This window comes from Streptomyces racemochromogenes (assembly GCF_044129415.1).
Taxonomy (GTDB): Bacteria; Actinomycetota; Actinomycetes; order Streptomycetales; family Streptomycetaceae; genus Streptomyces; species Streptomyces racemochromogenes_A.
On record NZ_JBBDHD010000039.1, the window covers coordinates 1 to 57,671 of the forward strand.

At 75.0% G+C, this 57,671-nt stretch carries 25 protein-coding genes and 2 pseudogenes (1 of these 27 running past the window's edge); 6 read left to right on the plus strand and 21 right to left on the minus strand.

The genetic code is table 11. The features are described 5' to 3' along the window. Window positions 1-95: 95 nt before the first annotated feature. From WDV06_RS17320 to WDV06_RS17345, 7 genes and pseudogenes are all read right to left on the minus strand, one after another. A pseudogene (locus tag WDV06_RS17320) lies at window positions 96-3,104 on the minus strand (type I polyketide synthase); the annotation flags it as partial. Window positions 3,105-3,219: 115 nt separating this feature from the next. After that, entirely contained in the window at window positions 3,220-9,891 is a 6,672-nt protein-coding gene (locus WDV06_RS37345; protein WP_463668218.1) for a type I polyketide synthase, read from the minus strand. 9 nt (window positions 9,892-9,900) lie between these two features. Continuing rightward, window positions 9,901-15,534 (minus strand): annotated as a pseudogene (locus WDV06_RS37350) (type I polyketide synthase); the annotation flags it as partial. A gap of 61 nt (window positions 15,535-15,595) precedes the next feature. Further along, a complete protein-coding gene (locus WDV06_RS17330; protein ID WP_395510653.1) occupies window positions 15,596-18,682 on the minus strand; it encodes a type I polyketide synthase in 3,087 nt (1,028 codons plus the stop codon). A gap of 64 nt (window positions 18,683-18,746) precedes the next feature. Continuing rightward, window positions 18,747-19,484 carry a thioesterase II family protein gene (locus WDV06_RS17335; protein ID WP_395510654.1) on the minus strand — a complete coding sequence of 246 codons (738 nt, stop codon included), beginning with the start codon at window positions 19,482-19,484 and terminating at the stop codon, window positions 18,747-18,749. After that, on the minus strand, window positions 19,481-20,731 hold the full coding sequence (locus tag WDV06_RS17340; protein WP_395510655.1) for a cytochrome P450: 1,251 nt from the start codon (window positions 20,729-20,731) through the stop codon (window positions 19,481-19,483). The genes WDV06_RS17335 and WDV06_RS17340 overlap by 4 nt, the downstream gene beginning before the upstream one ends. Beyond that, window positions 20,728-20,961, minus strand: a complete 234-nt coding sequence (locus WDV06_RS17345; RefSeq protein ID WP_395510656.1) for a phosphopantetheine-binding protein — start codon at window positions 20,959-20,961, stop codon at window positions 20,728-20,730. The genes WDV06_RS17340 and WDV06_RS17345 overlap by 4 nt, the downstream gene beginning before the upstream one ends. A 329-nt stretch (window positions 20,962-21,290) precedes the next feature. Between WDV06_RS17345 and WDV06_RS17350 the strand changes: the two genes are divergently transcribed. After that, entirely contained in the window at window positions 21,291-22,805 is a 1,515-nt protein-coding gene (locus WDV06_RS17350; RefSeq protein WP_395510657.1) for an FAD-dependent monooxygenase, read from the plus strand. A 100-nt stretch (window positions 22,806-22,905) separates the two neighbouring features. Here the strand turns inward: WDV06_RS17350 and WDV06_RS17355 are convergent, their stop codons facing one another. The 11 genes from WDV06_RS17355 to WDV06_RS17405 all read right to left on the minus strand — a co-directional run bounded on the left by WDV06_RS17355 (window position 22,906) and on the right by WDV06_RS17405 (window position 50,061). Next, entirely contained in the window at window positions 22,906-23,667 is a 762-nt protein-coding gene (locus WDV06_RS17355) for an ABC transporter permease (protein ID WP_395510658.1), read from the minus strand. After that, entirely contained in the window at window positions 23,664-24,620 is a 957-nt protein-coding gene (locus WDV06_RS17360) for an ATP-binding cassette domain-containing protein (protein WP_395510659.1), read from the minus strand. The genes WDV06_RS17355 and WDV06_RS17360 overlap by 4 nt, the downstream gene beginning before the upstream one ends. A gap of 65 nt (window positions 24,621-24,685) precedes the next feature. Next, window positions 24,686-25,390, minus strand: a complete 705-nt coding sequence (locus WDV06_RS17365; RefSeq protein ID WP_395510660.1) for a thioesterase II family protein — start codon at window positions 25,388-25,390, stop codon at window positions 24,686-24,688. 34 nt (window positions 25,391-25,424) lie between these two features. Further along, window positions 25,425-29,234 (minus strand): non-ribosomal peptide synthetase, encoded by a 3,810-nt coding sequence (locus WDV06_RS17370; RefSeq protein ID WP_395510661.1) that lies wholly within the window; start codon window positions 29,232-29,234, stop codon window positions 25,425-25,427. Between the two features lie 11 nt (window positions 29,235-29,245). After that, complete coding sequence (locus WDV06_RS17375) at window positions 29,246-38,041, minus strand: non-ribosomal peptide synthetase (protein WP_395510662.1); 8,796 nt, start codon at window positions 38,039-38,041, stop codon at window positions 29,246-29,248. Then, on the minus strand, window positions 38,038-45,840 hold the full coding sequence (locus WDV06_RS17380) for an amino acid adenylation domain-containing protein (protein WP_395510663.1): 7,803 nt from the start codon (window positions 45,838-45,840) through the stop codon (window positions 38,038-38,040). The genes WDV06_RS17375 and WDV06_RS17380 overlap by 4 nt, the downstream gene beginning before the upstream one ends. 44 nt (window positions 45,841-45,884) lie before the next feature. Further along, complete coding sequence (locus WDV06_RS17385; RefSeq protein WP_395510664.1) at window positions 45,885-47,093, minus strand: NAD(P)/FAD-dependent oxidoreductase; 1,209 nt, start codon at window positions 47,091-47,093, stop codon at window positions 45,885-45,887. Next, window positions 47,090-47,308: a phosphopantetheine-binding protein gene (locus tag WDV06_RS17390; protein ID WP_395510665.1), complete on the minus strand. Its 219-nt coding sequence runs from the start codon at window positions 47,306-47,308 to the stop codon at window positions 47,090-47,092. Before WDV06_RS17390 ends, WDV06_RS17385 begins: the two co-directional genes overlap by 4 nt. Then, window positions 47,308-48,873 (minus strand): amino acid adenylation domain-containing protein, encoded by a 1,566-nt coding sequence (locus WDV06_RS17395; RefSeq protein ID WP_395510666.1) that lies wholly within the window; start codon window positions 48,871-48,873, stop codon window positions 47,308-47,310. The genes WDV06_RS17390 and WDV06_RS17395 overlap by 1 nt, the downstream gene beginning before the upstream one ends. A gap of 90 nt (window positions 48,874-48,963) precedes the next feature. Beyond that, complete coding sequence (locus tag WDV06_RS17400; protein ID WP_395510667.1) at window positions 48,964-49,695, minus strand: LmbU family transcriptional regulator; 732 nt, start codon at window positions 49,693-49,695, stop codon at window positions 48,964-48,966. A gap of 150 nt (window positions 49,696-49,845) precedes the next feature. Further along, window positions 49,846-50,061, minus strand: a complete 216-nt coding sequence (locus WDV06_RS17405) for an MbtH family protein (protein WP_351882380.1) — start codon at window positions 50,059-50,061, stop codon at window positions 49,846-49,848. A gap of 425 nt (window positions 50,062-50,486) precedes the next feature. Between WDV06_RS17405 and WDV06_RS17410 the strand changes: the two genes are divergently transcribed. Next, window positions 50,487-51,212, plus strand: a complete 726-nt coding sequence (locus WDV06_RS17410; RefSeq protein ID WP_395510668.1) for a thioesterase II family protein — start codon at window positions 50,487-50,489, stop codon at window positions 51,210-51,212. Window positions 51,213-51,249: 37 nt separating this feature from the next. After that, entirely contained in the window at window positions 51,250-52,242 is a 993-nt protein-coding gene (locus WDV06_RS17415; protein WP_395510669.1) for an AfsR/SARP family transcriptional regulator, read from the plus strand. Here the strand turns inward: WDV06_RS17415 and WDV06_RS17420 are convergent. Next, window positions 52,211-53,377, minus strand: coding sequence for a serine hydrolase domain-containing protein (locus tag WDV06_RS17420; protein ID WP_395510670.1), 1,167 nt, complete (start codon window positions 53,375-53,377; stop codon window positions 52,211-52,213). The two genes, WDV06_RS17415 and WDV06_RS17420, sit on opposite strands and share 32 nt — an antisense overlap. 265 nt (window positions 53,378-53,642) lie before the next feature. On the opposite strand from WDV06_RS17420, the gene WDV06_RS17425 reads away from it, so the two are divergent. Continuing rightward, window positions 53,643-54,341, plus strand: coding sequence for an LmbU family transcriptional regulator (locus WDV06_RS17425; RefSeq protein ID WP_395510671.1), 699 nt, complete (start codon window positions 53,643-53,645; stop codon window positions 54,339-54,341). Between the two features lie 33 nt (window positions 54,342-54,374). Here WDV06_RS17425 and WDV06_RS17430 read toward each other — a convergent pair whose 3' ends face one another. Beyond that, the gene (locus tag WDV06_RS17430; protein ID WP_395510672.1) at window positions 54,375-55,019 is read right to left on the minus strand and encodes an FMN-binding negative transcriptional regulator; all 645 of its coding nucleotides are present in this window, start codon (window positions 55,017-55,019) and stop codon (window positions 54,375-54,377) included. Window positions 55,020-55,237: 218 nt separating this feature from the next. On the opposite strand from WDV06_RS17430, the gene WDV06_RS17435 reads away from it, so the two are divergent. After that, window positions 55,238-56,587 (plus strand): lysine N(6)-hydroxylase/L-ornithine N(5)-oxygenase family protein, encoded by a 1,350-nt coding sequence (locus tag WDV06_RS17435; protein WP_395510673.1) that lies wholly within the window; start codon window positions 55,238-55,240, stop codon window positions 56,585-56,587. A 45-nt stretch (window positions 56,588-56,632) separates the two neighbouring features. On the opposite strand, the gene WDV06_RS17440 is transcribed toward WDV06_RS17435, so the two are convergent. Beyond that, window positions 56,633-57,442: an endonuclease/exonuclease/phosphatase family protein gene (locus tag WDV06_RS17440; RefSeq protein ID WP_395510674.1), complete on the minus strand. Its 810-nt coding sequence runs from the start codon at window positions 57,440-57,442 to the stop codon at window positions 56,633-56,635. Between the two features lie 219 nt (window positions 57,443-57,661). On the opposite strand from WDV06_RS17440, the gene WDV06_RS17445 reads away from it, so the two are divergent. Next, window positions 57,662-57,671, plus strand: the beginning of a protein-coding gene (locus tag WDV06_RS17445; RefSeq protein WP_395510675.1) for a serine/threonine-protein kinase. It continues 1,850 nt past the right edge of the window; 10 of the gene's 1,860 nt are visible here — the first part of the coding sequence; it begins with the start codon at window positions 57,662-57,664; the stop codon falls past the right edge of the window.

Below are 57,671 nucleotides of genomic sequence, written 5' to 3' on the forward strand. Positions count from 1 at the left end.
CCCCCCCCCCCCCCCCCCCCCCCCCCCCCCCCCCCCCCCCCCCCCCCCCCCCCCCCCCCCCCCCCCCCCCCCGGGGGCCGCCGGGCGCCAGGGGGTCAGCGGGCGCCGGCCGCGGCCAGCAGGTCCGTGATGTGTCCGGCGATCCGTCGCGGCGAGGGCTGGCGCAGGACCAGGTTGGCGCGGAGTTCGAGCCCGGTCGAGGCGGTCAGGCGCTTGCTGAGCTCCGCCGAGAGCAGGGAGTCGAACCCGATCTCCTTGAACTCCTGGTCGGGGGAGATCGTGGCGCCGGAGGCGTGTCCGAGCACGAGGGCCACCTTCTCCAGGACGTGGGCGAGGACGAGTTCGCGCGCCTCCTGCCCGGAGAGCGCGGCGAGCCGGTCCGGCAGGGGGACGGTGCGGTCCTCGTCGGCGGGGCCTTCCGGAGCGGGGACCTCCGCCTCCACCGCCGTACGCGAGGGGGCCAGCCAGTACCGCTGCCGCTGGAACGCGTACGTGGGCAGGTCGGTGCGGGGGCGCTCGCCGAAGAGCGCGCTCCAGTCCACGGCGCCGCCGTGGGCGTGGAGGCGGGCCAGCGAGCCGAGCACGGACTCGACCTCGTCGCGGTCGCGCCGGGACGAGGACAGCACCAGGGCGTCGTCCAGGTCCTCGGTGATCTCCTGGACCGGGAGGGTCAGCACGGGGTGCGGGCTCATCTCGATGAACACCCGGAACCCGTCGTCGGCCAACCGCCGGACGGAGGATTCGAAAAGGACCTTTTCGCGCAGGTTGTCGTACCAGTACTCGGCGTTCAGCCGGGTGGTGTCGATGACCTCGCCGTACAGGGTGGAGCAGAAGGGGACCTGCGACGGCCCCGGCCGCACTCCGGCCAGGGGGCCGGTCACGCGGTCGCGGACCCGGGCCACCTGGTGGGAGTGGGAGGCGTAGTCGACGGATATCCGCCGGGCCTGGACGCCGTCGGCGCGCATCTTCTCGACGAACTCGTCGAGCGCGTCCGGTTCCCCGGACACCACGACCGCGCCGGGTCCGTTGACGACGGCGACGTCCAGCCGGCCGCTCCACGGGGCGAGCCGCGCGGCCACGACGTCGGCGGACTCCGCGACCGAGGCCATCCCGCCGTGGCCGATCAGGTCCACCAGGGCCTTGCTGCGCAGGGCCACGATCCTGGCCGCGTCCCGCAGGGACAGCGCGCCGGCGACGCAGGCCGCGGCGATCTCGCCCTGGCTGTGGCCCACCACCGCGGCCGGCTCCACGCCCCAGGAACGCCACAGGCCGGCCAGGGAGACCATCATCGCGAACAGCGCGGGCTGGACCACGTCCACCCGGTCCAGGGACGGCGCCGCCGGCGCACCGTGCACCACGTCGAGCAGCGACCAGTCGACCCATTCGGACAGGGCGGCCGCGCAGGCGTCGAGGTGCCGGGCGAAGACGGGGAAGGTCGCGTACAGCTGCCGGCCCATCCCGGCCCACTGCGAGCCCTGGCCGGGGAAGACGAAGGCGACTCCCCCGGGCTTCGCGGCCACCGCGCGCACCACCGCGGGGGATTCGGCGCCCCGGCCGAGCGCGGCGAGGCCGTCCAGCAGCGCCTCGCGGCCGCGCCCCAGCACGACCGCGCGGTGCTCGAACCGCGAGCGGGCCGACACCAGCGAGGCGCCGACGCCGACGAGGTCGGCGTGCGGTGCGCCGGCGAGGAAGGCGGCCAGCCTGGCCGCCTGTCCTTCGAGGGCGGCCGCGCTCCTGCCCGACAGCACCCACGGCACCAGCCCGCCGGCGACGTCCGGGCCGGGGCCGGGGTCCGCCGCCGGCTCCTGGGGCGGGGCCTCCTCCAGGATGACGTGGGCGTTGGTGCCGCTGACGCCGAACGAGGAGACCCCGGCCCGGCGCGGGCCGTCCGGCCGGGTCCACTCCCGCCCCTCCACCAGCAGTTCGATCCCGCCGGAGGACCAGTCGACGTGCCGTGAGGGCGCGTCGACGTGGAGGGTGCGGGGCAGGTGGGCGTGGCGCATCGCCATCACCGCCTTGATGACCCCGGCGACGCCGGCGGCGGCCTGGGCGTGCCCCATGTTCGACTTCAGGGAGCCCAGCCACAGCGGCCGGCCGCCGGCCCGGTCCTTGCCGTAGGTGGCGAGCAGGGCGCCGGCCTCGATGGGGTCGCCCAGCACGGTTCCGGTGCCGTGGGCCTCGACCAGGTCCACCTCGGCGGCGGTGACCCCGGCGTTGGCCAGGGCCCGCCGGATCACCTTCTCCTGGGCGCGGCCGTTGGGGGCGGTCAGGCCGTTGCTGGCGCCGTCCTGGTTGACGGCGGAGCCGCGGACGAGGGCGAGCACCGGGTGGCCGTGGCGGCGGGCGTCGGAGAGCCGCTCCAGGAGCAGGACGCCGACGCCCTCGGCCCAGCCGGTGCCGTCCGCGCCGTCCGCGAAGGCCTTGCAGCGGCCGTCGGGCGAGAGCGCGCCCTGCCGGGCGAACTCCACGAACGCCGCGGGCGAGGACATCACCAGCGCCCCGCCCGCGAGCGCCATCGAGCACTCCCCCGCGCGCAGCGACTGCACCGCCATGTGCAGGGCCACCAGGGAGGACGAGCAGGCCGTGTCCAGGGACACCGCCGGGCCGGTCAGGCCCAGCTCGTACGCGACCCGGCCGGAGGCGACGCTCAGCGAGCTGCCGTACAGAAGGTAGCCCTCCAGCTCACTCTGCCCGGCCTCCAGGAAGCGCCACCCGTACTCCGTCGAGCTCACCCCGGTGAAGACCCCGACCTCGGTGCCGCGGACGTCGGCGGGGACGATGCCGGCCCGCTCGAAGGCCTCCCACGAGGTCTCCAGCAGCAGCCGCTGCTGCGGATCGGTGGCGAGGGCCTCGCGGGGGCTGATGCCGAAGAACTCGGCGTCGAAGCCGGCCGGGTCGGCCAGGAAGCCGCCCTGGCGGACGTGGGCGCTGCCGGGGGCGTCGGGGTCCGGGTCGTACACGTCCCGCCAGCCGCGGTCCTCGGGGAAGGCGTCGACGACGTCACGGCCCTCGCGGACCACCTCCCACAGGTCCTCGGGCGAGGACACGCCTCCCGGGTAGCGGCAGGCCATGGCCACGACGGCGATCGGCTCGCCACGGCCGGCCCTGAGGGCCTCGTTCTCCTGGCGGAGGCGGTCGCGTTCCTCCAGGAGCGTGCGGAGCGCCCGCTGGACCCGGTCCGCGCCCTCCGCCGTCTGATCCGCGGAGTTGGTCATGTCACTACCTCTTCTCATCCAGGGCCAGGTCGAGCAGGGCGTCCAGGTCCATGCCCGCCAGTCCGTCCGCGCCGGCGGCCTCGTCCGCCGGCTGCGCGGCGCCGTCCCCGGGCGTCCGCGCGGGCGCCTTCGCGCACGCCAGGACGGCCTCCAGGACGCCGGCCCGGCGCAGGGCGTCGATCGAGACGGTCCGCAGCGCTTCCCTGATCTCCGCGTCCCGGGCGGGGTCCGCCTCCGGGGCGGGGTCGTGCGCCCCGGAGGCGGGACGGAGCAGGCCGAGGAGGTGCAGGCCCAGCTCGCGGGGTGTCGGGTAGTTGAAGACGAGGGTGGACGGCAGGCGCAGTCCGGTCGCGGCGGCCAGGCGGTTGCACAGCTCGACGGCGGTCAGCGAGTCGAACCCGAGCTGGGTGAACGGCTGGTCGGCGTCGACGGCCGTGCCCGCCGGGTGGCCGAGGACGACGGCGGCCTGGTCGCGGACCCAGTCCACGGCGGCGGCCTCCGCCTCCGCCTCCGGCAGGGTCCCCAGCCGGGCGACGGGGCCGGCGGCCCCGGCCGTGGCCGCACGTGCCCGGCGGGGGCGGGCGCCCTCGGCGAGGCCGCGCAGGAGCGGCGCCGGCGCCCCGCCGCCCCGCAGGGCCGCGAGGTCCACCCGGGCCGGGACGAGGACCGCCCGGTCGCTCGCGCACGCCGCGTCGAACAGGGCCAGGGCCTCGGGGGTCGGCATGGGGGCGATGCCCATCCTCCGGAGCCGGGAGAGGTCGGCCCGGCCCAGGTCCTCGGTCATCCCGCTGCTCTGTTCCCACCAGCCCCAGCACAGCGAGGTGCCGGGCAGCCCGGACGTGCGGCGGCGGGCCGCCAGACCGTCGAGGAAGCCGTTGGCCGCCGCGTAGTTCGCCTGTCCGGCGGTGCCGAGCGTGCCGGCGAGGGCGGAGAAGAGGAGGAACGCCGACAGGGTGTGCCCGCGGGTCAGCTCGTCCAGGTGGACCGCCCCGGCCACCTTGGCGCGCAGGACGTCGTGCAGGCCCTCCGGGGTCAGCGACTCGACGGTGCCGTCCGCCAGTACGCCGGCCGCGTGGACGACGGCCGTCAGCGGCCGGCCGGCGGGCAGGTCCGCGAGCAGCCCGGCCACGGCGGCCCGGTCGGCGATGTCGCAGGCCACGACCCGGACGGCGGCGCCGGCCGCCTCCAGCTCCGCGACCAGCGCGGGCACCCCGTCGGCGGCCGGGCCCCGACGGCTCGCCAGGACCAGGCTGCGCACGCCGCGTTCGGCGACCAGGTGCCGGGCCACCAGCGAGCCGACGCCGCCGGTTCCGCCGGTGATCAGGACGGTGCCGCCGCCGAAGTCCTCGCCCAGGTCGAGGACCAGCTTGCCGGTGTGGCGGCCCTGGCTCATCTCGCGGAACGCGGTGCGCGCGTCGCGGACGTGGCGCACGGACACCGGCCCCGGCCGCAGGCGGCCGTCGGCGAACAGCTGCATGACCTCCCGGAACATCACCTGGAGGGCGTCGGGTCCGGCCGAGCCGTAGAGGTCGAAGGCCCGGTAGTCGACGCCGGGGTGGTCGGCGGCCACCTGGCGGCCGTCGCGGATGTCGGTCTTGCCCATCTCGATGAAGTGGCCGCCGCCGGGGAGCAGTTCCAGGGAGGCGTCGACGAAGGCGTGCGCGAGGGAGTTGAGGACCACGTCCACGCCGCGGCCGCCCGTGGAGTCGAGGAACTTCCGGACGAAGTCCAGGTCGCGGGAGGACGCCAGGTGGGCGTCGTCCAGGCCTTGGGCGCGCAGGGCGGGCCACTTGGCGGGGGCGGCGGTCGCGTACACCTCGGCGCCGGCGTACCGGGCGAGCTGGACGGCGGCCGTGCCGACGCCGCCGGCGGCGGCGTGGATGAGGATGCGCTGCCCCCTCTCCAGGCGCATCACGTGGAAGAGGGCGTAGTAGGCGGTGAGGAAGGTGCTGGGGACGGACGCCGCCTCGGCATGGCTCCAGCCGTCGGGGACGTGGGTCAGCAGGCGGTGGTCGGCCACGGCCACCGGGGCGAAGGCGCCGGGGAAGATGCCGGTGACCCGGTCGCCGGGCCGGAAGGCGGTCACGTCGTCCGCCGTCTCCAGGACGACGCCGGAGCCCTCGCTGCCGAGTCCGGCGTCGAAGTCCGTCCGGTCGATGAGCCCCAGGGCGATCGTGACGTCGCGGAAGTTGAGGCCCGCGGCCCGGACGGCGATACGGACCTGTCCGCTCTCCAGGGGCGCCTCCACCTCGGGGCAGGGCACCCACGTGAGGTTCTCCAGGGTGCCCCGCCGCGGGATGCCCAGGCGGTACGCGCCCCGTGCGGGCGGTTCGAGCCGCAGGTCGGCGGCCGGGGCCGGGGCCAGACGGGGGACGAGGTACGCGCCGTCGCGCAGGGCCAGCTGGTCCTCGTCGAGCCGCAGGGCGCCCGGGAGCGCCGCGCGGGAGCTCTCCTCGTCGTCGACGTCGACGAGCCGGAACCGGCCGGGGTGCTCGGTCTGGGCGGAGCGGACCAGACCCCATACGGAGGCCCCGGGGAGGCTGTCGACGCCCTCGGCCGCGCCGGTGGCCTGGGCCCGGCGGGTGAGCACCACCAGGGTGGATCCGGCGAGACGTTCGTCGGCGAGGAACCGCTGCACCAGGTCGAGGACGCGCTCGGCCGTCCCGCCGACGGCGGGGACGGGGCCCGGCTCCCCGGCGGGGACGAGGCCGTCCACGGGGAGCACGAGGTGGCGGGGGGCGTCCTCGCCGGAGGGGACCTCGGCGAGGGAGGTGTAGAGGGTGGCGTCGCCGCCGCCCGCCCCGGCGAGCCGGGCGGCCGGGCCGTCCCCGGCGCCGAGCACGCCCCACGGCGCGGGGGCGCCGTCCCCGGGCTCCGGCGGGGCGGCGACCCAGTCGAGGGCGTACAGGGGTTGCCCGCCGCCCGCGCCCGCCGGGCGCACCTGGTCGGCGGTGGCGGGGCGGAAGGTCAGCGCGTCGACGCGGGCGACCGCGCGGCCGCGTTCGTCGGCGACGTCCAGGGCGACGACGCCCTCGCCCGAGGGGGTGAGCCGGACGCGGACGGTCGGGCCGCACGTCCCGGTGAGGGTCGCGCCGGACCAGGAGAAGGGCATCCAGCCCTGTTCGTCGGTGACGGTGAGGACGCCGCCGACGACCACGGCGTGGAGGACGGTGTCGGTGAGCGCCGGGTGCAGGGCGAACCCGTCGCCGGCCGCCGCCCGGGCGTCCTCCGGGAGGGTGGCGAGGGCGAAGAGCTCCTCGCCGCGCCGCCAGACCTCGCGCAGGCCGCGGAAGGCCGGGCCGTAGTCGAAGCCGCGGTCGGCGAGGGACTCGTAGAGGCCGTCGAAGGGGAGCCGTTCGGCGCCGGCCGGGGGCCAGGCGAACAACGGCCCGCCGGCCGGGGCCGGGGCCTCGGCGCCGGCGGGGGCCGGGGCGAGGGTCGGGGCAGCGCCCTCGGCGCCGGCCGGGGCTGGGGTCAGGGCCGGGGCCTCGGCGCCGGCCGGGGGCGGGGTCAGGGTGCCGTGGGCGTGGCGGGTCCAGGCGCCGGTGTGCGCGCCGTCCCCGGCGGGGCGCGCGTACACGTCCAGGGAGCGGCGTCCGTCCTCGTCCGGCGCGCCGGCCACGACCCGGACCTGGACGCCGCCCTCGTCGGGCAGGACCAGGGGGACCTCCAGGGAGAGTTCCGTGACCGCCGGGCAGCCGAGGCGCTCGCCCGCCGACAGCGCCAGGTCGAGGTAGGCGGTGGCGGGGACGACGGCCGAGCCGAACACGGCGTGGTCGGCGAGCCAGCCGTGGGTGCGCAGGGACCACAGGCCGGTGAAGACGGTCTCGTCGGTGCCGGGGTGGTCCAGCGAGGCCCCGAGCAGCGGGTGGTGTGGGGAGGACAGGCCGGCGGAGGCCACGTCGGCGGTGGCCGTGCCGGCGAGGAAGTCCAGCCAGTGGCGCCGGCGCTGGAAGGCGTACGTGGGGAGGTCCACGGGCGGCTGCGTGCCGGTCAGGGCGGCCCAGTCCACGGAGGCGCCGCGGACGTGCAGTCCGGCGAGGGCCGCGGCCAGGCCCTCGGCCGTGCCCCGGTCGCGGCGCGAGGAGGCGATGACGTGGGCGTCGGCGCCCTCGGCGGCGAAGGAGTCCTTGGCGAGGCCGGCGAGGGTCGAGCCGGGTCCGACCTCGACGAAGACGCCGGCTCCGGCGGCGCGGGCCTGGTCGACGGCCTCGTGGAAGCGCACGGGTGCGCGGACGTGGTCCACCCAGTGCGCGGCGGAGGTCAGTTCCCGGAGCGTGGCCTCCCGGCCCAGGAGGGTGGAGACGACCGGGATCCGCGGCCCGTCGCCCGCGGTGAGGGCGGGGAGGGCCGCCGCGAACTCCTCCAGGACCGGGTCCATGAGCGGGGAGTGGAAGGCGTGGTCGAACGGGAGGAGCTTGGCCGAGCGGCCGTCGGCGACGAGCCGGTCGCGCAGGTCGTGGACCTCCTCGCGCAGGCCGGAGACCACCACCGAGTCGGGGCCGTTGACGGCGGCGACGCCGGTGCGGGCGTAGGGGGCGAGCAGGGCGCGGACCTCGGCCTCGGAGGCGCGGACGGCCAGCATGGCGCCGCGTTCGGTGACGGCCTGCATGGTGCGGCCGCGGGCGGCCACGATCCGGGTGGCGGTGTCCAGGTCGAGGGCCCCGGCCACATGGGCGGCGGCGATCTCGCCGACGGAGTGTCCGATGAGGCGGTCCGGGCGCGGGCCGAACCGGGTCAGGGTCCGGTAGAGGGCGACCTGGAGGGCGAACAGCGCGGGCTGCATGACGTCCGTGCGGTCGGCGCCCTCGGGCTCGTCGGCCAGGAGGAGGGGCTTGAGGGGGAACGGGAGGTGCACGTCGAAGCGGGCGCAGACCTCGTCGAGGGCCTCGGCGAAGACGGGGAAGGCGGCGCACAGGTCGCGGGCCACGCCGGTCCACCGGGCGCCCTGGCCGGGGAACATGAAGACGGTGCCGCCGCCCCCTTCGGTGGCCGCGCCGGTCACCACGGCGGGGTTCTCGGTGCCCGCGGCGAGGGAGGCGAGGGCGTCCAGCAGGCCCTCGCGGTCACGGCCCAGGACGACCGCGCGGTGTTCGAAGGCCGACCGGCGGGAGACCAGGGAGGCGGCGACGGCGGCGGGGCCGGCCCCCGGGTCGTCGGCGGCGAAGGCGCGCAGCCGCTCGGCCTGGGCGCGCAGGGCCTGCTCCGAGCGGGCCGACAGCACCCACGGCAGCAGGCCGACGGCGCCGGCCGGGACCCGTTCGGCGGGCTCGGGGGCGTCCTCCTCGGGGGCCTGTTCCAGGATGAGGTGGGCGTTGGTGCCGCTGGCGCCGAAGCCGGAGACGCCGGCCCGGCGGGGGCGTCCCGGCGCCGTGGTCCACTCGCGGGCCTCGGTGAGGAGTTCGACGGCGCCGGCGGACCAGTCCACGTGGGTGGAGGGGCGGTCGACGTGCAGGGTGGCGGGCATGACGCCGTGCCGCATCGCCATGATCGTCTTGATGATGCCGCCGACGCCCGCCGCGGCCTGGGTGTGGCCGATGTTCGACTTCAGCGAGCCCAGCCACAGGGGGTTGCCCGGCTCCCGGTCCTGCCCGTAGGTGGCGAGGAGGGCCTGAGCCTCGATGGGGTCGCCGAGGGTGGTGCCGGTGCCGTGGGCCTCCACCACGTCGACCTCGTCCGCCCGGACGCGGGCGTTGGCCAGGGCGGCGCGGATCACCCGCTGCTGGGCGGGACCGCTGGGGGCGGTCAGGCCGTTGGAGGCGCCGTCCTGGTTGACGGCGGAGCCGCGGATGACGGCCCAGATCCGGCGGCCGGCCCGGCGTGCGTCGGAGAGCCGTTCGAGGACGAGCATGCCGACGCCCTCGGCGAAGCCGGTGCCGTCGGCGGCGTCGGCGAAGGCCTTGCACCGGCCGTCGGGCGACAGGCCGCGCTGGCGCGCGAACTCGCGGAACACCTGCGGGGTCGCCATGACGGTGACCCCGCCGGCCAGCGCGAGGGAGCACTCTCCCTGCCTCAGGGACTGCACGGCCTGGTGCACGGTCACCAGCGAGGAGGAGCAGGCGGTGTCGGTGGAGACGGCCGGGCCCTCCAGGCCCAGGGTGTACGCCACCCGGCCCGAGGCCACGCTCAGCAGGGAGCCGGTCTGCGCGTAGCCCGCGATGACCTCGGGGGTGTGGTGGTGGTTGCCGTAGCCGAAGTACGCGATGCCGGCGAAGACGCCGGTGTCGCTGCCGCGCAGGGTGTGCGGGTCGATGCCGGCCCGTTCCAGGGACTCCCACGAGGTCTCCAGGAGCAGCCGCTGCTGCGGGTCGGCGGCCAGCGCCTCGCGGGGGTTGATCTCGAAGAACTCGGCGTCGAAGTCGCCGGCGCCGTCCAGGAACCCGCCCGAGCGGGTGTAGCAGGTGCCGGGGTGGTCCGGGTCGGGGTCGTAGAGGCCCTCCAGGTCCCAGTGGCGGTCCTGCGGGAAGTCCGAGACCACGTCGGCGCCGGCCCTGACGAGGTCCCACAGCTCCTCCGGGGAGCCGACGCCGCCCGGGTAGCGGCAGGCGACGCCCACGACCGCGATGGGCTCGGCGGCGGCGTCCGTCAGCTCCTGGAGGCGTTTGCGCGTCTCGATCAGCTCGATCGACGTCCGCCGGAGGTAGTCGAGGACCTCGGCGCCGTTGTCGTTCGTCATCGCTCTCCCCTAGCCGAGCTCTTGGTCCAGCAGCGCGAGGAGTTCTCCCGCTGAGGCCGACGTGATCTGGTTGACGAGGGCGGCCGGTGCTCCGGCGCCCGCCATCGAGCGGACTCGGCCCTGGAGGTCGCCGAGCAGCGTGGAAATGGTGGTGCGGTCCTCTTCCGCGAGCCGGAGGAAGGCGTCCTCCAGCCGGGAGCCCAGCCGTTCGATCTCCTGGGCGAGGGCGTGGGCCGGGGACGGCGGGGCCGCGGATTCGAAGGCGAGGCCCGCGAGCAGGAACTGCGCGAGGGCGGCCGGGTTCGGGTGGTCGAAGACGAGCGTGGCGGACAGCTTCAGACCGGTCACCGCCGACAGCTTGTTGCGCAGTTCCAGGGCGGTGAGCGAGTCGAGTCCCAGTTGCTTGAACGCCGCGTGCGGGCCGATCCGGGCGGTGTCGCGGTGGCCGAGGACGAGCGCGGTCTGCGTCCGGACCGCGTCGAGGAGCGCCGCCCGCGCCTCCTCGGGGGGCAGGGACGCGAGCCGCTGCGCCAGGGCCGGTTCGGTGTGGCCGCCGTCCGCCGGTCCCTCGGCCGGGCCCTGGGGGGCGCCGCCCAGCGCGGCCAGCAGCGGGGAGACGGCGCCGGGGGCGGCGGGGTCCAGCCGGGCCGGGACCAGGACGGGCTCCTCCCGGGAGAGGGCCAGGTCGAAGAGGGCGAGCCCGTCCGAGGAGGCCAGCGGCAGGACGCCCTGCCGGCGCAGGCGTACGACGTCGCCGTCGGCGAGGCCGGCGACCATCTCGCTGCGCTCGGCCCAGAAGCCCCAGCACAGGGAGGTGGCGGGCAGTCCGCCGGCCCGGCGGGCCTCGGCCAGGCCGTTGAGGAACCCGTTGGCCGCGGCGTAGTTGGCCTGTCCGGCGGTGCCGAGGACGCTCGCGACCGAGGAGAACAGCACGAACGCGGAGAGGTCCAGGTGCCGGGTCAGCTCGTGCAGGTGCCAGGCGCCGCGGACCTTGGGCGCGAGGACCTCGGTCACGCGGTCCTCGGTCAGCGTCTCGACGACGCCGTCGGCCAGCACGCCCGCGCAGTGGACCACCGCGCTCAGCGGGTGCGCGGACGGTACGGCGGCGAGGAGCGCGGCGACGGAGTCGCGGTCGGCGACGTCGCAGGCGACGACGTCCACGTGCGCTCCGGCCCCGGTGAGCTCCTCGCGCAGCGCGGCCGCCGCCGGGGCCTCGGGGCCCCGCCTGCCGGCCAGCAGCAGCCGGCGCACGCCGTGCCGCTCCACCAGGTGGCGGGCGAGCCGCGCGCCCAGGCCGCCGGTGCCTCCCGTGATCAGGACGGTGCCGGAGCCGAGGGCCGGTACGCCGTCCGGGGCGCCCTCGGCGCGGGCCAGGGCCGGGGTGGTCGCCCCTCCGGCCCGGAGCCGGATCTGGGGCGCGCCGGAGGCGGCCGCCGCCGGGAGGGCGGCGAGGGAGGCGGGCGCGGCGTCGGTGTCGACGAGCGTGAAGCGGCCCGGGTTCTCGGTCTGCGCGCTGCGGACGAAGCCCCAGACGGCGGCCGCGGCCGGGTCGGTGGGCGCCGCCGGGTCGTCGCGGACCGCGTCGCGGGTCACGAAGGCCAGGCGGGAGCCGGCGAAGCGGTCGTCGGCCAGCCACTCCCGGGTGCGGCGCAGGACGGAGTGCAGGGCCCGCTCGACGCGGGCGGGGGTGTCGGCGGGGTCGGTGTCGCCGTCCGCGAGGCCGGCGGGGGCGAGGACGACGGGTGGCACCGGCCCGTCCGAGGCGGCGAGTTCGCCCAGGTCGGCGAAGACGCGGGCCTCCTCGTCCGGGGCTGCGGGGACCGCGTCGGGGGTGGCCAGGACCGCGTACGCGGCGGGGGCCGGGGCGGCGGGAAGAGGGCGGGGGGTCCAGTCCACGCGGAAGAGGGAGTCGTGGGCGGCGAAGCCCAGTGCGGTCAGTTCCCCGACATCGGCGGGGTGCAGGGTCAGTGCCTCGATGCCGCCGAGGGGGGTGCCGGCCCCGTCGGCGAGGGACAGGGACAGGGTGTTCTCCCCGGCGGGCGCGAGGCGGACGCGCAGGACGCCGGGGCCGGCCGGCTCGGCCCGCAGGCCGGTGGCGCGCCGGGGCAGCCAGCCCTCGGGCCGGGAGGCGTCGGTGATGCCGCCGAGCCCGGCGGGCAGGAGCGCGGCGTGGAGCAGGGCCGGGTGCAGGCGGTAGCGGCCGGCCGCGCCGTCGGCGGCGGGCAGCTCCACCTCCGCGAGGAGGGTGTCGCCGTCGCGCCACACCGCGCGCAGGCCGCGGAAGAGGGGCCCGTGGCGCAGGCCCAGGGCGGACAGGCGGGCGTACTCGTCCTCGAACGGGACGGGGGCCGCGCCGGCGGGGGGCCAGGCGCCGCGGAGGTCGTCGGGACGGCCGGGCGCGGGTCCGGATCCGACGGCGCCGACGGCGTTGCGGGTCCAGCCCTCTTCGCCCTCGCCCCGGGAGTGGACGCCGATGGTCCCCTCACCGTCGACGAGCACGCGGATCTCGCGCTCGCCCGTGCGGGGCAGCACCAGCGGTGCCTCCAGGGTGAGTTCGGCGACGGCGTCGCCGCCCGCCCGGTGGGCGGCCCAGAGGGCCAGTTCCAGCAGGACGGGGGCCGGTACCAGGACGGCGCCGTGGACCGTGTGGCCGGCGAGCCAGGGGTGGCGTTCGAGGGAGAGCCGGCCGCCGCCCGCGACGCCGCCGGTGGCATCCCGGCCCGCGGGCAGGTCGAGGACCGCGTCGAGCAGCGGGTGGTCGGAGGTGGTCGCGCCGGCGCCCTCGGCGGGGGTGTCCAGCCAGTAGCGCCGGCGCTGGAAGGCGTAGGTGGGCAGTTCGGTGAACGGGCCCACCGGGTCCGGGAAGGCGCTCTGCCAGGTGACCGGGGCGCCCGCCACGAAGGCCTCGGCCGCCGAGTGGTGGAAGCGGGCGAGGCCGCCCTCGCCGCGGCGCAGGGTGCCCACGGCGAGGGCGTCGGCGCCCGCGTCGTCGAGGGTCTGTTCCACACCGACCGTCAGGACCGGGTGGGCGGAGACCTCGACGAAGAAGCGGAAGCCCTCCGCGGCGAGGGCCCGGGTCGTCTCCTCGAAGCGGACGGTCCGGCGCAGGTTGGTGTACCAGTAGTCGGCGTCCAGGCCGGTGGTGTCCATGCGGCCGGCGGTGACGGTGGAGAAGAAGGGGACCTGGGCGGGGCGCGGCCGCAGCCCGGCGAGCAGGCGGCCGAGTTCCCCGCGGATCGCCTCCACGTGCGCGGAGTGGGAGGCGTAGTCCACCGGGACGCGGCGGGCGCGGATCCCCTCGGCCTCGCAGGCGGCCAGGAGGGCGTCCAGTGCGGCGACGTGGCCCGAGACCACCGCGGAGGAGGGGCCGTTGACGGCCGCGACGGACAGGCCGTCGGTCAGCCGTGCGCGCAGGGCCTCGACGGGGAGCTCGACGGACACCATCCCGCCGAGCCCGGACAGGGCCAGGATCGCCTTGGACCGCAGCGCCACCACCTTGGCGGCGTCCTCGACGGAGAGGGCGCCCGCGACGCAGGCGGCGGCGATCTCGCCCTGCGAGTGGCCCACCACGGCCCCGGGCCGCAGCCCGTACGCGCGCCACACCTCGGCGAGGGAGACCATGACGGCCCACAGCACGGGCTGGACGACGTCCACCCGCTCCAGGGCCGCGGCGTCGTCGAGCACCTCGTGGAGGGACCAGTCGACGTGGGGGGCCAGCGCGTCGGCGCACTCCCGCATCCGGCGTGCGAACACCGGGGAGGAGTCCCACAGTTCACGGCCCATCCCGGCCCACTGCGATCCCTGGCCCGGGAAGACGAACACCGTCCCGCCGGCGGGCCCGGCGGTGCCGGACACCACGCCCGCGCCGGCGCTCCCGTCGGCGCTCCCTTCGCCGGCGGCGGCCGTCAGGGCGGCGAGCAGGTCGTCGCGGCCGGCGCCGAGGACCACCAGGCGGTGGTCGAACAGCGAGCGCGTGGCGACCAGCGCGTGCCCGACGCCGTCGAGCGGCAGGCCGGGGTGGGCGGCCACCTGGTCCCGCAGCCGCAGGGCCTGGTCCCGCAGGGCCTCCGGCGACCGGGCGGACAGCACCCAGGGCGCCGGGGAGGGGGCGGCGCCCTCCTCCGGCGCGGGCCGCTCTCCGGGCGCGGGCCGCTGCTGCGGCGCGGCGTCCACCCGGGGCGCGGCGTCCACCCGGGGTGCCAGGCCCTCCCGGGGCGTGGCGTCCGCCTCGGGTGCGGCGTCCGCCTCGGGTGCGGGGGGTTCCTGTGGTGCCTGTTCGAGGATCAGGTGCGCGTTGGTGCCGCTGATGCCGAAGGCGGACACGCCGGCCCGCCGCGGGCGCCCGGGCGCGCCGGTCCACTCCCTGGCCTCGGTCAGCAGTTCCACCGCGCCGGCCGACCAGTCCACGTGCGTCGACGGGCGGTCCACGTGCAGGGTCCTGGGGAGCACCCCGTGCCGCATCGCCATGATCATCTTGATCATCCCGCCGACGCCCGCGGCGGCCTGGGTGTGGCCGATGTTCGACTTCAGCGAGCCCAGCCACAGTGGGCTCCCCGGCTCGCGGCCCTGCCCGTACGCGGCCAGCAGCGCCTCCGCCTCCATGGGGTCGCCCAGCGTGGTGCCGGTGCCGTGCGCCTCGACCGCGTCCACGTCGGCGGCCGACAGTCCGGCGTCGGCCAGGGCCGCCCGGATGACCCGTTCCTGCGCCAGCGGGTTCGGCGCGGTCAGCCCGTTGGAGGCACCGTCCTGGTTGACCGCCGAGCCGCGGATCACCGCCAGGACGCGGCGCCCGGCCCGCAACGCGTCGGAGAGGCGTTCCAGGACGAGCACGCCCGCGCCCTCGGAGAAGCCGGTGCCGTCCGCCGCGTCGGCGAAGGCCTTGCACCGCCCGTCGGCGGACAGGCCGCGCTGGCGCCCGAGTTCCACGAGCACGCCCGGGGTGGGCATGGCCGAGACCCCGCCGGCCAGCGCCAGCGAGCACTCCCCCGACCGCAGGGACCGCACGGCCTGGTGGACGGCGACGAGGGAGGAGGAGCAGGCGGTGTCGGTCGACACCGCGGGCCCCTCCAGGCCCAGGACGTACGCCACGCGCCCCGAGGCCACGCTGGTGTAGGTGCCGGGGAGCGCGTAGCCCTCGACTTCGCCGGCCGCCGCCCCGCCCATCCGCGGGCCGTAGTCGACGGCGTAGATCCCGGTGAACACGCCGGTGGCCGAACCCCGCAGGCCGGCCGGGTCGATGCCGGCGCGTTCCAGCGCCTCCCAGGAGGTCTCCAGCATCAGCCGCTGCTGCGGGTCCATGGCGAGGGCCTCGCGCGGGCTGATGCCGAAGAACGGCGCGTCGAACTCCGCGAGATCGGGCAGGAACCCGCCGGCGCGCGCGTACGTCGTGCCCGGCGCCCCGGGCTCCTGCGCGTACAGGGCCTCGAAGTCCCAGCCGCGGTCCCGCGGGAGGGGGCCCATCGCGTCCACGCCGTCGGAGACGACCTGCCACAGCCCTTCGGGGGAGGTCACCCCGCCCGGGAAGCGGCACCCCGCGCCCACGATCGCGATGGGCTCGCGCGCGGACTCCTCCAGCTCGCGCACCCGCTCGCGCAGCTCCCGCGCGTCGCCCACGGCGCGTCGCAGGTAGGAGCGGAGCTTGTCGACGTCCTCCACCAGGGCCTCCCCCAAACCGTTGCTCACTCGTACGGGTGCGGTTGCGCGGTTACACGTATCCGCGGTCGATCAGCTCGTACAGGTCGTCCAGATCGCCGTCACCGGGAGGTTCCGGGACGGTCTCCTCCGGTGGCGCGGGCTCCTCGGGAGCCTCGGGCGCGAGGAGGGAGAAGAGGTGGCGGGCGAGCGCCCGGGGAGTGGGGTGGGTGAAGGCGACGGTGGCCGGGAGCCGTACCCCGGCCGCGGCCGCGAGCCGGTTGCGCAGCCCCACCGCCAGCGCGGAGTCGAACCCCAGGTCCTTGAAGGTCTCCGTCGCCCGTGCCGCGAGGGCGGCGCCCGTCAGCCCGGCGGTGCCCGTGGCGGCGCCCAGCAGGGCCGCCGTCTCGCCGCACACGAGGGCGAGGACGGCACTCTCGGAGCCCAGGTCCACCGCGGGTGCGCCGTCCCCGCCGGGGCCGTGCGCGTCGGCGGCGGACGGCTCCGGGGCGGCCGTCAGCCAGTACGGCCGGCGCCGGAAGGGGTAGGTCGGCAGGGCGGTCCGGCGGGGCCGGTCCGCGGCGAACGCCTCCTCCCAGCGGGCCGGTACGCCGCGTACGTGCAGCTCGGCCAGGGACGCCAGGACCGCGCCCGTGCTCCCGTCGTGCTTGTTCAGGGTGCCCACCACCACCGGCGAGGCCCCCAGGGCCTCGGCCGTCTCCTCGATCGCCACGTGGAGGACCGGGTGGGGGCTGACCTCGACGAAGGTGCCGTAGCCCTGCTCGACGAGGCGCCTGGTGGCGGCTTCGAAGCGGACCGTCCGCCGCAGGTTGCGGAACCAGTAGCCGGTGCCCAGTTCGGCCGGGTCGACCGGGCCGCCGGTCACCGTCGAGAAAACGGCCGCAGTCGCGGGCCGGGTGGTGACCGGACCTACTCCGTCCGTCAGTTCGGCCTCGAACCGGTCCAGCAGCGGCGAGTGGCCGGGGACGGTGGACCTGATCAGCCGGGCCCGGACGCCCTCGGCCTCGCAGGCCGCGACCAGTTCCCGCACCGCCCCGGTCTCCCCCGACACGGTGGTGGAGTTGGGGCCGTTGACGGCGGCGATGCCGACGCGCTCGCCCCACCGCCCCAGCAGCTCCCGTACCCGGCGTTCGGGCAGCAGGATCCCGGCCATCGCGCCCTGCCCGGCGACGGTGGCCAGCAGCCGGGAGCGCAGGGCGACGATCCTGGCCGCGTCCCGGAGGCCGAGGACGCCGGCGACGTGGGCCGCGGCGATCTCGCCCTGGGAGTGGCCGACGACCGCGTCGGGGGTGACGCCCAGCGAGCGCCACACCTGGGCCAGGGAGACGAGCATCGCGAACAGGGCCGGCTGGACGACCTCGATCCGGTCGAGGGACGCGGCCTGCTCCGCCCCGGTGAGCACGTCCACCAGTGACCAGTCCACGTGCGGGGCCACTGCCTGCGCGCACGCGTCGACCGAGCGGGCGAAGACCTCCGACTCCTCGTACAGCCGCCGGCCCATGGCCGGCCACTGCGAGCCCTGGCCGGGGAAGACGAAGACGACGGGGCCCGCCGGGCCCGCGGCCTTCCCGCGGACCACCCGGGCGTCGTCAGCGCCCTCGGCGAGCCGGGCGAGGGCGTCCAGGGCCTCGTCGCGGCCGGCGCCGAGCACCACCGCCCGGTGGTCGAACCGCGTGCGCGTCACGGCCAGCGAGTGGCCCACGTCGGACACGGACAGCGCCGGGTCGGCGGCCACCAGGTCCCGCAGCCGCGCCGCCTGTTCCCGCAGGGCGGGCTCCGAGCGTGCGGAGAGCACCCACGGCAGTACGCGCGGGGTCCGGTCCGCGCCGGCCGGACGGGGCTCCGCGGGCGTCCGGGGGGCCTGTTCCAGGACCACGTGGGCGTGGGTGCCGCCCATGCCGAACGCCGACACGCCCGCGCGGCGCGGCCGGCCGGGGGCGTCCGGCCAGGGGCGGGCGGCCCGCAGCACCTCGAAGTGCTCGTGGAAGTCCTCGATGGCGGGGTTCGGGGAGCGGAAGTTCAGGCTCGGCACCAGGTGGGCGCGGTCCAGGCAGAGCGCCGCCTTCACGAGGCCGACGATGCCGGCGGCCGGCTCCAGGTGTCCGACGTTGGTCTTCACCGAGCCGATCACCAGGGGGCGTTCGCGGCCGGTCGCGCGGAACACCTCGCGCAGGCCCGCCGCCTCGGCCGGGTCGCCCATGCGGGTGCCGGTGCCGTGGGCCTCGACGTAGTCGACGCTGTCGAAGTCGACGTCCGCGCGGGCGAGGGCGGCCCGTACGGCGGCGGCCTGCCCGGCGGGGCTGGGGTCGGGCATCCGGGTGGAGGACCCGCCGCTGCCGACGGCCCAGCCGCGCACCACGGCGTAGACGTGGTCGCCGTCGGCGAGGGCGAGGTCGAGCCGCTTGAGGAGGACAAAGGCCCCGCCCTCTCCTCGGGCGAAGCCGTTGGCCCGCTCGTCGAAGGTGAAGCAGCGGCCGTCGGGCGACAGGGCGCCCAGGTTCGCCAGGCCCGCTCCCGCCGCCGGGTCGGCGATCAGGTGGACGCCGCCCGCCAGGGCCGTGTCGACGGCCCCGGCGCGGATGCGGTCGCAGGCCAGCGCCAGGGCGACCAGGGAGGAGGACTGGCCGGAGTCGGCGCAGAAGCTCATGCCGCGGACGTCGAACAGGGCGGAGATCCGGTTGGCGATCATCGCCCCGTTGGAGCCGAGCGCGGCGTAGTGGTCGTCCCGGTCGGTTCCGGAGAGCCTGCGCAGCAGGTCGTACCCGGACGGCGCGGTGCCGACGACCACGTCGACCTCGCGGCCGGCGAGCGCGTCCGCCGGGACGCCGGCGTCCTCGACGGCCTCCCAGGCGAGCTCCAGCCCCAGCCGCTGCACCGGGTCCATGGCGGCGGCCTCTTCGGGTCCGGTTCCGAAGAACCCGGCGTCGAAACCGTCGATGGAGTCGAGGAAGGAACCCCGGTCCAGGACGGCCGCGTCGGGGTGGGACCCGTGGTCCGGGCCGGCGGCCCGGGACGCGGGGAACGTGCCGACGGTCGAGCCCCCGTCGAGCAGGAGGCGCCAGAACGCGCTCGGGCTGTTCACGCCGGGGAACCGGCACGACATCCCGATGACGGCGATGTCGGCGGCTGCGCCACTCATAGACGTTCCTTCCGGTTCTCTCGGCATCTCGCTCGGACGGACGGACGGGCAGGCGGTCGGACGGTCAGCGCCAGGAGGTCAGCGCGCCCAGCAGTTCCCCGGGTGCGTCCATGAAGGCGTAGTGGCCGCCGTCGACCACCCGGAACTCCACCCGGTCCGCGTACCGGCGCCACCCTTCGAGGTCCTCGGCGCTCACGTCGGTGTCGTCGCGCCAGTGCAGGACGACCAGGGGGCAGTCCACCCGGTCCGGTTCCGACCGCCGGTAGGCGCCCGCGGCGGCGTGGTCGCGCAGCAGCACGGACATCCCGAGGTCGATCATGTCCGGCCGGGGCTCGATCCCGCGGCCGCGGACGAACGCCTCCAGCTCGGCGCGCAGTTCCGGCTCGGTGAGGGTGAGCATCCGGTCGCGCGCCGCGTCGTGCGGGGCGGGCTGGCCGGACACGTAGAGGCAGCGCGGTCCGGGCAGGCCGCGCGCGGCGAGCCGGAGCACGGTCTCGTACGCGGGGATGGCGCCCGCGCAGTGCGCGAAGAGCGCGTACGGCCGGTCGAGCAGCGGAGCCAGGGCCTCGGCGAGGTTGTCGGCCAGGTCCTCGTAGGTGCCGTAGTGCGGGTGCGCCAGCCGGTTCTCGCGGCCGGGGAACTGCACCGGGCAGACCTCCACGCCGTCGATGGCGGCCGGCCAGGCGCTGAAGGCGGAGGCGCCGGATCCCGAGAAGGGGAGGCAGAAGAGCCGGGCGGCGGGGGCGGCGGACGGCGGCCGCACGAACCACGGCGAGGTGGCGGTGGTGGTGCCGGTGGTCATGGGGTCCGCCGTTTCTCTCCGACGAGGGGCAGGTGGGTCATGCCGGCGATGAAGTACGAGCGCAGGTGCTCCGGTTCTCCGGCGGGTTCGAGGGACTCGAAGCGGGCGAGCAGCTCCTCGAAGAAGACGCGCAGGGTCATCCGGGCGAGGGGCGCGCCGATGCAGAAGTGCGGGCCGAACCCGAAGGCGCCGTGGCGCTTGGCCCCGGCCCGGGTGATGTCGAAGGCGTGCGGGTCGGGGAAGACGGAGGCGTCCCGGTTGCCCGAGCCGATCCACGCCACGACGGCGCCGCCGGCCGGGACGGTGCCCCCGGCGATGTCGGCGTCGTCCACCGCGTACCGCATGAAGTTGCAGGCGGCCGAGGTCCAGCGCAGGCCCTCCTCGACGAGGTTGGGCACCAGTGTCGGGTCGGCCGCCGCCTTGCGGTACTGCTCGGGGCGTTCCATGAGCGCCAGGACGGTGCCGGAGACGGTGTGCGGGGTGGTGACGTTGGCGCCCAGCAGGATGCTGTAGCCGTCGAGGGCGATCTCCTCGTCGGACAGCGGGGCGCCGCCGGGGCGGACGCTCGTGAGGTGGTGCAGGAGGCTCTCGTCCTCGGCGCCGGAGGCCCGGTGGGCCGTGGCCCAGTCCCGGACGTAGGTGAGCAGCTCGTGGTGGGAGATGGCCAGGGTCGCGGCCTCGCTGCCCAGGCGGAAGTGCGGGTCCGAGGGGGCGGTCACCATGGCGGTGAGCCGGACGAGCTCCTCCCAGTCCTTCTCCGGGATGCCGAGCAGCGGGCCGGTGACCAGCGCGGGCAGCAGCAGGGCCTGCTCGGCCAGGTCGAAGACGGCGCCGTCGAGGGCGGGTTCGAGGAAGCGGACGACGGTGGCGCGGATCCGGTCCTCCCAGACCTGGACGGCGCGCGCGGTGAGCCTGGAGCCGAGCGGGCGGCGGACCTCGGTGTGCCGCGGCGGGTCGGTGGAGGTCATCAGCACCCCGGCGGCGGGGTCGTCCGTACCGAGGTGGGTGGGGACGGTGCCGCGCTCGGAGGTGAACGCGCGGTGGTCGGACAGGACCCGGCGGACGTCCTCGTAGCGGGTCACCGACCAGAACTCCCGGCCGTCCGGCAGCACCTGGTGGTGCAGGGGGGCCCGCTCCCGCATGGCGTCCCAGACCGGGTGGGGGTCGCCGGTGGCGTAGAGGTCCAGGTCGAACAGGTCGACGCCGGCGAGGTCGACGTCGCGCGCGGGGCCCGGCGTCAGCCTCACGCGCCGGTCCTGCCCTGCTCGATGAGTGCGGCGACCCGGGCCGGGGTCTGCGCCAGGTAGAAGTCGCGTACGGACAGCCGGACGCCGTACTCCTCCGACACCCGCTCGATGATCTTGATGCCGCTCAGCGAGTTGCCGCCGATCGTGAAGAAGTCGTCCTCCACGCCGACCTCGCGGCCGCCCAGGTGCTCGCCCCAGAGCGCCGCGATTTCCCGTTCCAACGATCCCATGCGCGTATGTCCTTCCTCCGCCGGCCGGGGTCGCCCCGGCCGTGCCGTCCCGCCGGCGGGACACCTTCCTCGGGCGGCGGGACCGAGTCTCGCGTGGACGCCCGCCGCTGCGCACCGCTCCTGCGGGTGGCCGGGCACCTGCGGCCGGTGGGGTTGAGAGTGTGCCGCCGGGCCTGCTCCGCGCCGGCCGTCCCGCCGGCGGGACAGCGGAAGTCCGGCCGCGGCGTGCCCGGGCCGGCGCCGGCGTTCCTTGACCGGCCGATTCGCGTTCAGTGAACGTGAAGGCGGTTCAACGACGTTAGAGGCACAGTCGAACGAGGGGGAACGACGTGGGGCATACGGGTACGGACGCGGACGTGGTCGTCGCGGGAGCCGGGCCGACGGGTCTGATGCTCGCCTGCGAGCTGCGGCTGGCCGGCGCCGACGTGGTGGTGGTCGAGCGGCTCGCGCGGCGGACGGGCGAGTCCCGGGCCGGCGGGATCCACTCGCGCACCCTGGAGGTGCTGGACCAGCGCGGCATCCTGGACCGCTTCCTGGCGGAGGGGCAGCCGCAGCCGGTGGGTCATTTCTCCGGCCTCTACCTGGACTTCGACGAGTCCGAGTCCAGGCATCCCTACCCGCTGATGATCCTCCAGTCGGCCGTCGAGCGGCTGCTGGAGGAGTGGGCGGGCGAGCTGGGCGTACGGGTGCGCCGGTCGGCGGCGGTGAGCGCGGTCCGCCAGGACGGGGACGGGGTGACGGTCGGGCTGGACACGGCGGAGGGGGCCGCGGAGCTGCGCGCCCGCTACCTCGTGGGCTGCGACGGGGGGCGCAGCACGGTGCGCAGGCTGGCGGGCATCGGCTTCCCCGGGACCGACGCGACGATGACGGCGCTGATCGGTGACGTCGAACTGCCGGACCTGCCGGAGGACTACGTGTGGGTGCGGCGCACCCCGGGCGGGGACTACTCGGCGATCGCCTTCGAGCCGGGCTGGTTCCGGGTGATCACCTCCGAGTACGACCGGGTGGCCGACCGCGACGAGCCCGCCACGTTCGAGCAGCTGCGGGAGTCCCTGGTCCGGGTGGCGGGCACCGATTTCGGCATGCGCGCCCCGCGGTGGGTGTCCCGGTTCAACGACGCCGCGCGCCAGGCCGAGCAGTACCGGAAGGGGCGGGTGCTGCTGGCGGGCGACGCCGCGCACATCCATTTCCCGGCCGGCGGGCAGGGTCTGAACATGGGGGTGCAGGACGCGGTCAACCTCGGCTGGAAGCTGGCCGCGGTGGTCCGGGGCCGGGCGCCGGAGGCGCTGCTGGACAGCTACCACGCCGAGCGGCACCCCGTCGGGGAGCGCGTGCTGCACAACACCCGGGCGCAGGCGGCCCTGGCCCGCCCCGGCGCGGCGACGGACGCGCTGCGCGAGGTGTTCGGCTCGCTGATGGTGTTCGACGACGTCAACCGGGTCCTGCGGCACATGCTGACGGCGCTGGACGTGCGCTATCCGGTGGCCGGCGACCACCCGATGGAGGGCCGGCGGGTCTTCGACGCCGACCTCAAGACGGACGAGGGCGTCATCGGCGTCTACCGGTTGCTGCACGCCGCCCGGCCCGTCCTGCTGGACCTGGGCGGCGGTGCGGAGGCGGCTTCCGTCGCCGCGGGCTGGGCCGACCGCGTCGACCTCGTCTCGGCGCGCGCCGAGGACGAGCTGTGGCCCGTTCCGCCGGTCGGCGAGGTGCCCGCTCCGGCGGCGCTGCTCATCCGGCCCGACGGGCACGTGGCCTGGGCGGCGGCCGCCGGCGGTGAGCCGGACACCGCCGCGCTCCGGGCGGCCCTGACGACCTGGTGCGGTCCGGCCGCGGCGCGGTGAGGCGGTGCCCCGGCCGGTGCGGGGCACCGCGTACGGCGGCCGCCGGGACCCGGTCGGGGTCCCGGCGGCCGCCGTCGTCGTGGCCGTGCTCAGGCCGGGTTCACGCCCGCTTCTTGAACGTGGAGACCGCCCACACGTAGCCGAGGAGGGCGAGGCCGAGGCACCAGGCGACGGCCGCGAGCGCGTCGCCGCCCGAGGGGTGGCCCGTCAGCAGTCCGCGCAGGGTCTCGATGATCGGGGTGAAGGGCTGGTATTCGGCGAACTGCCGGATGCCCGTGCCCATGGTCTCCGCGGGGACGAACGCGGTGCTCAGGAAGGGCAGCATGATCAGCGGGACGGTGGCCAGGCCGGCCGACTCCACGGTCTTGGCGGCCAGGCCCGTGGCGACGGTGAGCCAGCCGGCCGCGAAGCTCAGCAGCACGATGACGCCGACGACGCCGAGCCAGTCGAGGGCGGTGGCGGCCGGGTCGAAGCCCATGGCGAAGGCCACACCGACGATGGCCGCGCAGGCCACCAGGCAGCGCACCGTGGTGATGACGACGTGTCCGGTCAGCATGGCCCCGCGGGAGACGTCCATGACCTTGAAGCGGTTGATGATGCCCTTGGTCATGTCGTCGTTCACGGCCGTGGCGGTGGCGCCCAGTCCGTAGCTGATGGCCATCACGAGGAGGCCGGGCGTGGCGTAGTCGACGTAGTCCTCGCCGACGCTGAAGGCGCCGCCGAACACCCCGACGAACATGAGCATGATGATGATGGGGAACAGGACCGCGTTGAAGACCGTGACGGGGTTGCGCACGGTGTGCTTCAGGTTGCGGCGCAGCATGATCGCCGAGTCGGCCAACGGCGTCGAGACCGTGCTCACTGTGCGATCGCCTCCTTGCTGGTGTTCTGGGCGCCCGCCGACTGGTCGGTGAGGGCGAGGAAGACGTCGTCGAGGTCCGGGCGCTGCACCGAGAACTCCTGCGCGTCGAGCCCGTGGGCGTCGAGCCGGTCCAGCAGGGTCCGTACGGAGCGCGTCTCGCCGTCGCCGGGGACGCGCAGCGTCAGCTCCTCCTCGTCCCGGGTGGCCTCGGTCAGGACCCGGGCCGCGGCGTCGAGTTCGACGAGGTCGGCGAAGCGGAACCGGACGTGGGTGCCGGGGATCTGGCGCTTGAGCTCCTCGGGGGTGCCCTGGGCGACCAGCCGGCCCTGGTTGAGGACCGCGATCCGGTCGGCGAGCTGGTCGGCCTCCTCCAGGTACTGGGTGGTGAGGAAGATGGTGGTGCCCTCGGACACCAGCTCGCGGACGATCCCCCACATGGTGCGGCGGCTGCGCGGGTCGAGGCCCGTCGTCGGCTCGTCGAGGAAGATCACCTGCGGGTTGCCGACCAGGGTCATCGCCAGGTCCAGTTTCCGGCGCATGCCGCCGGAGTAGGCCGAGGCCTGCTTGTCGGCGGACTCCACCAGGTCGAACCGCTCCAGCAGTCCGGTGACCAGCCGGCCGCCGTCGCGCACGCGCTTCAGGTCCGCCATCAGCTGGAGGTTCTCCCGGCCCGACAGCAGTTCGTCGACCGCGGCGAACTGGCCGGTGACGCCGATGGATCCGCGCACCTGCTTCGTCTCGGTCGCCACGTCGTGCCCGGCGACCCGCACCGTGCCGGCGTCGGCCTTCATCAACGTCGTCAGGACGTTGACCGTCGTCGTCTTGCCCGCCCCGTTCGGGCCGAGCAGGGAGAAGACCGATCCCGCGGCGACGTCGAAGTCGATGCCGTCGAGCACGACCTTGTCACCGTATGCCTTGCGCAGCCCTGAAACTGCGATCGCTGAACTTCTCATGCCTCCACTTTCCCCTCCGGTCCTGTCATCCACCTGTCACGCCGCTGACACCGCGCTGGAGTACGTCACCCCTGTTCAGAGGCTTGTGCCGCGATCACGTCGAGGACTTCGCGGCCGGCGTCGACCAGGTACATGTGGTCGCCGGGGAACTCCTCGTACGTGAAGCCGGCCGTGGTCGCCGCCTGCCACTGGCGGGCCTCCGGCGCGGTCACCAGACCGTCGGCCGCGCCGCGCAGCGAGCAGATCGGCACCGCCAGCGGTACGTCGGTGCTCGGTACGTAGTTCTCGTGCATCTCGCAGTCGGCCTGGAGGGCCGGGAGGATCAGCTCGCGCATCTCCGGGTGGTCCAGGGCCTCGTGCCGGAACCCGGCGAACTCCTCGACCCGGGCGAGGAACTCCTCGTCCGGCAGGCCGGCCGCGCGCCGCTCGCGCTGGGTCCACGGGCCGGGTGAGCCGCTGACGACCAGCCGTTCGACGTGGACGCCGCGCGCCCCCAGCAGGTGGGCCAGTTCGTAGGCGAGCACCGCACCCAGGCTGTGGCCGAACAGCACGGTCCGGGCCCCTTCGCCGAGGTCCCGCACGACGTCGTCGACCACTCCCTTGGCCGCCTCGTACACGTCGCGGTACGGCTCCTCCATGATCCGCCGCTCCCGGCCCGGCAGCTCGACCGAGGTCACCCGCCAGCGGCCGGCGGCCGGCTCCCGCCAGGGGTGGAAGAAGGAGGGACCCGCCCCGGCGAACGGCACGCACAGCAGCGTGGTTTCCGTCATTGCGACCAACTCCGATCAGGTGTGCGACGGTGCGTCATGCGAGGTCCGCCAGCTTGCGGTTGAGGACGTCGAAGACCTCGGACACGGGCCCGGGCAGGTTCATCTCGTGGTGGGTGGCGGCCACGTCGTGCTCCTCGATGGCGCCGAGGACGTAGGGGCGCCAGAGGTGGGCGTACCGCTCGTCCTTGAGCGTGGCGTGGAAGAAGACCACGTCGCCCCGGTAGACGGGGGATCGCCAGTCCATCATCAGGTTCGTGTTGTTGGCCAGGACCTTCGCCATGTTGTCGAGGAAGTCCTGCTGGTTGCCGGTGCCGATGTACTGGCCGAAGAAGTCCTCCAGCTCGTCGCGGTAGTCCTCCACCGTCTTGTCGCGGTGGATGTCCGACCAGCCCTCGCCGCCCGGCTGGGAGTCCAGGATCGCGGTGAGGGCGATCTCGTGGCCGCGCCGGTCCAGTCCGGCCGCGACGGCCTGGACGAGGGTGCCGCCGTAGGACCAGCCGACGAGGTTGAAGGGCCCCTCGGGCTGGACGGCCAGCATCTCCTCGATGAAGTGGTCGACCATCTCGTCCACGGATTCCACCAGCGGGGCCCGGCCGTCGGCGCCGCGCGACTGGAGGGCGTACGCCTGCCGGCCCTGGACGTGCGTCACGAAGCTGAAGTAGGCCCAGCCCAGGCCGCCTCCGCCGTGGAAGAACCACAGGGGCTTCTTCCCGGTGCCCGGGTCGCCGTTCAGGGGCAGGACGACGCCGAACGGGTCGGCGACCTCGTCGGGGACGGCGCCGGCGAGCAGCAGGGCGGCGAGCTGGGCCACCGTCGGGAACTTGATGATCGTCCTGAGCGGCAGCTCGACGTCGAAGTCCTTGCGGATGCGGACGCTGAGCCGGGTGGCGAGCAGGGAGTGGCCGCCGAGGGCGAAGAAGTCGTCGTCGACGCCGACGTGGTCCCGGTCGAGCAGCTCGCGGAAGACGGCGGCCAGCTTCTCCTCGTGGGAGTTGCGCGGCGCCCCGCCGGTCGCGGCGGGCGCGTGCCCGTCGGGCAGGGCCTGCCGGTCGAGCTTGCCGTTGGCGGTCAGCGGGATCTCGGTGAGGGGGACCAGCACGGCGGGCACCATGTAGTCCGGGAGGCGTCCGCGCAGGTACGCGGTCAGTTCGGGAAGCAGTTCGCCCGCCCCGGCGGCGTCCGCCGCGGGCACGACGTAGCCGGCGATGCTCCGGTCGCCCTGCCGGTTCTCGCGGACCACGACCGCGGCCCGCGCGACGGCGGGATGGCCGGCCAGTACGTGCTCGATCTCGCCCAGCTCGATGCGGAAGCCGCGGACCTTGACCTGGTGGTCGGTGCGGGCGAGGTACTCCAGCCGGCCCGCCTTGTCCCACCGCACGAGGTCGCCGGTGCGGTACATGCGGGCTCCGGCGGGGCCGAACGGGCAGGGCAGGAAGCGTTCGGCGGTCAGTTCCGGACGGTCCTGGTAGCCGCGCGCGAGCCCGTCTCCGGCGATGTACAGCTCGCCCTGCACCCCGCGTGGGACGGGGCGCAGCCGGGCGTCGAGCACGTACACCTGCGTGTTGCCGACCGGCGTGCCGATGGCCACGCCGGCGCCCGCCTTGAGGGGGGCGGTGGTGGACCAGGTGGTGGTCTCGGACGGGCCGTACCAGTTGCCGGCCTCGACGGCCTGCTCGGCGAGCGTCTCGGCGAGGCGGACGGGGACGGCCTCCGCGCCGGTGATGATCCGCAGGCCCCGGGCGGCGTCCGGCTCGTGCGCGAGCAGCATCTGCCAGAAGCCGGGTGTGGCCTGGACGACGGTGACGGCGTGGCGGCGCAGCAGGGCCGTCATGGCCGGCGGGTCGGTGACGGTCTCCTTCGTCGCCAGGACCATGGTGGCGCCGCAGACGAACGGGAGGTACAGCTCGGTGTTGGCCATGTCGAAGGACACGGTGGTGCTGAACAGCATCCGGTCGGCCGGGGTCAGCGGGAAGCGGCGGCGGGTGGCGGCCAGGAAGTTGGCCAGCGCCCCGCGCGGGACCGTCACGCCCTTGGGGGTGCCGGTGGAGCCCGAGGTGTAGATGACGTACTGGGCGTTGTCCGGGCGGACGTCGACGGCGGGCGGCGTGTCGGGGTGGCCGGCGAAGTCCGCGGCGGCCAGGGTCCCGGCGTCCAGGACGAGCGCCGGCCGGGCCTGTTCCAGGACGAAGTCGGTGCGGGAGCGCGGGTGGTCGGGGTCGATCGGCACGTAGGCGGCGCCGGCCTTGATGACGGCGAGCAGGGCCACCGGCAGGTCCGCCGTCCGGGGCAGGCACACGGCGACCAGGGACTCGGGGCGCACGCCGCGGTCGACGAGCCAGTGCGCGAGGCGGTTCGAGCGGGCCTCCAGCTCGCGGTAGGTGAGGGTCTCCTCGTCGGCGATGACGGCGGGGTGGTCCGGGGCGGCCTCGGCATGGCGGCGCAGCTCCTCGGCCAGTCCGCCTTCGAGGGTGGGTTCGGCGGTGTCGTTGACCTCGGTGAGCAGCAGCTCCCGCTCGCCCTCGACGAGGACGTCGACGTCGGCGACGCGGGTGTGCGGGTCGGCGGCGAGCTGCTCCAGGACGCGGGCGTAGCGGGCGGCCATGTCCTCGACGGTGTCGCGGTCGAAGAGGTGGGTGGCGTAGGAGATGTCCCCGCGCAGCGCGCCCGTCTCGTCGGTGGTCATGCTGAAGAACACGTCCACCTGGGTGGTCGCGAGGAGGACCTGGCGGTATTCCACGTCGAGCCCGTCGAGCTCCAGGGACCACTTCTCGGTGTTCTGCCAGCCGCACATCACCTGGAAGAACGGCCGGTAGGCGGCGGAGCGGTCGGGGTTGAGCTGTTCGACCAGCACCTCGAAGGGCACGTCCTGGTGCTCGTAGGCGGTCAGCGCCTTGTCGCGGACCTGGGCGAGCAGGTCGGCGAAGGTCGGGTCGCCGGAGAGGTCCATGCGGATGACCAGGTTGTTGACGAAGCAGCCGATCAGGTCGTTCAGGGCCTCGTCGGTGCGGCCGGCGATGGGGGTGCCGACGGGGATGTCCTCGCCGCCGCCGAGCTTGCCGAGCAGGACGCCGAGCGCGGCCTGCATGACCATCGACATGGTCAGCCCGCGCCCGTCGGCGAGCTTCTGCAGGCCGGCCATGACCTCGGCGGCCACGGGGATGGGGACGGCGTCGCCGTCCGTGCCGCCCTCCACGGTGCGCGGGCGGTCCAGGGGCAGGTCGAGCGGCTGCGGCACCCCCTCCAGTTCGCGGCGCCAGTACGCGATCTGCCGCGCGCCGAGGCTGTCCGGGTCCGCCAGGTCGCCGAGGACCTCGCGCTGCCACATCGTGAAGTCCTTGTACTGGACGGGCAGCGGCTCCCAGCCGGGCGCGCGGCCGGCCCGGCGCGCGTTGTAGGCGGTGGCCAGGTCCCGGGCCAGGGGGGCGCCGGAGCTGCCGTCGGAGGCGATGTGGTGGACGACCAGGACCAGGACGTGCTCCTCGGGGCCGGAGCGCAGCAGGCGGGCCCGCAGGGGGATCTCGGTCTCCAGGTCGAACCAGTGCGCGACGGTCTCGTCGACGGCGGCGGACACCTCGTCGGGCGTCACCTCGGCCACCGGGAGCCGTACCTGCTCCAGGGCCCGCTCCATCGGGAGGATCACCTGGAACGGCTCTCCGTCCTCGTCCGTCCGGTAGACGGTGCGCAGGATCTCGTGCCGGTCGACGAGGTCGCCGAGCGCCGCGAGGAGGGCGGCGTGGTCCAGTCGCCCGGTCAGCCGGAACGCCGAGGAGATGTTCCAGGTCTCCGCACCCTCCAGCTGGTGCAGGAACCATGTGCGACGTTGCACGAAGGACAGCGGGATCATTGCTTCACTCCTCATACGAACATCTGGCGCAGACTGGGGCGGCGCGGAACGGCCGATTCCTCCAGCCACGGGGCGAGCGCGGCCACGGTCGGCAGGTCGAAGATCTTGCGGATGGGTATCTCCAGCCCCATCTCGGCGCGGGCGCGGCTGATCAGCCGGGTGGCGAGCAGGGAGTGCCCGCCGAGCTCGAAGAAGCCGTCGTCGATGCCGACCCGCTCCAGCCCGAGCACCTCGGCGAACAGCGCGGCCAGGGCCTCCTCGCGGGCGCTGCGGGGCGCACGGTAGGGGGCGGCGCCGGTGAGCTCCGGCTCGGGCAGCGCGGCCCGGTCGAGCTTGCCGTTGGGCATCAGCGGCAGCCGGTCCAGGAGGACGAAGGCCGAGGGCACCATGAACTCGGGCAGCCGCTCGGCGGTGAACCGGCGCAGCTCCTCGGCGTCCACGGCGGCCCCCGCGTCCGCGCCGTCCGCCGGCACCGCGTAGGCGACGAGCCGGCTGCCGGAACCGGGCGCCGCCTGCCGGGCGGTGACGGCCGCCTGGGCGACGCCGGGGTGCGCGGTGAGCGCGGCCTCGACCTCGCCGGGTTCGATGCGGAAGCCGCGCACCTTGACCTGCGCGTCGCCGCGGCCGGCGTACTCCAGCTGCCCGTCGGCGTTCCAGCGGGCCAGGTCGCCGGTGCGGTACATGCGCGAGCCGGCCGGGCCGAACGGGTCGGCCACGAAGCGGTCGGCCGTCAGGGGGGCGCGGCCCTGGTAGCCGCGGCCCACGTTCCCTCCGACGTACAGCTCGCCGACGGCGCCCTGGGGCAGCGGTGCCAGGTCGGGGCCGAGGACGTAGGCCCGCATGTTGCCGAGCGGGGTGCCGACGGGCGCGCTGCCGGGCCGGCCCGCGCCGCCCTCGGGGACGGTGTGGGCGGTGGCGTAGAAGGACTCGCTCTGCCCGTAGGCGTTGACGACCCGGACGCCGGGGAAGGCCTCCCGCACCCGGTCGACGAGCGAGGAGGGCAGGGCCTCGCCGGCGAAGACGAGCGTCTCCACCCCGGTGCGGCCGGCGAGGGCGTCGACGAGTTCGGCGAAGGCGGAGGGGACGGTGGAGACGACGGCGCCGTTCCAGCCCTCCGCGCGCTCGCCCAGGACCAGGACGTCCCGGACCAGTTCGACGACCCCGCCGGAGGCCAGGGTGGTGAAGAGCTCGAACACCGAGACGTCGAAGTTGACGGAGGTGCCCGCGAGGAGCCGCTTGCCGGGTGCCATCCCCACGCGGGGGGCGAGCTCCAGCACCCCGTTGACGATGTTCGCGTGGCTGATGGCGACGCCCTTGGGCCGGCCCGAGGAGCCGGAGGTGTACATCACGTACGCCAGCTGGTCCGCGTGGACCGCCGGGAGGGGTGCGGCGTCCGGGGAGGGGCCGCGGGCGTCGAGGGCGTCGAGGGTGTCGAGGAGGAGGTCGGGGGCGTCGTGCTCCGGCAGGACGGGGAGCGTCGCGGCGTCGGTGAGCACCAGGCGGGGGCGGGCCTCGGCGAAGATGGCCGCCAGGCGCCGGCTGGGGTAGCGGGGGTCGACCGGCAGGTACGCGCCGCCCGCCTTGAGGACGGCGAGCAGGGCGACGACCAGGTCCGCCGTGCGCGGCAGGGCGAGGGCCACGAGGGACTCCCGTCCCACGCCGCGCCGGGCCAGTTCGCGCGCCAGGCCCTCGGCCCGGGCGTCCAGCTCGGCGTACGTGAGGGACGCGTCGGGCGCGACCAGGGCCACCGCGTCGGGGGTCCGGGCGGCCTGGGCGGCGACGAGCCCGCCGACGGTGGTGTCCGGGGTGGGCACGGCGGTGGCGTTGAAGGCGGTGAGCAGCCGGTCGCGTTCGGCCGGGTCCAGGACGTCGAGCCGGGCGACCTCCAGCTCCGGGGTGGCCGCCAGCTGCCGCAGGACGCGTACGAGGCGGTCTGCGATGACCTCCACCGCGTCCCGGCCGAAGACGCCCGGCGCGTACTGGAAGACGAGCTGGAGGTGCGGGTCGGCCGCCGCCATCAGGGCGAGCGGGTAGTTGGTGGCCGTGGCGGGGCGCAGGCCCGTGAAGGCGATCCCGCCGGCGGCGGCGCCGGCGGCGGCCAGGCCCTCCCGGTCCACGGGGTAGGACTCGAAGACGAACAGGGTGTCGAAGAGGGACTGCCGGCCGACGGCCCGCTGGATCTCGGTGAGGCCGCGGTGGTGGTGCTCCAGCAGGCGGGCCTGCCGGTCCTGGAGCCGGGTGAGGACCTCGGCGAGGGTGTCGCCGGGCGCGTACGCGACGCGTACGGGGAGGGTGTTGATGAACATCCCGACCATGGCGTCGACGTCCGCCACGGCGGGCGGGCGTCCGGAGACGGTGGCGCCGAACACCACGTCGCGGCGGCCGGTGAGCCGGCCGAGCAGCAGCGCCCAGGCACCCTGGACCAGGGTGTTGAGGGTGACGCCCAGTTCGGCGGCGCGGGACGCCAGGGCGCGCGCCTCGCCGGCCGGGAGGTCCACGTCGAGCTGGGCGACGCCCTCGTCGCCGATGCCCTGGGAGCCGGGGGCGAGCAGGGTGGGCTCCTCGGCCCCGTCGAGTTCGGCCGTCCACGCGCGGGCGGACTCCTCCTCGTCCTGCAGGGCGCGCCAGGCCAGGAAGTCGCCGAAGCCGGGGGCCCCGGGCAGGGCGGCCGGGTCGCCGCGGGAGCCGTAGAGCAGCAGCAGGTCCCGCATGAGCAGGGGGGTGGACCAGCCGTCGAACAGGACGTGGTGGGAGGTCATCACGAGTTCGGCGCGGCCGGGTTCCGGCGTGACGAGGGAGAGCCTGAAGAGCGGGGGCGCGTCCACGTCGAAGTGGGCGGCGCGGTCCTCGGCGAGGAAGCCCTCGAACGCGGCGGTCCGCGCGTCCTCGGCGACCGCGGCCAGGTCGAGGTGCCGCCAGGGCAGGGTCACCCCTTCGGCCGGTACGACCTGGACGACGTCGCCGTCGGCCCGGTCGGCGTACGCGGCGCGCAGCACGGGGTGGCGGTCCAGCAGGGCCTGGCCGGCGCGGCGCATGCGCTCCGGGTCGACGTCGCCGGAGAGGTGGAAGACGAGCTGGTTGTGGTACGGGTCGAACGAGGTTCCGGCGAGCTGCGTGTGGAAGAGCATCCCGGCCTGGGTCGGGGTCGCCGGCCAGATCTCGGCCAGCCTGCCGTAGCGGGCCTCCCAGGTGTCGATCTCCTGCTGGGTCACCTTCACGAGCGGTGCGTCGGACGGGGTCATCCCGCCGGCGCCGGGGGTGTCGGCGTGCGCGGCCAGGGCGGTCAGCGCCCCGACCCACAGTCCGGCCAGCCCGGTCGCCTCCTCGCGGGAGAGCACCTGGGGGGAGAAGGCGAAGGAGGCGGTGAGTTCCTCGCCCCCGGGGCCGGGGACGGCCACCGCGTCGATCTCCAGGACGGACGACGGGTCCGGGGCGGTGGCGGGGTGCGGGTGCGCGGGGTCGGGTGCCCAGCCCAGGCCGCGGAGGTCCTCGGGCAGCTGCTCGGCGGCGGAGGGCCGGCCGCGGTAGGTGAACCCGATGCGCGGTGCGGCGGCGCCGTCGTGTCCGGCCGCGGCCCGCACCTGCTCCTTGACGGCCTTCAGGGCCCGGCCGGCGGCCGGTCCGCCGGCGAGCGCGTCGGCGAGGTCGACGCCGGCCAGGTCCAGCCGGGCGGGGACGTCCGGGGTGAACCATCCGACGGTGCGGGACAGGTCGGCGCCGGGCACCCGCTGCCCGTCCCGGTCCCGCCCCTCCAGGCGGACCGTCGCCGGGGTCCCCGGCAGGCCGCCGCTCTCCCCGTGGCGGGCCAGTGCCAGTGCGAGCGCGGTGACCAGGCCGTCCTCGGCGCCGGCGCGGAACAGCGCGGGCAGCCGGTCCAGCAGGGCCGCCGTGACCCGCGCCGGGACCCGGACCCGGACCGTGTCAGCGGTGGGGGCGGGGCCGCGCCCCGGATCCGGCTGCGGCGCCCCGAGCGGGTGCTCCTCCTCGTAGGGGGCCGGCTGCGGGCGGGCGGGCGCGGCGTCGGCCAGGGCGTGGGCCCACCGGCGGTACGAGGTGCCCGTCCGGGGCAGCTCCGGGGTGCGGCCCCCGCGCGCCTGCTGCCCGGCGCGGACCAGGTCGGCGAGCAGGACCGGCCACGACGCCCGGTCCACGACGAGGCGGTGCGCGACGATCAGCAGCCGGTCGGCGCCCGTGTCGGGGGTGAGCCGGACGAACTGGGCCATGACGCCCGCGTCCGGGTCCAGACGGCCCGCCGCGGCGTCGAGCTCGGCCTGGACGTCGTCGCCGCGGACCTCCCTCAGCAGGGCGTCGGCGTCGACGCCGCCGGGCGGCTCGACGAGCAGGGCAGGCCCGTCCCGGTCGAGCCGGGCGCGCAGTACGTCGTGCCGGTCCAGCAGGGCCCGTACCGCCGCGGCCAGTTCCGCGCGGCCGACCCCCTCGGGCAGGGTCAGCACCCGGGCGGTGCACAGCCGGCCGAGGGCGTCGCCGTGCGCGAGGAGGCGTGCGGCCGCCGGGGGCAGTGGGGCCCGGCCGACGGCGCCGCCGGGCAGTTCGGGCAGGGCGGGGGTCTCCTCGTCCCGCTCGTCGACCAGTTCCGCGAGCCGGGCGGCCGTGCGGTGTTCGAAGATCTCCCGCACGGTGATCGTCATGCCGCGGGCCTTGGCGCGGGCGACGACCCGGATGGAGCGGATGCTGTCCCCGCCGAGGGCGAAGTAGTCGTCGTCGACGCCGACCCGTTCCAGGCCCAGCACGTCGGCGAAGAGGGCGCAGAGGGCCTCCTCGCGCGGGTTGCGCGGCGCCCGGCCGGTCGAGACCCGGGCGTAGTCCGGTACCGGGAGGGCCCGCCGGTCGAGCTTGCCGTTCGGGGTCAGCGGGATCCGCGAGAGCGGCACGAGCGCGGTGGGCACCATGTAGTCCGGGAGGCGTCCGCGCAGGTACTCGGGGAGCCGGGCCAGCAGCGGGCCGACCGCCTTGGCGAGGGCGGGGTCGTTCGTCCGGATCCGCCCGCCGCCGGGGGCGGCGGTGAAGGCGCCGGTGACGATCCGCGCCCCGGGCTGCGGGGCGGCCAGCAGGAGCAGGTCGAAGCGGTGCGGGTCCTCCCCGGACCAGGTGACGACCGCGTCCCGGCCGTGGGCGCGGGCCGCGCGGCGCAGTGCCTCCGGGTCGGCGGGGGCGGCGGCCGGGGCGGGCGCGGGGTCGAGGACGCCCGCCGTGACGGCGGCGGCGGACTCCTCGGCCAGCCGGGCGTTGGGGATCCCCGTCACCCGCAGGGGGCCCGTCCGGTCCACCCGCAGGGCCAGTTCGGCGAGGTCGGACTCCCGGCCCTGCCAGGGCACGGCCGGTACGCCGGCCAGGTCGAGGGCGTCGGCCGGCTCCTTGTGCAGGACGACCTCGTAGCGGTGCCGGGTCAGCTCGTTGTGCGCGTCCGCCGCCTTCAGCCGGATGTCGACGGCGACGGGGCGGCCCCGCGCCCATTCCGTGAACCACTCGGGGGCGACGACCAGTTCCCGTTCGGCGAGCAGGGCCTTCTCCACCAGGCTGCGCAGTTCTCCGGGCGCCGCGTACGGGTGGGCGGCGCGCTGCGTCGCGGTGAGCAGCGTCCGCAGGGTCGCGGCGTTGCGGACGTCGCCGACGATCACCCGGCCGCCGGGCGCGAGCAGGTCCATGACCCGGGCCAGCACCCGGTCGAGGTAGCCGGCGCCGGGGAAGTACTGCACCACCGAGTTGAGGACGACGGTGTCGAACGCGCCGCGGGGCAGCCCGGAGACGTCGTCCGCGGCCTGGGCGCTCAGCCGGACCCGATCGCCGTGGCCGGCCTGTTCGGCCTGCCGGCGGACGCGGTCGACGACGGTGGCGGAGATGTCGGTGCCCCAGTACTCCTCGACCTCGCCGACGATCTTCGCCAGGAGCAGGCCGGAGCCGACGCCGATCTCCAGCACCCGGCGGGGCGCGTACCGCAGCACCTGCGCCACGGCGGCGTCCTGCCACTCCCGCATCTGCTCGCGCGGGATGGGGTCGCCGTCGTAGGAGGAAGTCCACAGGTCGAAGTCCTCGCCGAGCGCCTCGTCGCCGGAGCCGGCGTACGTCTCGTCGTAGACCTGGCGCCATTCGTCGACCTGGTCGTCGGCGTCGGCGGCCGCGGCGTCCGGGTCGGGGACCACGTAGCCCACGAGCCGCTTGTCGTCCTCGCGGTCCTCGCGCACCACGACCACGGCCTGGGCCACGCCGGGGTGGGCGGCCAGGGCCTTCTCGATCTCGCCCAGTTCGATGCGGAAGCCGCGCACCTTCACCTGGAAGTCGGTGCGCCCGAGGTATTCCAGGCGGCCGTCGGCGGACCAGCGCACCAGGTCGCCGGTGCGGTACATGCGGGCGCCGGCGGGGCCGAACGGGCAGGCCGTGAAGCGCTCGGAGGTCAGGTCCGGGCGGCCCTGGTAGCCGCGCGCCAGACCGTCTCCGGCAATGTACAGCTCGCCCTGGACCCCGCGCGGGACGGGGTTCAGCCGGGCGTCCAGGACGTACACCCGCGTGTTTCCGATCGGGGTGCCGATCGACACGCCGGTCCCGGCCGCGACGGGCGCCAGGGTGGACCAGATGGTGGTCTCGGTGGGGCCGTACACGTTGAACACCTCGGCGGCGCCGTCGGCGAGGGTCCCGGCCAGCCTGGCGGGGAGGGCCTCGCCGCCGGTGAGGACCCGCAGGCCCCGGGCGGCGTCCGGCTCGTACTGGAGCAGCACCTGCCAGAACGCCGGGGTCGCCTGGACCACGGTGACCCGGTGGCGGCGCAGCACGGCCGCGACCTGTGACGGGTCGGAGAGGGTGTCCTTGCCGGCGAGGACCACGGCCGCGCCGTGGACCAGCGGGAGGTACAGCTCCAGGGCCGCGATGTCGAAGGAGACCGTGGTCACGGCGAGCCACCGGTCGGCGGGGGACAGCGGGACCGTCCGGCCCAGGGTGGCGAGGAAGTTGTCCAGGGCTCCGCGCGGGACGGCGACGCCCTTGGGGTTGCCGGTGGAGCCCGAGGTGTAGATGACGTACGCGGTGTGGTCCGGGCGGACCCGCGGGACGGGCGCCGGGCCGGGCCGGACGGCGCCGTCCCGGGCGGCGGCCATGGTCTCGGCGTCGAGGACGAGCGCCGGGCGGGAGTCGGCGAGGATGTACTCGATGCGCGCCTGCGGGTGGTCCGGGTCGACGGGGACGTAGGCCGCGCCCGTCCTGAGGACCGCGAGCAGGGCGACGACGAGGTCCGCCGAGCGGGGCAGGCGGACGGCGACCAGGGATTCGGGGCCCACCCCGCGGCCGGTGAGCCAGTGCGCCAGCCGGCCGGCCCGCGCTTCGAGCTCGGCGTAGGTCAGCGTCTCGTCCTCGGCGAGGACGGCGGGGGCGTCGGGTGACGTGCGGGCGTGGCGGGCGACGGCCTCCACCAGACCGGGTTCCAGGGTGGGTCCGGCCGTGTCGTTGGCCGTGTCGAGCAACCACCGGCGCTCGTCCGCGTCGAGGACGTCGAGGTCGGCGACGCGCAGGGCGGGGTCGGCCACCGCCTGCTCCAGGATGCGGACGAACCGGTCGACGACGGCGACGGCCGTGGAGTGGTCGAACAGTTCGGCCGCGTACTCCAGGCGGCCGTGCGCGCGCCCGGAGGCGTCCGGGACGATGTTGAAGAACAGGTCGAACTTGGCGGTGTCGGTGCCCAGGGCGACGGGGGTGACCCGCAGTCCGGGCATCCGGATCTCCGGCCAGACGAACTGCCACGCCAGCATCACCTGGAACAGCGGCTGGTAGGAGGTGGAGCGGTCCAGGCCGATCAGTTCCACGAGCCGCTCGAAGGGGACGTCCTGGTGGTCGTACGCGGCGAGGGCCTTGTCCCGGGCCTGGTCCAGCAGGTCGCCGAAGGAAGGGTTGCCCGACAGGTCGGCGCGCAGGACCCAGGTGTTGACGAAGAACCCGATGAGTTCGGACAGCGCTTCCTCGGTGCGGCCCTCGATGGGGCTGCCGATGGTGACGTCCTCGCCGCCGCCCAGCTTGTGCAGCAGGACGGCCAGCGCGGCCTGGGCGGCCATCGGGGCGGTGGCGCCGTGTTCGGCGGCCAGCTTCGAGAGCCGGCCGACCAGTCCGGGTTCCAGCTCGAAGGAGACGTGGCCGCCGCGGTGGCTCGCCACGGCCGGGCGGGGCCGGTCCAGCGGCAGGTTCACCGGCTGCGGCACGTCGGCCAGTTCGCGGCGCCAGTAGTCCAGCTGGCCCGCCGCGATGCTCTCGGGGTCCTCCTCGTCGCCCAGCAGCTGCTGCTGCCAGAGCGTGTAGTCCTTGTACTGGACGGGGAGCGGCTCCCAGTCCGGCCCGCTGCCGGCGTGGCGGGCGGCGTAGGCCTGCGTCAGGTCGCGCAGGAACGGGCCCATCGAGGCGCCGTCGGCCGCGATGTGGTGGAAGACGAACGCCAGGACGTGCTCCTGCGGTGCGATCCGCAGGACGGTGGCCCGCAGGGGCACTTCGGTGTCCAGGTCGAAGGGCTCGGCCACGGCCGCGCGCAGGGCGGCGTCCACCGCGTCGGCGGACACGTCGGCCACCCGCAGCCCCGGGTCGGCCTCCTGCGGCGAGAGGATCAGCTGCTCCGGCGTTCCGTCGGCGTCCTCGGTGATCAGGGTGCGCAGGCTCTCGTGCCGGGTGACGACGTCGCGCACCGCCGCGGCCAGGGCGTCCGTGTCCAGGGGCCCGTCGAGGCGCAGCACGAACGGGATGTTGTAGGTCGCGGACGGGCCCTCCAGGCGGTGGAGGAACCACATCCGGCGTTGCGCGAAGGACAGCGGGATCATCGGGCCTGCTCCGATACGGTCGTCTGCCCCAGTCGGGGGCGCAGCTGGGGGCGGTTCGACGTCGACCCGGCCAGTTCCGCGATCCGCTCCGCCAGCCGGGCGACGGTCGGGTTGCGGAACACGGTCGTGACCTTCACGTCGACGTCGAGGGCGTTGCGGACGCGTCCGGTGAGCCGGGTGGCCAGCAGCGAGTGCCCGCCGTGGTCGAAGAAGTCGACGTCGATGCCGATCTCCTCCACGCCCAGCAGTTCGGCGAACAGCCGGCAGAGGACTTCCTCGGTGGGGTTGCGCGGGCCCCGTCCGGCCCCGGTCCGGGCGGGCAGGTCGGGTGCGGGCAGCGCCTTGCGGTCGAGCTTGCCGCTGGGGGTGGAGGGGAGCGCGGCGAGCGGGACGACCGCCGAGGGCACCATGTACTCCGGCAGGTGCTCGCGGGCCAGGTCCGTCAGGGCCGCCGGGTCCAGCCCCTGCGGGGTCCGGCCGGCCGCCGGGACGGCGTAGACGACCAGGCGCTGGTCGCCGGGCCGGTCCTCCCGGACCAGGGCCACGGCGGTCTCGACGTCCGGGTGCGCGGCGATCGCCTGCTCGATCTCGCCGAGCTCGATGCGGAAGCCGCGGAGCTTGACCTGGAAGTCGGAGCGGCCGATGTACTCGACCTGCCCGTCGGCGTTCCAGCGGACGACGTCGCCGGTGCGGTACATCCGGCCGCCGGGCTCGCCGAACGGGCAGGCGACGAAGCGCTCCGAGGTGAGGCCGGTCTGGCCGAGGTAGCCGCGGGCGAGTCCGGTGCCGGCCAGGTACAGCTCCCCGGGGACGCCGGGGGCGACCGGGCGCAGCGCGGCGTCGAGCACGTACACCCGGGTGTTCCACACCGGTGCGCCGATCGGGACCCGCTGCGCGCCGGGTACGTGGCGGTGGGCCGTGACCTCGACGGAGGCCTCGGTGGGTCCGTAGAGGTTGTACACGCCGAGTCCGGGCAGGAGGGCGGCGACCTTGTTGGCCAGGGCGGGCGGGAAGGCCTCGCCGGCGACCTCGATCCAGCGCAGGCTGTCGCAGTCCGCGGCGGCGGGTTCGGCCGCGAAGGCCTCCAGCAGGGAGGGGACGAAGTCCGCGCCGGTCACCCGCTCGCGCCGGATCAGGTCGGCGAGGTAGGCGGGGTCGCGGCGGCCGTCCGGGCGGGCGATGACCACGGCGGCGCCGGTCTGGAGCGGTGCGAAGATCTCGGGGACCGAGACGTCGAAGCTCGCCGTCGTGCTGAGCAGGACCCGGTCCTCGGGGGTGACGTCGAAGTGGGACAGGCCCCACCTGAGCCGGTTCATGATCGCCCGGTGGGCCACCTGGACCCCCTTGGGGCGGCCGGTGGAGCCGGAGGTGAAGATGACGTACGCGGCGTGGTCCGGGGAGAGGACGCGTACGGGGTCCGTGTCCGGGTAGCCGGAGACGTCCGGGAGGTCGGCGTCGAGGACGAGCAGCGGCTTCGCGCCGTCCAGGACGAGCCGTACCCGGTCCTCGGGCAGTTCGGTGTCGACGGGGACGTAGGCGGCCCCGGACTTCACGACGGCGTGGATCGCCACCATCAGGTCCACGGAGCGGGGGACCTTGACGGCGACCAGCCGCTCGGGGCCCGCGCCCTGCTCCACCAGCCAGTGCGCCAGCCGGTTGGCGCGGCGGTTGAACGCGTCGTAGGTGAGGGTCTCGTGCTCGCCGATCAGCGCGACGCGGTCGGGGGTGCGCCGGACCTGCGCCTCGAACGCGCCGGGCAGGGTGTCCTCGGCCACGGGGTGCGCGGTGTCGTTGACCTGTTCGACCAGCCGGTGGCGTTCGTCCGCCGAGAGCACGTCCACGGCGCCGACGGGGGTGGCGGGGTCTTCGAGGACCTGTTCCAGCACCCGGACGAGCCGGGCGGCGACGGCCTCGGCCGCGGCGCGGTCGAAGAGGGTGGTCTGGTAGTCGAGGGACAGCCGCAGGTAGGGGTCGGAGGAGTTGAGGGTGAGCGGGTAGTGCGAGCCGGCGAAGGGGCGGATGGCGTCGATGGTGAAGCCCGCCGACTCGTTGGCCTCGACTATGCCCTCGCGGTCGATCGGGTAGTTCTCGAAGACGACGATGGTGTCGAACAGGGAGGGCAGTCCGACGCCGCGCTGGATGTCGGCCAGGCCGTAGTAGTGGTGGTCGAGGAGGGAGACCTGCCGGTCCTGGAGGTCGGTGACGACCTCGCGCACGGTGTCGCCCGGCCGGCAGCGGACGCGGGTGGGCAGGGTGTTGATGAACAGGCCGACCATCTCGTCGGAGCCGGCGAGGTCCGCGGGGCGGCCGTTGACGGCGGCGCCGAAGACCACGTCCTGCTGCCCGGTCAGCTTCGACAGGACGACCGCCCAGGCGCCCTGGAGGAGGGTGTTGAGCGTGACGCCGAGTTCGGCGGCGCGGCGGGCGAGTTCGCGGCCCTGGTCGATGGAGAACGGGACCTCGACGCGGCCGAGGGCCGTGGCCTCCCCTTCGGCGGTGCGGTCCGAGGCGACGAGGGTCGGCTGTTCGAAGCCGTCGAGCTCCTGCCTCCACCGGGTGGCGGAGGCCTCCCGGTCCTGGCGGGAGAGCCAGGCCAGGTAGTCGCCGTAGCCGCGGACGGGGGCGAGCTCTGCGTCGCCGGCGTACAGCCGGACCAGGTCCTTGATGACCAGCGGTGAGGACCAGCCGTCGAAGAGGGTGTGGTGGGCGGTGACGATGAGCTTGGCCCGCTCGGGTCCGCAGGTGAGCAGGGCCAGGCGGATGAGCGGCGGCCGGGTGGGGTCGAGCTGGTCGGCCCGGTCCTCGGCGAGGGCCCGGTCGAGCGCCGCGTCCTGCTCGGCCTCGCCGCGGCCGGTCAGGTCGAGGTGCCGCCAGGGTACGGCGACGTGCTCGGCCACGACCTGGACCGGGTCGCCGCCGGCGGCGGCGAGGAACGCGGAGCGCAGGTTCGGGTACCGGTCGAGGAGCGCCTGCCCGGCCGCCCGCATGCGGTCCGGGTCGACGGGTCCGGACAGGTGGAGCACGAACTGCATGTGGTAGACGTCGAAGGTGCCGTCGGCGAGCGCCGCCTGGAACTGGATGCCGGACTGGCCGGGGGCCTGCGGCCACACCTCGGCGAGGCGGCCGTAGCGCTCCTCCCACTGCTCGATCTCCTGCTGCGTCACGGCGACGAGCGGGGCGTCGGAGGGGGTGAGCCCGCCGGCCTGGGGGCGGGCGGCGTACGCGGCCATGCCGTGCAGCACCTCGACCCACAGGTCGGCCAGTTCGCGGGCGCGGGCGCGGGAGAGCACGCCGGTGGGGAACATGAAGACGGTCTGGAGGCGGGGGCCGTCGCCGGTGTCGGTGACGACCGAGTTGACCTCCAGCGCGGACAGCGCGGGCAGGTCCGGGTCGGGCAGCGGGATCAGCTCGGAGGACCAGTCGGACGGGGCCCAGCCCTGGCCGCGCAGGTGCTCGGGCACGTCCGAACCGGAGATCCGGCCCAGGTAGTTGAAGCCGATCTGCGGGGCGGCGTACTCCTCCAGGCGGTCCGCGGTCTCCTCGTTGAGCCAGCGCAGCAGGCCGTAGCCGAGGCCCTTGCCGGGGACGGCCCGCAGCTGTTCCTTGACGAGTTTGACGGCCCGGCCGGCCGCGGGGCCGCCGGCCAGGACGCCGGCCGGGTCCACGCCCCCGACGTCGACCCGGGCCGGGTACATGCTGGTGAACCAGCCGACGGTGCGGGAGAGGTCGGCGCCGGGGACGGCGTCCTCCTCGCGGCCGTGGCCCTCCAGCCGGACCAGGGTCGAACGGTCGTCCCCGCGCCAGCGGTTCACCGCGAGGGCGAGGGCGGCGAGCAGCACGTCGGTGCCGGTGGCCCTGAACGCGGCGGGGAGCCGGGTCAGCACGGCCTCGGTGACCTCGGCGGGCAGCCGCACCCGTACGGTGTCGAGGGTGGCCATCGTGTCGACGGCCGGGTCGAAGGCCCGCTCCCCCAGCGGGAGGTTGGCCGACTCCAGCACGTCGCGCCAGTGGTCCAGCTCCTCCTCCCGCTCCGGGGAGATCGCCTCGGACGCCAGGGCCGCCGCCCAGCCGCGGGCGGAGGTGGCGACGGCGGGCAGCTCGGGGGTCCGCCCGGAGCGGACCTCCTGCCAGGCCTCGGCGAGGTCGGAGACGAGGATGCGCCAGGAGACCCCGTCCACGACGAGGTGGTGCAGGACCATGAGGAGCCGGCCTTCGCCGGAGTCCGCGGCGAACCAGACGAAGTCGGCCATGGTGCCGGCGGCGGGGTCGAGGCGGCCGGCCGCGCGGTCCAGTTCCGCCTTCGCCGCGTCGAGCGCCGCGGGGTCGTCCCAGCCGCCGGGCACGGGTACGCGGCGGATGAGGTCCGCGGCCCGTACGGTGCCCTGCGGGCCCACGACGAGGGAGGGCCCGTCCGCGCCGTGCACCAGCCGGGAGCGCAGGAGGTCGTGGCGGTCGAGGACGGCGTCGAGGACGGCGGCCAGCCCGGCCCCGTCGATGCCCTGGGGCAGGTCCAGCACGAGGGACATGGCGAAACGGTTCATCCCGCCGCCGTGCTCGAACACGTGCCGGGCGACCGGCTGGAGCGGCAGCGGACCGATGCCGCCGCCCTCCGGCTCGGCGAGGACGGGCACCGGGTCGCGGCGGTCGGCGGCCGCCTCGGCCAGCCGGGCCGCCGTACGGCACTCGAAGATCTCCCGGGTGGTGAGGTCCAGGCCCCTGGCGCGGGCCCGGGCCACGACCTGGATGGAGCGCAGGCTGTCGCCGCCGACGGCGAAGAAGTCGTCGTCGACGCCGACCCGGTCGACGCCGAGCACGTCCGCGTACGCGGCGGTGATGATCTTCTCGGCCTCGGTGCGCGGCTCCCGGTAGGCCCCGCCCAGGTACTCCGGTTCGGGCAGCGCCGAGCGGTCCAGCTTGCCGGTCGGGCCGAGCGGCAGCCGACCGACGGCCACGAAGGCCGAGGGCACCATGTAGTCGGGCAGCCGGGCGGAGACGAACGCGCGCAGTTCGGCGGCCGAGGCGCCGGCCTGGACGTCCACGTCGCCGATGCCGCCGGCCCCGTCGTCGCCGACGGCCCCCTCGCCGGTGTGCACCACGTACGCGACGAGCCGCTTGCCGCCCGCGGGGGCCTCGCGGCCGATGACCACGGCCTCGGCGATGCCGGGGTGGGCGGTGAGCGCCGCCTCGACCTCGGCGGTCTCGATGCGGAAGCCGCGCACCTTGACCTGGCCGTCGCCGCGGCCGACGCACTCCAGCCGGCCCTGCGGGTTCCAGCGGGCCAGGTCGCCCGTGCGGTACATCCGCTCGCCCGGGGGGCCGAAGGGGTTGGCCACGAAGCGCTCGGCGGTCAGGCCCGGGCGGTCGTGGTAGCCGCGCCCCAGGCAGGTGCCGACCACGTACAGCTCCCCGATGACGCCCTGCGGGACGGGGGTGAGGCCCGGGCCGAGCACGTAGGCCCGCATGTTGCCGAGCGGGGTGCCGATGGGCGCGACCTCCCCCCGGTCCCACTCCTCGGAGGCGGCGAGGGCGAAGGCGGTGGCGTAGAAGCTCTCGCTCTGCCCGTAGGAGTTCACGATCCGTGCGCCGGGCAGGGCCTCGCGGACCTGGCGGACGAGCCGGGCGGGGAGCACGTCGCCCGCGAAGACGACCGCGCGGACGCCGGGCGCCTTGTCCAGGTGGCCGGCCAGTTCCCCGAGCACCGAGGGGACGCCGCTGAGGACGTGGCCGTCCCAGGCGTCCCGCTCGGCGAGCGCCAGCGCGTTCTCCACGAGTTCGGCGGTACCGCCGGTGGAGAGGGTGGTCAGCAGCTCGAAGACGGAGACGTCGAAGTTGACGGAGGTGCCGCACAGCATCTTCCAGCCGGGCGGTACGTCGAGGACGCGCACGAGTTCCCGTACGCCGTTGACCACGCCGCGGTGGGTGATGGCCGCGCCCTTGGGCTTGCCGGTGGAGCCGGAGGTGTACATGACGTACGCCAGGTTGTCCGGAGCCAGCGGCGCGGTCCGGCCGGCGTCGTCCGGGGCCCCCTCGGGGGTGTCCCAGGCGGCGCGCCCGTCGAGGCGGACGACGGGGACGTCGTGCTCCGGCAGGTCGCGGGCGGTCGCGGTGTCCGTGAGCACCAGGCGCGGGCGGGCCTCGGACAGCACGGTCCGGGCCCGGCCGGCGAGGTACTGCGGGTCCAGCGGCACGTAGCCGGCGCCGGACTTGAGGATGCCGAGCAGGCCGACGACGAGGTCCTCGGTGCGCGGCAGGGCCAGCGCGACCAGGTCCTCGGGCCCGGCCCCGTGCCGGATGAGCTCCCAGGCGACGGCGTTGGCCCGCTCGTCGAGCTCGCGGTAGGTCAGCGTGCGGCCGTCGTGGACCAGGGCCGGGGCGTCCGGCGTCCTGGCGGCCTGCGCCTCGAACAGCTGCGGGACGGTCAGCGGGGGCAGCTCGGCGGCGGTGTCGTTGTACCGGTCGAGCAGCAGCTTGCGTTCGGCGTCGCCGAGCACGTCGACGGCGCCCACGGTGCGGTCCGAGTCGGAGGTGAGGGCGCCGAGCACGCGGACGAAACGGGCCGCGAGGGACTCGACGGTGTCCCGGTCGAACAGGTCGGTGGCGTACTCCAGGCGGACGCCCGCCCCGCCCGAGGGCTCCGGGATCATGTTGAAGAACAGGTCGAACTTGGCCGTTCCGGTCTCCAGCGTCTTGGACTCGGCGTCGAGGCCGGCGAACTCCAGCCGTCCCAGGGGTTCCTGCCAGGCGAGCATCACCTGGAAGAAGGGGTGGTAGGCGGTGGACCGGTCGGGGTTGAGCAGTTCCACCAGCCGCTCGAAGGGGATGTCCTGGTTGTCGTAGGCGGCCAGGGCACGGTCGCGCACCCGCCGCAGCAGCTCGCGGAAGGTCGGGTTGCCGGAGAGGTCGACGCGCAGCACCCAGGTGTTGACGAAGAAGCCGACGAGGTCGCGCAGTTCCTCGTCGGTGCGGCCCGCGATCGGCGCGCCGATGGGGATGTCGTCGCCGCAGCCGAGGTGGTGCAGGAGCACCGCCAGCGCCGAGTGCATGACCATGGAGACGGTGATGTCCTGTTCGGCGGCCAGCTTCTCCACGGCGGCGAGCAGTTCGGGCTCGACCGGGAAGCGGACCAGGCCGCCGTCGGGGCGGGTCCGCTTGGGGCGCGGGCGGTCGGTGGGCAGGGCCAGCGGCTGTGCCATGCCGGCCAGGGCCTCGCGCCAGTAGGCCAGCTGCCCGGCGGCCAGGCTGTCGGGGTCGGACTCGTCGCCGAGCACGTCCTGCTGCCACAGCGTGTAGTCCGCGTACTGCACGGGGAGCGGCTCCCACGCCGGGGCCGCCCCCTCCCGGCGGGCCGCGTACGCGTCGGCGAGGTCGCGCAGCAGCGGTCCCAGGGACTCCCCGTCCAGGGCGATGTGGTGGACCACGAGCACCAGGGTGTGCTCGCGCGGGCCGGTCCGCAGGAGCGTGGCGCGGATCGGCACGTCGGCGGCCAGGTCGAAGGTCTCCTTGGCCGCCCGGTCGACGGCCGCCGCCCGCTCCCGCGGCGTGACCTCGATCGCCGGCAGGGCGATCGGCTGCTCCCCGGACGCCAGGACCCGCTGGTGCGGGACGCCGTCGTCGCCCTCGACGATCACCGTGCGGAGGACCTCGTGCCGGTCGACGACGTCGCGGAGCGCCGCCTCCAGCGCGCCCGCGTCCAGCTCACCGGTCAGCCGCAGGGCGAACGCGCCGTTGTAGGTCGGCGAAGGGCCTTCGAACCGGTCCACGAACCACAGCCGGCGCTGCGCGAACGACAACGGGATCATTGTGTCTCCAAATTCGGCGAACCAGGGAGCAGGTCGGTCGTCGCTCAGCTCTGGTCGAGCAAGGTCAAGAGTTCTTCGTTGTAGAAGTCGTCGATGGAAATCGCGCCGGACAGCGTGGAGAAGTACCGGTCGACGTGCTCTTGGTGGCCGACCAGCTTGCGCAGCATCTCGGTGCGCCCCTCGGGCTTGAGCTCGGCCACGTTGAGCGCGCCCTGGTACTGGCTGTGCGCCTCGTTGCCCAGTTCGCTCTCGTAGCGGCGCAGCGCGCGCCGGAGCGCGGCGTCCTCGTGCAGTCCGTCCCCGATGAGGTCGGTGAGCGACTGGGCCTGGACGAACGCCTCGGTGATCCCGCGGGCGGTGATGGAGTCCTTGTGGTTGACGGCGTCGCCGACCAGCACCCAGCCGGGCCCGTAGGCCTTGCGGAAGAAGTTCTCCTGGTGGCCCGTGCCGTACATCTGCTCCACGCGGCTGCCCGCGCGCATCCGCTCGTACAGGTCGGGGGCGGTGGTGCGGACGGCTTCGAGGTAGGCGGGCTCGACGTCCCTGCGGACCTCGTTGTAGTCGGCCTGCGGGAAGTACGTCATGATCAGCTTGAGGTCGTCGTTGGTGGGGACGGCGGCGACCCAGCGACCCGGCCGCTCGTACAGCTCGAAGCTGGAGGGGACCCCGGACCAGTAGCTGTAGTAGACGCAGGTGGCCCGCGGGTGCTCGATGACGTACGGGGCGCCGGCCTTGCGGGCCACCAGCGAGCGCATGCCGTCCGCGCCGACGACCAGGCGCGCCCGGGCGGTCGCCTCGGCCCCGCCGGGCGTGGTGTGGCGCACGCCGACGACGCGGTCGTCCTCGCGGAGCAGGTCGTTGACGGCGCAGCCCTCCCGGAACTCCACGCCGGCCGCCACGGCGCCCTCGGCGAGGATCGGGTCGAGCACGTAACGCCTGGGCGCGTACGTGGCCGTCAGCCCGTCCATCGGCAGGGAGAAGCCGTCGATGCGGACGCCGGGGCCCTCGTAGCGCTCGTGGGTGATGGGCGTGGCGCCCGTCTCGCGGATCCGCTCCAGCAGTCCCCACCGGTTCAGCAGGGCCACGCCCTGCATGTGGATGTAGTGCGAGGACAGCGTGTCCTGCGGGAAGCGGGCCTTCTCCAGCAGCAGGACGCGGTAGCCGCGCCGGGCGAAGAGCATGGCCGTCGGCGAGCCCGCGCAGCGGGCTCCGATGACGATGACGTCGTAGTCCTCCACGGCGGCGCCCCTCACCGGTGCGATTCGATGTAGGCGGAGATCGACGCGACCGTCGGGTTGAGGAACATCTGGTCCATCGGGACCTCGACGCCCAGCTCCTCGATGTAGGCGCCCTGGATCTTGGTCATGATCAGGGACTGGCCGCCGAGGGCGAAGAAGTCGTCGTCGGGGGCTATGTCGTCGCGCTGGAACTCCCGGCACCAGATGGCGCGCACACCGTCGGCAATCATCAGATTCCTCTCGCTATCGCGTCGGCCAGCGCCGCGCGGTCCACTTTTCCGTGCGGGCTGAGCGGGATCCGCGGGATGTTCCTGAACCTGGCCGGCACCATGTTCCGCGGCAGGTCCTCCAGGAGGCGGGCGCGCAGTTCGTCCTCGGCGAGGTCTTCGCCCGCCGGGACGACGAACGCGGACAGCTCCGCGTCGCCGGAGCCGGTGTACGTGACGGCGACGGCGGCCTCCCGGACCCCGGCCAGCCTGCCGAGCGCCCGCTCGACGTCGGCGGGGTCGATGCGCATGCCGCGCACCTTCACCTGTGCGTCGATCCGGCCGAGGACGACGAGGTCGCCGTCCTCGTTCACATAGCCGCGGTCGCCCGTGCGGTACAGCCTGCGGGGTGCCCCGTCGACCTCGACGGTCGTGAACTTCGCGTTCTCGGGGCCGGCGGCGCCCAGGTAGCCGGCGCCGACGCCGGTCCCGGAGATGCAGATCTCGCCCTGCTCCCCCGCCTCGACGGGGCGCAGCGCCTCGTCGAGGAGGTGGATGTCGGTGTTGTGGGCCGGCCTGCCGACCGGTGCGACCTCCTGCGCCCCGGGCCGGTGGCGGGCGAGGTCGTAGGAGGTCGCGACGTCCGTGCACTCGGCGACGCCGTACTGGTGCAGCAGGGTGCAGCCGTTGCCCTCGCGGCGCGCCCAGTGCGCGAGCCGTTCGGTCTTCAGCGGCTCGCCGCCGAAGAGGACGTAGTCGAGCCGGGTGAGGGCGTCGCCGCCGCGTGCGGTCTCCCAGTCCACCAGCAGGTACAGCGTGCTGGAGGCGCAGTGCACCGTGCGGATGTCGTGCTCGTCCAGCATCCGGTAGGCCAGCATGGGGTCGAAGTTGCGGCTCGCCATCAGGTACTGGGTCGCGCCGCAGAACAGCGGTGTCATCAGGGCGCGCTGGGAGAGGTCGAACCCGAAGGCGCTGACGACGAGGTTGTGCGACCCCGCGTGCAGGCCGTACTCCAGCTTCAGCCAGTTCATCAGGTTGAACCAGCCCTCGTGGCGCACGGCGGTCAGCTTCGGCGTGCCGGTCGACCCGGACGTGAAGACGGCGTAGCACACGTCGTCCCCGGTGACCTCGACGCCGGGGGAGGTCGCCGGGAGCGCCGCCAGCGGCGCGGCCAGCTCCTCGAAGCCGACGACCTCGACGGGCGCCGGCCCGATCAGCGGGGCCGTCGCCGGGGAGGCGACGATGAGGGCCAGTCCGGGGACCCGGTCCAGCAGCAGCCGGAGCCGGGCCGGCGGGTAGGCCGGGTCGAACGGTACGTAGGCGGCGCCCGCCTTCAGCGTCCCGAGGATGGCGACGAGCATGTCGGCCGAGTAGTCGAGGCACACGCCGACCGTGGCGCCGCGGCCGGCGCCGCGGGCGAGGAGGAGGTGCGCGAACCGGTTCGCCCGCGCGTCCAGCTCGGCGTACGTCACCCGGTGGCCCGCCCGGAAGACGGCGACGGCGTCGGGGGTGGCCCGCGCGTGCGCCTCGAACTGTCCGTGGACGACGGGTGCCGGGGGCAGGGCGACCCGCTTTCCCTGAAGGATCATCAACTGGCTCCGGTGTGAGGGGTGCCCGCCGGCGGGCCGCCGGCGCACCACGGGGACGGGGAGCGGACCGCGGGGCCGGGCGTCACCGCGCTAGGCGGTCTTGCGGTCGGCGGACTCGATGAGCCGGGTCACCCACTTGTCGACGGGCAGGCCGTGCGCGGCGGCCGTCTTCGAGAGGTGTTCCAGCTGGTCGGCGGAGAGCTCGATGGTGAGCGTCGTGACCTGCCGGCCGCGTTCCGCGGCGGCCGCCGGTCCGGCCAGCCGGGAGACCCCGGGCTCGTCGCCGTCCCCGTCCCGGGGGAGGGCGGCCGTGTCGTTCTGCACGGCCAGGCTGGCGCGGACCGCCCGGCGGAGCTCGTTGCGCGACCACTTCTGCTGTTCGGCCTTGCGCAGCCAGTAGTCCTGCTCGGGGGGCGCCAGGCGGGCCACCTCGGCGTGGTGGGCGAAGCTGAGGCCGTCGCGCCTGCGGTGGTGGTCGAACCGCCGCGCCACCCAGGCGTAGTTGCGCAGGGTCTGGTAGTCGAGGCCGGTGCGCTCGATGGCCTCCTTGTAGCGCCGCCAGCCATAGGCGGCCTCCCCGAAACGGAGCCAGTCGGCGAGCCACCACGCCGAGGAGTTCCCGAGCTCGCGCAGGTTGGTGCCGATCTGTTCCCAGGACCGCTCGGGCAGGTTCGGCGGGAGGATCATCCCCGATTTGCGCACCTCGGCCTGGGGCCCGACGAAGGACAGGACCACATCGCCCTGCGCGGGCCCACCGCCGTGACCCGTCGGCCGGGTCCGGTGGCCGCCCACGGTTCTCGCAGCGCCGCTCACGATCTTCATCCCCCATTCAGAGTGTCTGGCTGGCGCCGGCCGGCCGCGCGCCGGGCAGTCCCGGGGCGCGGCCGCCGTCGTTCCACCGCGTCCGGCCCGCCCGTGTGCTGCGCGGGCGGCGGCGGTACGCGGGTGTGCGGCCCGCGGGCGGCCGGCGGCTCAGTCGGCCGCCATGGCCTCGCGCAGGCTCTTGGGGCGCAGGTCGGTCCAGTTCCGCTCGACGTACTCCAGGCACGCGGCCCGGTCCGCCTCGCCGAAGACCACCCGCCAGCCGGCGGGGACCTCGGCGAACACCGGCCACAGGGAGTGCTGGTCCTCGTCGTTGACCAGGACGTGGAAGCGGCCGTCCCCGTCGTCGAAGGGGTTCGTGCTCACGTGACACTTCCTTAACTGTCATGGGGTGACTCGGGAAGGGAAGACCGCCGGGCCGGGGATACGGGAAGCGGGAGCGGGTTCGCCGATCGGCGTGGTTCGACAGGGCGTCCGGCGCTCCGGTTCGAGCGGTGGTGCGGTGTCCCGGCCTTGCGGGGCCGGATCGCGGGTGTGGTCCGGGCTGGGCTGCCCGCTTGCCGGTCCGACTCGGCGCCCACTGTATACACGGCCCTTTTGAGACACGGTCGAGTCCCGCTCGCGGCCCGTCGCCAGGCGCCGGGGCCGCGCCGCCTGAGGATCGTTGGAGAGCCGCCACACCCGCGGCACAGACCACCTGATGCCCGCACCCCGCGGGCCGGGCGCCGCTCTATGGTGCGGGGGTGCGCGGCCCGATCCGAGGGAGAGAGATGGACAGCACACGTCCTGCCTTGCGCTTGTTCGTCCTGCACCACGCGGGCGGATCGCACCTGCCGTACCGCCACTGGCCGGCCGGGCTGCCGGACACCTGGGACGTGCGGCTGCTGGACGCCCCGGGCCACGGCTTCCTCCTCGACCTGCCGCCGATCACGGACGCGGGCCGCCTCGCCGAGTTCCTGCTGGACGGCATCGAGGCCGAACTCACGTGTCCGTACGCCCTTTTCGGCCACAGTATGGGCGCCCTCGTCGCCTATGAGATCGCCCGGCGGGCGGCCCGCCGGGGTCTGCCGCCGCCCGTGTGGATCGGCGTCTCCGCGCGGACCGCGCCGCAGCCCGCGGGTCCGGCCGAGCCGTACCACGAGCTGCCCGACGCCGAGCTGCGCAGCCGGCTGAACCTGCTCGGGGGCACGCCCGACGGGATCTTCGACGACCCGGAGCTGTGGTCGGTGTTCGAGCCGGTCATACGGGCGGACCTGCGGCTGGTGGAGGAGTGGCGCCCGGCTCCCGGCGCGGGCCCGCTGCCGGTGGCGCTGTCCGCCTACGCGGGTGCCGGCGACGCGCACGCCTCACCGGCGCGGATGGCCGGCTGGGCGGGGCACACGGAGCGCTTCCTGGGCCTGCGCGTGCTCGACGGCGGCCACTTCTACTTCCAGGACGATCCCGGGCCGCTGCTGCGCCAGATCGAACGGGACGCGACCGCGGCGCTCGACGCGGCGGGGGCGGCGCGCCCCTCCTGACCCCGCCCCGCGTCGCCGGCCCGTGCGAGGAGAAGACATGCAGTTCCGCATCCTGGGTCTGGTGGAGGCCCGCGACGAACAGGCCGGCCTGCACCTCCTTCCCACCGGTGCCAAGCAGCGCGCGCTGCTGGGGGCGCTGGTGGTGAAGGCCGGGCACCACGTCTCGGTGCAGCAGCTCATCGACGAGCTGTGGGGGGAGCGGCCGCCCGCCAACGCGGCGAACGCGCTCCAGGTCCAGGTGGCCCGGCTGCGCCGGCTGCTGGCCGGGCCGCAGGGCGGCGGGGAGACGCGGCGCCGGGAGCGGCAGCCGTGGATCACGACCACCTCGTGCGGCTACAGCCTGCGGCCCGCGCCCGCCGAAACGGACGCCGCCTGCTTCCAGCAGCTCACCGACACGGCCCGGCGGGTCCTGCACGAGGACCCGGGGCGGGCCGGTGAGCTGCTGCGCCGGGCCCTGGCGCTGTGGCGCGGCCCGGCGCTGGAGGGGAGCGTGCTCGGCGACATCTGCGCGGGCCGGGCGGCGCAGTTGGAGGAGCACCGCCTGACCGCGCTGGAGATGATGTACGAGGCGTACCTGCGCACCGGGCGGCACGGCGAGATCACCGGGGAGCTGATGGTGCTCACCACGGACAACCCGCTGCGGGAGCGGTTCTACGACCTGCTGATGGTCGCCTTCTACCGCTGCGGCCGGCAGGCGGAGGCACTCGGCGTGTACGAGCGGGCGCGCAACCGGATGGTGCACGAACTCGGTGTGGAGCCGGGGCCCGCGCTGCGGGGCCTGATGCAGGCGATCCTCCAGCACGACCCGGCCCTCGCCACGGCCGTCACCGCCCTCCCGGCCGTCCCGTCGCCGGGCGTCCCGTCGCCGGCCGGCGCGGTGCGCACGGGGGCGGACGCGGCGGCCGGCGGGGCGGCGCTGCCCCTGTTCGAGGAGATCGCCCGACTCCAGCGCCACATCGAGCGGCTCCAGCAGGAGCAGAACCGGCTGCTGTGCCGGTTCAACGCGTTGGCGGGCAGTACTCGGCGTTGACGAGGGGGAGGATGGTCTCGGCGCCCCAGTTGGCGTTGTAGTTGAACGTGAGCTGGTGGCGGGCGTCCTCGGTGAAGGCGGCCAGGGAGATCCACCCCACGGCGCCCCCGTCGTGGTACCAGAGGACGGTGCCGCAGCCCAGGGTGAGCCGTTCGATGCCGAGTCCGTAGGAGGCGCCCGGCCAGTCGGGGTTGTCGACGGTCGTCTTCATCTCCGCGAGCTGCCGCGGCGGGAGCAGCTTCCCGCGCATGAGGGCCCCGTAGAACCGGTTCAGGTCGGCCGTGCTGGAGATGATGTCGCCGTTGCCCCAGCTCTGCGAGCCGTTCGTCTCGGTGACGTCGTCGATCCGCTCGGGCCGGTCGGCGAAGAGCCTGGAGTAGGCGCGGCCGCTCGGCTGGGGCAGGCGGGTGCCGGTGCCCGGCAGGGAGGTGGCCCTGAGCTCCAGGGGCTCGATGATGCGCCTGCGCACCTCGTCCTCGTAGGGCCGGCCGGCGACCCGCTCCAGGACCATCGCGGCCAGGACGTCGTTGGTGTTGGAGTACCAGTGCCGGACGCCGGGGCGGAACGGCGGCTCGTGGGACAGGGCCACCTTCACGCGCTGCTCGGGCGTCAGGGTGTCGTAGCGGTGCCGCAGGAAGCCGTCGCCGGTCAGGTACGTCCCGGCGTACTCCGGGTCGGCGAGGAAGTCGAAGAGGCCGCTCGTGTGGTTGAGGAGCTGGCGGACCGTGATCGCGCGGCCGTCGTTGCCGTTGCCGGCCACCAGCCCGGGCAGGTGGCGGTCCACGGGGTCGTCGAGGCCGATCCTGCCTTCCGCCTCCATCTGGAGGAGGACCGTCGCCACGAAGGTGTTGGTGATCCCGCCGACGCGGAACCGGTCGTTCTTGGTGCGTGCCGCGCCCGTCGTCCGGTCGGCCACGCCCGCCGCCGACTTCCACACCCCGCTGTCGTCCCGCGCCTCGGCGGCGACGCCGGGGACGCCCGCCGCGACCGCCGCCTCGATCGCGCGCTGCGTGGCCTGGTGGCCGGCCGGCGCGGGGCCCGTCTCCCCGGCGGCCCCCGCCGGGCCCGTGAAGGCGGTGGCCATGAGCGCCACCGCCGCCAGCGCGACCACCCCGGCTCTCGGTCTTTTCCGCATCGTCATACCCCTCTCCGGAAAATCATGTGGGCAAAAAAATACCTGCCTGTTGGTTCTTTCCACCGTCCCGGACGGCCGAATACAGATCCCCGGCGGGCCGGAATCCGGCGGCAGGAGCCGGGAATTGCGGCGGGGGCCGTCCCGTCGACGGGACAACCCCCGGCACCCGGCGGCGCGCTGCCGTTCGAACGCTGCTCCGGCAAAGCTCCAGCCCGTCCCGCAACAGTTCTCGCCGGTTGTGTACGCCCCTTCTCCTGGAGGCACGATGGCACGTCAGGCCGGTCACACCGCGGCGTCGCATGGCAGCCCGGCAACCGCTCTCCCGCAGCCCCCGTCCCGGCAGCCGCACCCCGCGGGACCCGCGCCGCGCAGGGACCGGGTACTGACGACCAAGGTGGGCCTGCAGATGCCGGCGGGAATGGCCTACGACGAGTGGGAACGGGCCGGGCACCAGCTCGTCGGCGTCCTCGACTCCTCGTGCTGGTGGCTGGGTGACTGGCTCAAGTACGGCAAGGACCACTACACCGACCGCTACCAGCGCGGAATCCGCGCAGCCGGTCTCTCGTACCAGACGCTGCGCAACTACGCCTGGGTCTCCAGACGTTTCGACCTCCCCCGGCGGCGGCCCGCCCTGAGTTTCCAGCACCACGCGGAGCTGGCCTCCATGCCCGCCGGGGACCAGGAGCTGTGGCTCGACCGCGCCGAGCAGGGGCGCTGGACCACCAAGCAGCTGCGCGGGGCCCTGCGCGCCGCGCGCCAGGGCGGGCAGCCGGCCCGGCCGGCCATCGAGCCGAGCCGCCGCCTGGAGGTTCCCGGCAGCCGCGTCCAGTGGTGGCACAAGGCCGCGGAGCAGCTGGGCGTCGACTTCGAGCAGTGGGTGATGACCACGCTGGACAGCGCCGCCGCGAGTGCCCTGGAGGAGCTCGCCGGGCGGGAGGGGCACAAGGAGGCCGTCAGCGCCTGAGGGTCCACCGCCGCGCGGCGGCCTTCCGGCCCGTCAGGGCAGTCGGCCCATCAGCCCGGCGGTCTCGCGCCGGTAGGTGCACGCGCTCCGCCCGAACGACTCGCGCACCCGGTCGCGCACCTCGTCCGGCTGCTCCTGGCTGAGCTTGAACATGCCCTCGGCCCCGGTCACCGTGAACCGGAAGGCCCCCACGTCGGGGACGATCTTCCTGAAGTAGTCGAGCGATCCGGTCATGTCCCAGCCGGTGCCGAACGCCCCCTCGAAGGCGCTCACGGTGGACTGCACCACCTCCAGCGTCTCCTCGATCGATTCGATCTTCTCCACCACGCCCCGGACGTGCACCGAGGTGAAGTTCCAGGTCGGAGCCGCCGGCGTCTTCCCGTACACCGTCGGCGACACGTAGGAGTGCGGACCGGTGAACGTCAGCAGCAGGACGCCGCCCGTCTCCAGGGCCGTCCAGTGCGGATTGGCCCGGTTCATGTGGCCGAGCAGTGTGGCCCCGGCCAGCTCGGCGGCCTCGTCCAGCGGGGCCCCGGGGTCGAAGATGACCGGCAGGTGCGTGGCGTACGGACCGTCCTCGGGGCTGCCGTTGGCCACCGCGAGCGCCATGGGATTTCCGCGGATCAGGTCCACCATCCACGAACTGTCCGGTTCACGGTAAAAGCTGGGCACGAACACCGGGATTCACCCTTTCGGCAATTGGGTTGTGAAATCCCGCCGACCGTACCGCCGTCCCGTCGGCGGGACAACGATTTCCGGTCCAGGGCATCCGGATAAGTCCTCGAACGGTCTTCGTGCCGTTTTCGAGTTGCCCTGGCGCCCGCTCCGGGCAACACTTCAGAACGGTCTCTCGGGCCACCGGCCGAGTTTTCCAGACGCAAGGGGGAGAATTTCCTATGGGCATAACGGGCAGGCGCGACCAAGAGATCCACGACGTCGTCGGCATCGGGTTCGGCCCGTCGAACATGTCGCTCGCGATCGCCTTGAAGGAGCACGGGGCGAGCGCTCCGGACCATCCGGTCAGGTCCCATTTCTTCGAGCGGCAGCCCACGTTCGGCTGGCACCGGAACATGCTGCTGCCGTCGACGACGATGCAGATCTCGTTCCTCAAGGACCTGGCCACCTTCAGGAACCCGATGTCCCGGTTCAGTTTCGTCTCGTACCTGCACGCCTCGAACCGGCTGGTGCAGTTCGTGAACAACCAGAGCTTCATCCCGACCCGCCAGGAATTCCACCAGTACCTGGAATGGGCGGCGGCCGGCCTGAGCGACCAGGTCACCTACGGCGCCGAGGTCACCTCCATCCGCCCCGTCACCGGCTCCGGGGCCGCGGCGCCCGATCTGCTGGAGGTGGAGGTGCGCTCCGGCGACGGCGCCGTCAGCGTGGTCACCGCCCGCAACGTGGTCGTCTCGACGGGGCTGGTGCCGCGCATGCCGCAGGGCGTGACGGCCGGCGAGCGGGTGTGGCACAGCTCGGAGTTCCTCACCAGGTTCAACGCCCTCGACCCGAACGGACTGCGGCGCGTCGCGGTGGTCGGCGCCGGCCAGAGCGCGGCCGAGGTCACCCGGTTCCTGTACGACTCGCTGCCGCACGCGGAGGTCTGCGCGGTCATCCCGTCCTACGGCTACTCCGTGGCCGACGACACCCCCTTCGCCAACCAGGTGTTCGACCCCGACACGGTCGACGAGTACTACTTCGCCGCCGAGGGCGCGCGGGACGCGTTCTGGCGCTACCACCGCAACACCAACTACTCGGTGGTCGACGCCGACGTCATCCGCTCCCTGTACCAGCGCTCGTACGACGAGCAGGTGCGCGGCACCGAGCGGCTGCGCTTCCGCAACCTCACCCGGGTCGACGCGGTCGAGAGCTCCGGGAGCGGGGCGCGGGTGGTCCTGCGCTCGCTGCTCGACGACACGACGAAGGAACTCGCCGTCGACGCGCTGGTGTTCGCCAGCGGGTACGACGGCCTGGACCCGGCCCGGCTGCTCGGCGACGACTTCGACCGGCACTTCCAGCGCGACGCGGCGGGCCGGCACCGGGTGGAACGCGACTACCGTCTCGTCGCCACGTCGGGCCTGACCTGCGGGGTCTACCTCCAGGGCGGCACCGAGCACAGCCACGGCCTGTCGTCGTCCCTGCTGTCGAACATCGCCGTGCGCAGCGGGGAGATCGCCGACTCGATCGTGCTGCGGCGCACCGAGCGGGAGCTGGGGCGCCACCCCGAGGAGGCGTCGAAGGCCGCCTGAGGCGGCGCGCCCGCCGGCCCGGCCGGGCCCGCGCCGGCCCCTTCGTCACCTGTCGCCGACGGCGCGCAGCATCCGGTGGTCGGAGACGGCCGGGTCGAGCGGGAGGACCTCGGCCTGGCGCCAGGTGAGGTCCGGATGGCCGGAGAACACGTAGTCGATCTTCTTCTCGCCGAAGGTGGGGGTGTTCGCGCCGTCGGCCTCGACGAAGCCGCCGGAGTAGAAGGGCTCCGTGGTGGCGGTGCGGGGCGAGTGGTTGAAGTCCCCGGCCAGCAGGACGGACAGGCCCTGGTCCCGCCAGGCCCCGGCCTGGGCGGCGAGCCTCCTCGCCTCGGGGGCGGCGCGGGTGCCGTCGTCCCAGTAGAGGTGCACGGAGCAGGACCAGTCGGCGGTGCCGGACAGGACGGTGCGCACGCACGGCACCCGGATCGGCTCGGACTCGCCGCCGACGGTCAGGTCCAGGTCGGCCGTGGCGCTCACCGCTCCCCTGACCAGGACGGCGTTCCCGTAGGGGTGGCCGCCGCAGACCTCGGGAAGGCCGGAGAGGGTGGCGCCGTAGTGGCCCTGGAAGCCCAGCGGCGCCAGCCGGGCGAGGATCTCGTCGTACTGCGGCTCGCACACCTCCTGGAGGAACAGCCGGTCGGCGTTCCAGCCGGTGGCCGACGCCTGGGCGACGACGCTGTCGAGGCGCCTGGCGTCGTCGTACGGGGCGGCGGCGCACATGTTGCCGCAGATGTTGTAGGTGACCACGCGCAGGGGCGGTCCCGCCGCGGCGGCGTGGGCGGGGGCCGCCGGGAGGGCCGGGGCGAGCAGCAGGAGGAGGGCGGCGCGCAGGGTGCGCGGGCGGTGGCAGCGCATGGCGGGGCTCCCGGTCGGGCGGGCGGCGGTCGGGGCGGGGCGGGCTGTCACCGGTCAGGTCCCCGGCACCGGCGCGCTTACCCGTACCGGCGGGTGCGCGCCCCCGGCGCGGGGCGAACTGCCGTGCGCGGGGCGGGAGGAGACGCGGGAGCGGCTGTCGCGGCCGAGGGGCGTCGGGTAGCTTTCCGGGAAAGTGATCCCGAACCCATTGGGGCTGACGTGGTGGAGC

Coding starts and splice junctions, on each gene's coding strand:
- WDV06_RS37345 (WP_463668218.1), bottom strand. CDS start 9,891: ATGACGAACGACAACGGCGCCGAGGTCCTCGACTACCTCCGGCGGACG.
- WDV06_RS17330 (WP_395510653.1), bottom strand. CDS start 18,682: ATGAGTGGCGCAGCCGCCGACATCGCCGTCATCGGGATGTCGTGCCGG.
- WDV06_RS17335 (WP_395510654.1), bottom strand. CDS start 19,484: ATGACCACCGGCACCACCACCGCCACCTCGCCGTGGTTCGTGCGGCCG.
- WDV06_RS17345 (WP_395510656.1), bottom strand. CDS start 20,961: ATGGGATCGTTGGAACGGGAAATCGCGGCGCTCTGGGGCGAGCACCTG.
- WDV06_RS17360 (WP_395510659.1), bottom strand. CDS start 24,620: ATGAGAAGTTCAGCGATCGCAGTTTCAGGGCTGCGCAAGGCATACGGT.
- WDV06_RS17365 (WP_395510660.1), bottom strand. CDS start 25,390: ATGACGGAAACCACGCTGCTGTGCGTGCCGTTCGCCGGGGCGGGTCCC.
- WDV06_RS17370 (WP_395510661.1), bottom strand. CDS start 29,234: ATGATCCCGCTGTCCTTCGTGCAACGTCGCACATGGTTCCTGCACCAG.
- WDV06_RS17375 (WP_395510662.1), bottom strand. CDS start 38,041: ATGATCCCGCTGTCCTTCGCGCAACGCCGGATGTGGTTCCTCCACCGC.
- WDV06_RS17380 (WP_395510663.1), bottom strand. CDS start 45,840: ATGATCCCGTTGTCGTTCGCGCAGCGCCGGCTGTGGTTCGTGGACCGG.
- WDV06_RS17390 (WP_395510665.1), bottom strand. CDS start 47,308: ATGATTGCCGACGGTGTGCGCGCCATCTGGTGCCGGGAGTTCCAGCGC.
- WDV06_RS17395 (WP_395510666.1), bottom strand. CDS start 48,873: ATGATCCTTCAGGGAAAGCGGGTCGCCCTGCCCCCGGCACCCGTCGTC.
- WDV06_RS17400 (WP_395510667.1), bottom strand. CDS start 49,695: ATGAAGATCGTGAGCGGCGCTGCGAGAACCGTGGGCGGCCACCGGACC.
- WDV06_RS17415 (WP_395510669.1), top strand. CDS start 51,250: ATGCAGTTCCGCATCCTGGGTCTGGTGGAGGCCCGCGACGAACAGGCC.
- WDV06_RS17420 (WP_395510670.1), bottom strand. CDS start 53,377: ATGCGGAAAAGACCGAGAGCCGGGGTGGTCGCGCTGGCGGCGGTGGCG.
- WDV06_RS17425 (WP_395510671.1), top strand. CDS start 53,643: ATGGCACGTCAGGCCGGTCACACCGCGGCGTCGCATGGCAGCCCGGCA.
- WDV06_RS17435 (WP_395510673.1), top strand. CDS start 55,238: ATGGGCATAACGGGCAGGCGCGACCAAGAGATCCACGACGTCGTCGGC.
- WDV06_RS17440 (WP_395510674.1), bottom strand. CDS start 57,442: ATGCGCTGCCACCGCCCGCGCACCCTGCGCGCCGCCCTCCTCCTGCTG.